The following is a 49,076-nucleotide window of genomic DNA, read 5'->3' as shown; positions in this document are numbered from 1 at the left end:
CTGGTGCGCTGCGCGCGCTGTGCGAGGGTGTCACCGGTGGTGGGGTCGACCCAGCCGAAGCCTGAGCGCAAAACGGGAGCGTAGCACGAAAATCTGCCCTGATTCACAGAGTCGGGCCAATCGCTGCAAGAGCTCGGATGGGACCTCAAAGACGGAGAGTTCAGCGAGGGCCGGCCGACAGCGTCCCATACGCTCAGCCCACGACTAACTAACAATTGCTTAAGGGCGCGAGCCTCTAGGGCTCCGCATCCTCCGGAGGGGACTGCTCGCCAGCATCCTCCGGAGGGGACTGTTCCCCAGCAAGTCTCCGTTCCACTTTCGCACTGGCGGTATAGAAGGCCTCCTTGAAAGCGAGGTCACCGCCTTCCAGAACCTCTCTGGCCGACTCGGCGACATTGACCATTGAGCCGTTCTTGGTCCCGACTCCGAGGCCGAATGAGAGGTAGAGGACTGGGTTATCCACGAGCATGGGGACGAAATCCCAAGTACCATCAACTTGGTCCAAATACCAGCAACCCAGCAGATAGGTGATCAATCTCTGGCGCTCGTCATCTGCGAGGTCCGAATCACGGATCCTCTCCACTGAGCTCCTCGGGAAAGCTACCCCGTAGAAATTAGTGACATCGAGGTCTGGCGAGATGAGAGGCCCCTGCCGGGTTTGACATTCGGCAAGCAGAGCGCGCGCCTCTTCGTCGATCTTCCTAAGGCGCGGCCGGTAGGAATCAGCGCAGGAATCACCAGAGTGAGTATCAATACTCATGAGGATGCCCCTTTCTCAGACTTAATATAGATACCGCATACCCCTTGGTCCCAATTCAGGATGCCAGTGACAATCGGCATTATTGGCCCAGGCTGCGAGGCTTGGATTATTTCGGTATTCGCTGAGCGCAGAACGGCAGGAGTGTTCTTGTTCAAAGAGATTGTTATCAACTGCATTCGCAAAATCTGAAGGAGCGAGAAGGGCAACTGAAAACGAAGCCAGGATGGTCGCGATTTTCAACACCTTGGGCATCTTCTTTTCCTTTCGAGACCTTAAACGTATTAATTAGTTTTACAGATGGAACGCCGTAGGGGCACGCTCTCGCACACCTGTTCGATAAAGTGTTCGAACGAATCCACTTTCGCCACCCAACCCTGCAAATCCCACCAACGCACCCTGCTAAACTGAGTGCGACCACTACACGGGTGCTCCGCATGCGGGGCTGAGATGCCAGAAATGGCGAACCGTTGAACCTGATCCGGATAATGCCGGCGTTTAGGAAGGATTTTCATGACTTCATCAACCCCTGCCCAAAGCATGCCGATGCGCAATCGCCCCCAGTGGCGCGTGCTCGACATCGTCACAGCAGCCGTTCTCGGTGTCGCCGTCGGCCTCCTTTTTTGGGTGTGGAACACCATCGGATACGCGGGGTTCAAGGCATTTGACGCCCTGACCCCGGGCCTCGGCGGCCTGTTCGCGGGAGTGTGGTTTCTCGGCGGCATCCTCGGCGGGCTCATCATCCGCAAACCGGGCGCGGCGGTGTTTGTCGAGGTCATCGCGGCGTCAGTCTCGGCGCTCATCGGTAGCCAGTGGGGAATCGAGACCCTGTACTCGGGGCTGGCACAGGGCCTCGGCGCTGAGCTCGTCTTCCTCGCCTTCGCTTATCGACGCTTCACCCCCGCCGTCGCCGCCCTCGCCGGTGTCGGCGCTGCCGTCGGGGCGTTCGTCCTCGAACTGTTCACCTCCGGAAACTTGGCGATGAGCCTGGCGTTCAACGTCATCTACCTGATCTCCATGACGATCTCGGGCGTGGTTCTGGCGGGCCTGCTTGCGTACTGGCTGGTCAAGGCGCTGGCAAAGACCGGAGCCCTCGACCGTTTCGCCGCAGGGCGCGAGCGCTTCGGCACTGTAGACAGCGTGGACAGCGTGGACAGCGTGGACAGCGTCGCCGCTGACCGCGCATAGCGCGATGACAGAACTCGTCGTTCAGGCCCGCGGGCTCGGCTATCACCACGCCACGCGCCGCGTGCCAGCCTTCACCGGCGTCGACCTCGACCTGGCTGCGGGGGAGAGGGTGCTCATCACCGGCGACTCCGGGTCCGGCAAATCGACTCTGCTGGCCGTGATCGCGGGCCTCGCCACCGATGGGGAGGAGGGGCGCAACCTCGGCCACATCATTGTCAACGGGACCGTCGGCATGGTGATGCAGGATCCGGAGGCGCAGACCATCCTCACCCGCGTCGGCGACGATGTCGCGTTCGGCGCGGAGAACCTCGGTGTGCCGCGCGAGGAGATCTGGTCGCGCGTGGACAATGCGCTCGATGCTGTGGGGCTTGATGTGCCGCTCGACCACGTCACCTCCCATCTGTCCGGAGGGCAGAAGCAGCGCCTCGCCTTGGCCGGGGTAATCGCGATGGGCGCCTCAATCATCATTCTCGATGAACCCACCGCGAACCTCGACCCGGGGGGGCGCGACGAGATCATCGCCGCCGTCGACCGCGCGTGCCGGCGAACGGGGGCGAGCCTCATCGTGGTGGAGCACCGCCCCCGGCCGTGGGCGGGAGTGATCGATGCGTTCTACCGGCTCGATGAAACGGGGCTCAACCGCATCTCCGCAGATGACCTGCCCGGCGTACCCGAGCTGCCGCCTGCCCGCAGCGTGCTGTCCGGGACGATTCCGGCGGTGGAGACCCGCAACCTGCGCCCCACCTGGGGCCCTGCGCGCACCGTGCGCATCCCACAGGGGTACTCCACCGTTATTACCGGCGCGAACGGCACCGGAAAGACCACGCTGGCGTTGGCGCTTTCGGGGCTGACAAAGACGGCGTCGGGCGAGGCGTACTACTCGGATGACATCCGCCGGAGTTTGACGGGGCCACCCCTGAAGTGGTCGTCGCGGGATCTGGCGCAGCGCATCGGCTACGTCTTCCAGGACCCAGAGCACCAGTTTGTCACTTCCACCGTGCAGGACGAGATGGAGTTGTCGGGGGCGCGTGGGGAGCGCGTCGATAAGCTGCTGGCGCGGCTGCGGCTCGACCACCTCCGGCAGGCGAACCCGTTTACCCTCTCGGGCGGGGAGAAGCGCCGGCTGTCGGTTGCGACCGCGCTGGTGAACGCCCCTCGGCTGGTCGTGTTGGACGAGCCGACGTTCGGCCAGGACGACCGGACCTTCGTCGAGCTCGTCGGGCTGATCCGCGAGCTGACCGAGGACGGGGTAACCGTCGTGTCGATCACCCACGACGAGGCATTCATCGCCTCGCTCGGTGACCACCGGGAGGTCCTCACATGAACCTCATTTCGGGCATTAACCCTGTCACACGGATCCTTGCGCTGGCGGTGTTCACCACCCCGCTGATGGTCACGCTTGATTGGGTATCCGCCACTGTGGCGATTGCACTGACGCTCGCCGCCGCGCCGCTGTGCGGGGTGAGCTGGGCGCGCCTCGTGCGCCGGGGCTTGCCGATCCTCGTGGTCGCCCCGATCTCCGGAATCCCGATGGCGCTCTACGGCCAAAGCGGCGGAGAGGTCTACCTCAGCTGGGGGCTGTTGGAAGTCTCGGAACTCTCCGTTAGTCTGGCGATCGCGGTGGTCCTGCGCGTCCTCGCGATCGCGCTGCCCGTGGTCGTCCTCTCCGCCGACGTCGACCCGACCGACCTCGGAGACGGGCTCTCGCAGGTCCTGCGGCTTCCGGAGCGCTTCGTCATCGGCACCGTCGCGGGCTTTCGCGTGCTGACACTGCTGCGCGAGGACCTCGACGCCATGCGCCGCTCCCGCCGCGCCCGCGGCATCGCGGACTCCGGGCGGGTGCGCTACTGGCTGTCGCTCGCGTTCGGCCTGCTCGTGATGAGCCTGCGCCGCGCCGGCAAGCTCGCCTCCGCGATGGAGGCACGCGGCTTTGGTCGCCTACCAACCCGCAGCCACGCGCGGACCTCTCGCCTGCACCGCATCGACGCGGTCGTTCTCGTTCTCTGCGTCCTCGCAGCGGCGCTCGCGCTGGGCATTGCGTGGTACACCGGCCACCTTCGCCCGCTGTGGAGCGTGGGCTAAGTGGCTTTCACAGTGCTTATCGACGGCCGCTCCGGCGCCGGCAAAACCACCCTCGCGCTCATGATGGGTGAGGCGCTCGGGTGCCGCGTGGTGCACTTGGACGATTTCTACCCGGGGTGGTCAGGGCTGGCCGAGGGGGCACGCAGGGTCGCCGAGGATGTGCTCCATCCGACGCGCCCGGGATTCTGGCGCTGGGACTGGAAGCATAACCGCCGCGGCGCATGGGTGGCGCTCGACCCGCAGGAGGATGTGATCGTGGAGGGGGTGGGCGCGATTACGGAGGCGTCGATAAGCGCTGCGTTGAAGCGCGGAAGTGTCGCGACGATCCGCGTTGCCGCCCCGCTTCAAACGCGTCGCGACCGTGCGCTGCGGCGCGACCCCGGGTACGCGCCGTACTGGGACATGTGGACCGCGCAGGAGGAGGGTCTGCCGGAATTGCCCGTGGATGTGACCGTGCGGCTTTAGCCGGCGGGCGCGAGCTCGACCTCGTCTGCCCAGGTCAGCTCGATGCCGAGGGTGCGCAGCCACTCCATGGCGTTGTCCTGGTGGCGCGTGATGCCCTCGACGGCGTTGAGGGTGACGTCGATAGCCTTTTCTGCTTCCTCGGCCGAGATAAGCCCGGCGGAGGTCGCCGCGGCGAGCTCGTCGATATCGAGCACGTCGATGGGGTTGCCGGTCAGGGAGACGAGATCGACGTAGAGGTCGCGGGTGTGCCAGACATCGCCCTCGACGTCGATGTCGGCGACATCGAAGTAGAAGTCCTGCTTTTCCTCCACGCCCTCGCGGAAGTGGAAGATGTTCGCACGCAGGCCGAGATCGGGAAGCAGCCAGCTCTCCAGATAGCCGAACTTCGGGTGGTTGGCGCCGCGCGCCATGTAAAGGCCGAAGTCGGTTACCCGAAACGTGTCGACCTCACGCTGGTACCCCTTGGGGTCAGTGTTGGTGTTCGACGTCGTGTCAAAAGTCTCCTGCTTCACAGGGTGAAGATCGGCGCTCATGATTACCTCACGTTGAAACTAGCTACGGTTGGGGCGAAAGTGCAGACGTTGGACGTAGTGCGGACACTGCCTCCAACAACGGCCAGGACGGTGCCCGGGCCGGTATCGGCGACCCCGGAGAGGGTTGCCGGTCCTGTGGGGTTTATCTGATTGTTATCAAGCGGCGTTACGCCCGTGCGCCCATTGGTTACATTTGCCCAGTACACGTTCATTCCGCCCTGTGCCTCGGCGGCCGGCGGAGTGCCAAGGGCGGTGAAGACGAATCCGGTGTGGTGCTCGGGAACGCCGGGCGCCGGGATTTCGGCCGGGCCCGGTACCGCGATGGCGGACGCCGTGGAGTGCAGCCCCGGGCCGATGCAGTTCAACGACACGGTCGGCCAGATGAACTGGCTGATCACCGGCGCGTTGGTGGGCAGGTCAGGCCCGCCGGTCTCACCGCGGCCGCCGAAAAAGTTGACGGCCGTGCGCAGCGTGTCCGCGACAGGCTGCGGCACGAACGGCTGGGCTGCGAACTCGTGGACTGTCCGTACCGCCTGGGGAGTGGGGCGCCCAAACGTGTCGATGTAGCGAGACGACTGCGCGGACGCGGCCGGGGCGGAAACTCCGAGCATCAGCGAGGCGAGGGTGGCCACGGTTGCGGCGGCGCGCAGCATGCGGCGGTGGCGGTGTCGGGACTGGGGCACGGCGACGTCCTTAATAGGGGTGCTTCACGGAAAATGTTTTGTCCTGCAAACTATAAACAGTAGTTAACATAAACAACTCCTGACACAATAGTCGCACAAGGCTGTGCGTCAAGTGGGAAACCGGCCACAAAATAGCGCTCAAGCGCCTGCGCGACAGTGCGATTAGCGGCACTAGGCTGTAGGGTTTAACCGTTCTCTAACCCCCTATGCTTTTCGTGCTTTAAGGAGCTCCGAATCAGTGTCGCATCCTGAATTTCGCAACGTCGCCATCGTGGCGCACGTTGACCACGGCAAAACCACCCTCGTCAACGCCATGCTGGAGCAGTCCGGTGTGTTCAGCGACCACGGCGAGCACGGTGACCGTGTCATGGACTCCGGCGAGCTCGAATCCGAGCGCGGCATCACCATCCTGGCCAAGAACACGGCGATCCGCCGTGCCGGCCAGGGCAAGGACGGCCGCGACCTCATCATCAACGTCATTGACACCCCGGGCCACGCCGACTTCGGTGGCGAGGTCGAGCGCGGCCTGTCCATGGTCGACGGCGTCGTCCTGCTGATCGACGCCTCCGAGGGTCCGCTGCCGCAGACCCGCTTCGTGCTGGGCAAGGCACTCGAGGCGAAGAAGCCCGTGATCATCTGCGTCAACAAGACCGACCGTCCGGACGCCCGCATCGACGAGGTCGTCGACGAGGCTCAGGACCTACTCCTCGAGCTCGGTGCTGGCCTTGAGGATCCGGAGGCCGCCGAGGCCGCCGAGAGCCTGCTCGAGCTTCCGGTGCTCTACACCTCCGGCCGCGCCGGCCGCGCATCCCAGGAGAACCCGGGCAACGGCGAGCTGCCGGACAACGAGGACCTGCAGCCGCTTTTCGACGTCATCTACGACGTCCTGCCCGAGCCCTCCGCCGACGTGGACGCGCCGTTCCAGGCGCAGGTGACCAACCTGGACTCCTCCTCCTTCCTCGGCCGTATCGCGCTGATCCGCGTCTACCGCGGTTCCGTGAAGAAGGGCGACACCGTCGCCTGGGTCCACTACGACGCCGAAGGCGAGCAGCACGTCAAGAACGTGAAGATCGCCGAGCTGCTCGTCACTGAGGGCCTCGACCGTGTCCCGGCCACCGGCGAGGTTGTCGCCGGCGACATCGCTGCCGTCTCCGGCATCGAGAACATCATGATCGGTGACACCCTGACTCACCCGGACCACGTGGACGTGCTGCCGCGCATCACCGTCGACGACCCGGCTATCTCCATGACCATCGGTGTGAACACCTCCCCGATGGCAGGCCGCAACGGCGGCGACAAGCTCACCGCCCGCATGGTCAAGGCCCGCCTCGACCAGGAGCTCATCGGTAACGTGTCCATTCGCGTGCTGCCGACCGAGCGCCCGGACGCGTGGGAGGTGCAGGGTCGAGGCGAGATGGCACTGACCATCCTCATCGAGACGATGCGCCGCGAGGGCTTCGAGCTGACCGTGGGCAAGCCGCAGGTTGTGACCAAGGAGATCGACGGCAAGACCTACGAGCCGTACGACCACATGGTCATCGATGTTCCCTCTGAGTACCAGGGTGCCGTCACCCAGCTGTTGGCCAACCGCAAGGGTCAGATGACCGCGATGAGCAACGCCGGTTCCGGCGACTGGGTCCGCATGGAGTTCGACGTGCCCTCGCGCGGCCTGATCGGCTTCCGCACGACCTTCCTCACGGAGACGCGCGGCGCCGGTATCGCCAACTCCTACTCCATCGAGCACCGCCCCTGGGCCGGTGAGATCAAGGGCCGCCCGACCGGCTCCCTGGTCGCCGACCGCTCGGGCCAGGTCACCGCGTACGCGCTGATGCAGTTGTCCGACCGCGGCGAGTTCTTCGTCGAGCCGGGCGCGGAGACCTACGAGGGCATGGTCGTCGGCGCGAACACCCGCGACGAGGACATGGACATCAACATCACCAAGGAGAAGAAGCTCACCAACATGCGTGCGGCTTCCGCCGACACCACGGTGACCCTTGCGAAGGCCCGCACCCTCTCCCTGGACGAGGCCATCGAGTTCTGTGACGACGACGAGTGCGTCGAGGTCGCCCCCGAGGCGATGCGCGTGCGCAAGATCATCCTCGACTCCACCGAGCGCGGCCGTGCCCGCTCCCGTGCGAAGCAGAAGAACAAGTAGCATCCGAGGGGATGAAACCCCTCAACCCAGCGCCGCGCACACCGTCTACCCGGATGGTGTGCGCGGCGCTGCTGTCTGCCATGGGACTGTCCATTGCCTCGTGTGCGGCCAACCCGGGCCCGCCCCCACTGGTCACGGACCCGCCGGGGGAGCGCGCAACTACCACCGCGGCCACGCCGGCCCCCACGACGCGCACCACCCTCGAGGTTGGGGTGGACCCGCTACGCAACGGGCTCAACCCGCACCTCGCCTCCGACGAGACAGAGACCGTCAGGGCGATCGCCGACCTGGTGCTGCCGAGCGCGTTCATCAACGGTGAGCGCAACGCAGATCTTGTAACCGCAGCCGCGGTGCTGCCTGTGCCGTCGTCGCCGGCAGCGGCCATGACGGTGCGCTACGTCCTCGAAGATGAGGCGCAATGGTCCGACGGAACGCCGATCACCGGCCGCGACTTCGCCTATCTGTGGCGCGGAATGGCGTCCACGCCCGGGGTGATTGACCCGGCAGGCTATAGGGCGATCTCGGACATCCGCGTGATCGGAGCTGGCGGCAAAGTTGTCGACGTCGACTTCTCCGCGCCGGTGGCCGAGTGGCGCGCGCTGTTCACCCACCTACTGCCGTCGCACTTGCTCAGCGCCGACGCCTCCGACTTCGCCGTCGGGCTGCGCACCACGATTCCGGCGTCGGCAGGCCGCTTCATGCTTGTCGATGTTGACCGGGGACGCCGCGTGATCATCCTCAACCGCAATGACAGGTTTTGGGGCGAGCACCCCGCCGACGTGGACATCCTCACCCTCAACGCCGTGAACAACACCACCCAGGTCGCGGGCCAGCTCAGGGGAGGACAGCTCGCCTTCGCCGACCTCACCCCGGCCGAAACGACCGGCACCGTGTTCGGCCTCGTTCCCGGGGTGCGCACGGAGTTCGTCGACGCGCCGCGCACCCTCGGCATCACCCTGTCCACCACCTCGCCGCTGCTGGAAAGCATGGAGGCGCGCGAGGAAATGCGCTCGCTTATCGACGTTCCCCTGCTCGCCAGCGTCGCCGCCGGCCGAAGCACCGACCTGAACGTTGCCCCGCACCGCCCGGTCTCCGAGGCCGTGTCGACGGTGTTGCCCGAGCTGATCCGCACCAATCGGCCGCTGCGCGTCGGAGTCGACCCGGCTGATGCGCAGGCCGCAGCCGCCGCGCGATCGCTCGTGGACCTGCTCTCTTCCCGCGGAATTGCCGCGGATGTCGTCACCACCGACATGCGCTCCATGGCGGCACAGGGGCTGCCCACCGGAGAGCTCGACATGACGGTGAACTGGATGGTGCAGCGCGGCTCGACCCCGGCTCTGGCCGGACGGCTGTACTGCCCGCCTGCGACGTATCGCGCCGGCAACCTCTCGGGGTTGTGTACCCCGGAGACGGAAGAGCGCGCCGACGCCATCCTCTTCGGCGAGATCCCGGCGGAGCTGGCGGCGGACGAGGTCGCGGCGACGCTCGACGCTTATGCGGTGTGGGTGCCGCTGATGGGGGAGCGGCGGATCCGCGCCGCAACAGACGGTATCGTTGGCGCGGATTCCGTCCTCCAGGCGTGGCCCTCGTAGTCGCACAGCAACGAACGGCCCAGAAAGGCGTAGCAATGACAAAGACTAACGATCTCGCGGGGTACCGCGTGGTGGCGGTACACGCCCACCCGGACGACGAGGCCATCTCGACCGGCGGCGCGCTGGCGGACCTGGCCCGGCGCGGGGCCGACGTCCTGGTGGTCACGTGCACGCTCGGTGAGGAAGGCGAGGTCATCGGGGAGCGCTACCAGCAGCTCGTCGCCGACGACGCCGACCAGCTCGGCGGATACCGTATCCATGAACTCGCCGAGTCCCTGCGCATTCTCGGGGTGCGTGGGGAATTCTTAGGCGGCGCCGGGTGCTACCGCGACAGCGGCATGGCGGGGTCACCGGCGAGCCGGAACCCGCGGGCTTTTGTGAATTGTGGTGAGGGGGGCGTCGATAAGCTAGCGGCGATTCTGGACACCGAGCGGCCACACTTGGTGATGACGTACGACCCCCACGGCGGGTACGGGCACCCCGACCACATCCGGGCGCACGAGATCGCGCACGCCGCGGCTGAGCGCGTGGGTGTGCCGCGGCTGGTGTGGGCCGCGCGGCTGCGCAGCGAGCTGGAAGCGAACCTGCCGGCGCACGCGCCCGAGGGCTGGACCATGCCCGCGCCCGGTGAGCTCGACGCCGTCGACGAGACCGAGACCTGGGTTGAGCTCGACGCCGAGACGTTTGCGGTGAAGGTCGCCGCGATGCGCGCGCACGCAACCCAGGTCATCGTCGACGACGAGGAGGCGGGTGTGTACGCCCTGTCCAACCTCGTGACCCAGGTGGTCACCCGGCGCGAGCACTACCGCTCCGGCGCCGGGGTGCCGCTTGTTCCGGGCGCGGGGCTTCTCGACGGGATCGACGCGTGAGGCGACCCCGTGGGGAAGCAGTCGCCGGCCTGATCTGGCTCGGCGTCGGTGCGGCGGTGTCTGTGCTGATGGAAGTCGTCTATCTCAACGCGCGGCTTTTCGGGGCACCGTTTCCCATCACGATTGCCATCGCCTTCTTCTTCAACTCCGTGCTGACGCGCACCGCCGCGCTCTGGAACCCGCACCCGGGGATCGCGCTGATCCCGTTGTGGGTGTGGCTGGGCTGCTTTTTTATTCTCATGTTTGCGCTGCCGGCGGCGGGAACGATGCTGGTTCCTACATCGCTGTGGACGGTGCTGCTCTTGCTCGCCGGCATTGCAGGAGCCGTGTGGCCCCTCGTTCGGCCAAAGTGACATAATGGCGGGCATGACTTACGTGATTGCCCAACCCTGCGTGGATGTGCTGGATCGCAGCTGCGTGGAAGAGTGCCCCGTTGACTGCATCTACGAGGGCAAGCGCATGCTCTACATCCACCCGGACGAGTGCGTGGACTGCGGTGCGTGCGAGCCTGCCTGCCCCGTCGAAGCGATCTTCTACGAGGACGACACCCCGGACGAGTGGTCCCAGTACTATGACGCCAACGTCGGCTTCTTCGACGAGCTTGGCTCCCCGGGTGGCGCGGCCAAGACCGGCCCGCTCGACTTCGACCACCCCTTCGTCGCTGCTCTGCCGCCGCAGAACCAGGACAAGTAGTTCCACTGAATTCGAGCAAGTCTGAGGAGACGTCACCGCTATGACCGGCACCTACAATCGCACCCCGCTGAGCACGCAGCTGCCGGACTTTCCGTGGGACACCATCGCGGACGTTAAGGCGGCGGCCGCGCAGCACCCGGGCGGGTTGATCGACCTGTCGGTGGGCACGCCCATTGACGCGGTCGACCCGTCGATCCAGCTCGCGCTGTCCGAGAACGCCGCCGAACCCGGCTACCCGCAGACCGCGGGAACGCCCGAGCTGCGCGGCGCAATTGCTGACGCACTGAGCCGCCGTTACAACGCGGGTGGCCTGGGTCCGAACGCGGTGCTTCCTGTCATCGGGACGAAGGAGGCCATCGCGTGGCTGCCGACGACGCTGGGCCTGCGCGGGCGCGACGCCGTCGTGGTGATCCCCGAGGTCGCGTACCCGACGTACGAGGTCAGCGCGTTGATCGCGGGGTGCACTGTGGTGCGCTCGGACGAGCCTGTCGACGGCGCGGACCTCGTCTACGTCAACTCCCCGTCGAACCCCACAGGCCGCGTGCGCGGGGTCGACGAAATGCGCCGCTGGGTCGAGTTCGCCCGGGACACGGGTGCGATCATCGCCTCCGACGAGTGCTACATGGGCCTGGCGTGGTCCGCCGAGCCCGTCTCCATCCTGGACCCGCGCGTCACTGACGGCGACAACACGAACCTGCTGGCGATCCACTCGCTGTCCAAGACCTCTAACCTCGCCTCCTACCGCGCCGGTTTCTTCGCCGGCGACGAGGCGCTCGTCCAGGAGTTGCTCCTGGTGCGCAAGCACTCCGGGTTGATCGTTCCCGGGCCGGTGCAGCATGCGATGGTCGCGGCGCTGCGCGAGGATTCGCACGAGCAGCTGCAGCGCCTCACGTACGCCAAGCGCCGCGCGGTGCTGCTCAAGGCGCTTCTCGACGCCGGGTTTAACGTCGACCACTCCGAGGCTGGCCTGTACCTGTGGGCGCGGCGCGACGGCGCCTCCTCGCGCGACACACTCACCTGGCTCGCCGAGCGCGGCATCCTGGCCGCCCCCGGGCACTTCTACGGCCCGAGCGTTGAGCACCACGTGCGCATTGCGCTGACGGCAACGGATGAGGCAGTCGCGGAGGCCGCCGGCAGGCTCGCGGAATAACTCCCTTCGGTGGGTGGGGATTAGAATAGAACCCTTAGTTGGTTCACGATTCGCCCACCCGAAAGCCTCCGAAAGCCGAGGAAGCCATGGTTTCCACCCCCACCGTGCCCGCTCGTCCGCCGCTCGCGCAGGAGTCGAGCGGCGGATTGGCGCTGCGCTTGCGCACCAGCTTTCGGGAGTTTGTGAAGTTCGGCATTGTCGGCGGCTCGGGTGTGGTGGTCAACCTCGCCGTGTTCTACCTGGTGAAAAAGCTTCTCGACGCCGGCTTCAACACCCACGAGGCCGACGCGGTGTTCAACCTCCTCGGCACCCCGTTCAACGTCCGGTGGTACCACGTCATGGCCACGATTGCCTTCGTGGTGGCCAACGTGTGGAACTACCAGCTCAACCGCTCGTGGACGTTCCGGCGCATCCCGAAGCGCCCGTGGCTGAAGGGGTTCATCCCGTTCCTGGCCACAGGAGTGGTGGCGTTTGTGGTGTCGCTGACGCTGTTGACGCTGTTTATGAACCCGAACTCGCCGATCGCACTGCCGAGCGAGGTGTTCGATGACTCCACCGGGTTGCGCACGAAGTCGTACTGGGCCCAGGCGCTGGCGACGCTGATCGCCATGCCCGTGAACTTCATCATCAACAAGTACTGGGCCTTCGGAAAACCAAAAATCACCCCTCTGGTGACAACCAGCGAGGGGTGATCTTCGGCGGCGGGGACGTTTAGTTCTTGTGCAGGGCCTCGTTGAGTTCGATGCCCTTCGCCGGGACGACCTCGACGGCGCCGGAGAGCGAGTTGCGGCGGAACTGCAGGCCGTTGGCCCCCGACAGCTCGAGCGCCTTGATCTCGGAGTCGGCTTCCTTGCCGAAGGCGCTTGCCACGGCCGCGGTGAGCACGACGCGGGTGCCGGCGGTGACGTAGAGGCCGGCTTCGACCACGCAGTCGTCGCCAAGCGAAATGCCCACGCCCGAGTTGGCGCCGAGCAGGCAGCGCTCGCCCAGGGTGATGGTTTCCTTGCCGCCGCCGGACAGGGTGCCCATGATGGACGCGCCGCCGCCGACGTCGGTGCCGTTGCCCACGGTCACGCCAGCCGAGATGCGGCCTTCGACCATGGAGTTGCCGAGGGTGCCGGCGTTGAAGTTGACGAATCCCTCGTGCATGACGGTGGTGCCCTCCGCAAGGTGGGCGCCGAGGCGGACACGGTCGGCGTCACCGATGCGCACGCCGGACGGTACGACATAGTCGACCATGCGCGGGAACTTGTCCACGGAGAAGACGATGACCGGGCCCTTGGCAGCGAGCTTGCCGCGGGTCATCTGGAAGTCGTTGACGGCGCAGGGGCCGAAGTTGGTCCACACCACGTTGGCCAGCAGACCGAAGACGCCGTCCATGTTGGCGCCGTGCGGCGCGACCAGGCGGTGGGACAGAAGGTGCAGGCGCAGGTAGACGTCGTAGGCGTCGATGGCCGGCTCGGAGAGGTCCGCGATGGCGGTCTCGACTGCGACGCGCGCGACGCCGCGGTCCTCGTCGGGTCCAACCAGATGGTCAAAGCGGCTGTCCGCCTCCTCGAGGCGTGTCGTGCCGCTGGCCGTGACCGGTTCGCCCAGCTTAGGTGCGGGGAACCAGACATCGAGGACTGTACCGTCATGAGTAACCGTGGCAATGCCACGCGCGATCGCAGTTGTCATGCCCGCTAGCTTAGATCATTGCCGCGGCGAGAGGCCGACCCGGCTCGCGTGAGGAAGGACAGCGCGATCAGCACGGCCGAGAGGGCGAGCACGGCGAAGATCTGGCCGCGGGTGGAGGCGTCGAGAAGCATGAGCACGGTCAGGCCGATGAGCGCTGCGAGCGTGACCCATGGGACCCACGACGAACCGCGCAGGGTGATGAGGTCGCCCTTGCCCTCGGCGACGATCTGCGGGTGCAGGCGGACGTAGCTCAGGACGATAAAGACCCAGGTGACAATGAGGCAGCCGCCGACTGCGTTCATCAGGAACTCAAGCAGCCCCGGCGGGTTCCACCACTGCAGGGCCACAGCTGCGAAGGCGAAGACAACAGAAACGATGACGGCGTTGGTAGGAACTGCCTGCGCGCTGACCTTGCCCAGCCAACGGGGGGCGTCGCCCTGCGTGGCCATCTGGTAGGCCATGCGGGAGGTGCCGTAGATCTGGGCGTTGAACGCGGACAGCAGCGCGAGCACGATGACGGCCTCCATGAAGCCGGCTGCGCCCGGGATGTTCGCCATGCCGAGGACCTGGGTGAAAGGGGAGTCCGCCGCGGTGTCCGCGCCGTGGATGGAGGCGAACGGCAGGATCAGGATGATCAGGATGACCGAGCCGATGTAGAAAATGGCGATGCGCCAGATGATGGAGTTCACCGCGTTCTTCACAGCCTTGGCCGGGTTGGCGGACTCGGCCGCGGCGATGGTGACAACCTCAATGCCGCCGAAGGCGAACGCGACGGCGAGCAGGCCGGCCGCGATGCCGGCGATACCGTTCGGCGCGAAGCCGGACTCGCGGACGTTGTCGAAGCCGACGAATCCGGAGGCTGGCAGCAGGCCGAGGAACAAAGCGGTACCGATGAGGAGGAAGCCGACGATGACGACGATCTTGACCATTGCGAACCAGTACTCGAACTCACCGAACCCCTTGACCTGCGAGAGGTTGATGACGGCGAAGATGGTGACCATAACCAGCGCCGGAATCCACGGCGGTACGCCGAACCAACCGGACATGATCGCCGAGGCGCCGGTGATTTCGGCACCGCCGACCATGGTGAGCAGGAACCAGTAGAGCCAACCGAGCATGAACCCGGCCCACGGGCCGAACGCCTGGCGGCCGTAGGTTGCGAAGGAACCGGACGACGGCCGAGCCGCAGCCATCTCGCCGAGCATGCGCATGACAGCAACGACGACTAGGCCGGCGATCGCGTAGGCCACGATGATGGCGGGTCCGGCGGCGCGGATGCCCGCGCCGACGCCGAGGAAGAGTCCGGCGCCGACGGCCATTCCCAGACCCATCAGGGTGAGGTGGCGTGATTTCAGGCCCGTGCCGAGACCCGTGTCCTCGGTCGGGGCGGGAGTGTGTGAGACAGGAGTACTCATCGTGCGTTCCTTTCGGCAGCAGCGGCGGTGTCGCGCTTGTACGCGGGGGTGTTGGTGTAAAGAACTCCGGCCAAGGTGACCACGCCGACCACGACCGCGACAGCGAAGATCTGGAACCGGCCGTCGGGGGTGGTGGCCATAAGGACCACAATGACCGCGGCGAGGGCGACGGTCGCCCAGGGCAGGACCTTCGGGGCCCACATGCGGACGTGGGTGATCTCACCGGTGGCCTCAAGGCGCGGGTGGATGCGGAGGAAGGAGAAGGTGATCACGAACCAGATCACAATCAGGCAGCCACCCACCGCGTTGAGCAGGAAGGCGAGCAGCCCCGGCGGGTTCCAGTACTGCAGGCCCACCGCAATGAACCCGAACAGGACGGAGACCACCACGCCGCGCAGCGGGACGCCGCGGGAGTCGGTGTGGCGGAAGAACTCAGGTGCGTCGCCGCGCTGGGCGAGGTTGTGCAGGAAGCGCGAGGTGCCGTAGATCTGCGTGTTGCACGCGGACAGCAGGGCGACCACGATGACCGCCTCCATGATGCCGACAGCACCGGGGATGTTGGCCAGCTGCAGCACGGCGGTGAACGGCGACTCGGAGGCATCCCTGGCGCCGCCGATGGTGCCGTAGGGCAGCAGCAGGGCAATGAGGATGACCGAGCCGATGTAGAAGATGCTGATGCGCCAGATGATCGTGCGGATCGCGGAGTGCACCGCGGTCTCGGGCTCTTCCGACTCGGCAGCGGCGATGGTGACCATCTCAATGCCGCCGAAGGCGAAGGCCACGGCGAGAAGTGCAGTGGCCACACCGCCCCAGCCATTCGGCATGAACCCGACCTCGGCGATGTTGTCCAGGCCGACGAACCCGCTAGCCGGCAGGATTCCCAGCCAGAGCAGGGTGCCCAGGATGAGGAAGCCGACGATGACGGCGACCTTGATCAGCGCGAACCAGAACTCGAACTCGCCGTAGTTGCGCACGGCCGCGAAGTTGATCACCGTGAAGGTCAGGATGGCCACAAGGGCGGGAATCCACGGCGAAACGCCGAGCCACCCGGCGATAATCGCGGAAGCGCCGGTGATTTCCACGGCCATGATCATCACCATCATGAACCAATAGAGCCAACCGACGGCGAATCCGGCCCAGTTGCCAAAGGCCTGCTCCGCATAGGTGGAGAAGGTGCCCGATGATGGTCGGGCGGCGACCATCTCGGCGAGCATCTGCATAATGCAGACAGTGATCGCACCGGCGACGAGGTACGCGAGGATGACCGCCGGGCCCGCGGCCTGAATACCCACGCCCGTTCCCAGGAAGAGACCGGCTCCGATGGCGGAGCCCAATCCCATCATGGTGAGGTGGCGGGTTTTCAGCTCGCGTCGCAACCCCGCAGCCATTCCGGCTGGTTGTTCAACGTTGTGAGACATGGTTTTACTTTAAACACTGTCTCGTACCGCAGCGATACCGGTCGCCTGATTGTGTTCGCACGTTAACGCGGCCGCAGGACCGGGCACGCGGAGTGGGGCTCGTTGCAAATCGCGATATCGCTTTGACCTGAGATTTCGTGGGCAGCGATGATCCGTCCGGTGCGGGAGTCAAACAGTGCCGTCGTCGGCTCGAGCATGACGTTGACCCCGACCTCGCAGCGATCGCCCAAATCCACGCCGATCACGCCGGCAGACGGGTGGAGCACGCAGTTGCGCCCGATGCGCATGGGCTCGCGGTTCTGTCCTCCCGCGCGGCTCGCCATGAGCGCGGAGGACAAGGACAGATCGGTGCCTTCGTCCACAGTCACCGCCGAGGACAGGCGGCCTTCAATACGCGCCGGGCCGAGCGAGCCGGCGTTGTAGGACACGTAGCCCTCGCGCAGCACCGAGGTACCGGGAGCAAGGTAGGCGCCGAGGCGCACGCGCTCGGCCTCCGCGATGGACACACCGGACGGGACGACGTAGTCGACCATGCGGGGCAGCCGCTCGATGCTGTAGACGTGAATTTGCCCACGGGCGCGCAGCTTGGCCCGGATGTACTCGAAGTTGTCCGGCAAACATGGGCCCTTGTTCGTCCACACCACGGGAACGAGGTGGGTGAGGCAGTCGTGCATGTTGAGCTCGAGCGGGCGGACCAGGCGGTGGGAGAGCAGATGCAGGCGCAAATAAACGTCGTGGGCGTCGCGCGGGGGCTGGGACAAATCCGCGATGGTGGTGCGCACCGGCACCATCTCGACGAGGCGGTCGCGGTCCATTCCGACGAGGTTGAGGAATTGGTCGGAAAGGTCGCGGGCGGAGACGCGCTCGGTGGAGGAGGGGGTCGAGGGGGCGTCGAAAAGCGAGGGAGCGGGGTACCAGGTGTCGAGGACGGTGCCGTCGGCGGCGATGTTTGCGATGCCTGTGGCGCACGCCCCGGCGGCCAGAAACTGCGTCATTGGGCCAATCTTATCGGGGTGGTGTCGGCGCTAGAATGACGCCCATGGCTTCCCTCGACCTATTTGCAGACCCTGTTGACTTGACCGCGGCGTTGATCGATATCGAGTCGCCTTCGCACCACGAGGCGGAGATCGCCGACGCCATCGAGGAGGCGTTGCGCCGCATCGAGGGCATCGAGGTGCAGCGTTTCCACCACACTGTCGTGGCGCGAACCCACTTCGGCCGGCAGAGTCGCGTCGTGCTCGCCGGGCACGTGGACACCGTCCCGCTCGCAGACAACACTCCCCACCACATTGAAGGTGACGTGTTGTGGGGCTGCGGCTCCGTGGACATGAAGTCGGGGCTCGCTTGCTACCTGCGGGCGTTCGCTCGCTTTGCGACGTCTGGCACAAGCCCATTCGACCTCACCCTCATCGCTTATGAGGCCGAAGAAGTCGCAACGGAGTTCAACGGGCTGTTCCACCTCGAGCGCGACCACCCGGAGCTGCTCGAGGCAGACTTCGCGCTGCTCGGTGAGCCCTCGGGGGCTGTGATCGAGGCGGGCTGCCAGGGCACGATCCGTGTCTTTGTCAATGCGTACGGCACCCGCGCGCACTCCGCGCGCAGCTGGCTCGGGCACAATGCCGCCCACGCTTTGTCCGGTGTGCTCTCCCGCGTGGCCGCCTACGAGCCGCGCAGCGTCGAGATCGCGGGGTGTGAGTACCGCGAAGGCCTGAATGTGGTGGGGATGAACGGGTTCGTGGCCACCAACACGATCCCGGATGAGGCGCAGCTGATCATCAACTTCCGCTACGCGCCTGACCGCTCCATCGAGGACGCGAAGGCGCACCTCGAGGAGGTGCTCGCGCTGGAGGAGGGCCTCGAGCTGGTCTGGGATGATGTCGCCGCCGGTGCGCTGCCGGGCCTGGACCATCCGGTTGCCGCCGGCCTCGTCGAGGCGGTGGGTGGTGAGTTCCGCGCGAAGTTCGGATGGACGGATGTGGCGCGCTTCTCTAGCCTAGGGATTCCGGCCATCAACTTCGGCCCGGGGGATCCGGGCTACGCCCACAAGAAGGACGAGCAGTGCCCGGTGGATCAGATCCGCTCGGTGTCGACCATCCTCGAGGCGTACCTTGCGGCGGAGGACTAGCCGGACCACAACCGACTGACGCCCAACCGGAAGAAGGCACAAGACCGTGGCGCCCCACACCACCCCCAAGCCCGCCGGCGACCGCAAATTGCGCGGCCCGATCATGCTGCGTACGGACGACACACAGTCGTCGACGCACGACCAGCGACTGTTGGAGTCGCTGGGCAGCTCGGACCACGACTGGAAGCACGCCGACCCGTGGCGTGTCATGCGCATCCAATCAGAGTTCGTCGCCGGTTTCGACGCGTTGTCGGACCTGCCGAAGGCCGTCACTGTTTTCGGCTCGGCGCGACTCGGCGAGGGCACGCCCGAGTACGAGCAGAGCTGCGCGCTCGGCGAGGCTCTTGTTGAGTCCGGCTACGCCGTCGTCACCGGTGGCGGCCCGGGCCTGATGGAGGGCCCGAACCGCGGCGCGCACGACGCCGGTGGCATGTCCGTCGGCTTGGGCATCGAGCTGCCGTTCGAGCAGGGGCTGAACGAGTGGGTCGACCTCGGCCTGAACTTCCGTTACTTCTTCGCGCGCAAGACGATGTTTTTGAAGTACTCGCAAGCGTTCATCGCCCTGCCGGGCGGCTACGGCACCCTCGACGAGGTCTTCGAGATGCTCGTGATGGTGCAGACACGCAAGGTGACCAACTTCCCGATGGTGCTCATCGGCACCGAGTTCTGGGGCGGTCTGGTCGACTGGATCCGCAGCCAGCTGCTCACCCGCGGCCTGATTTCCGAAGGCGACGACAAACTGTTCCTCCTCACCGACTCGGTGGAGGAGGCCGTCGAGCACATAGTCGAGGCCCACCGTGTGATGACGGACGAGCGCATCCGCGAGCGCGAGGCCATGGAGGGCCGCTCTTAAGTGCTTGCGCAGGTCATGGCGATTGTCAACCGCACGCCCGACTCGTTCTACGACCGCGGGGAGACGTTCGCCATGGACGCGGCGCTGCGCCGCGCTGACGAGGTGATCGCCCACGGCGCGAGCATCGTCGACGTTGGCGGGGTCAAGGCGGGCCCGGGCACCGAGGTCAGTGCGGCCGAAGAGGCCGAGCGCGTGGTGCCGCTTATCGACGCAATCCGCACCCGCCACCCCGAAATCTCCATCTCCGTCGACACCTGGCGAGCTCGGGTCGCCGAGGAGGCAATCGCCGCCGGCGCGGACCTGATCAATGACACCTGGGCGGGATACGACCCGGAGTTGATCGAGGTCGCCGGCCACCACCGCGTCGGCTACGTTTGCTCCCACACGGGCGGGGCAACCCCGCGGACTCGGCCTTACCGTGTCCACTTCGACGACGTCGTCGGCGATGTGATCCGCGAGACCGATGCGCTGGCGCGGCGCGCGGTTGCGGCCGGTGTCCCAGAGCAGCGCGTCTTCATTGACCCGACGCACGACTTTGGCAAGAACACCTTCCACGGCCTCGAGCTCCTGCGCCACGTCGACAAGCTCGTGGCGACCGGCTGGCCGGTGCTCATGGCGCTGAGCAATAAGGACTTTGTCGGCGAGACGCTGGCGCGCCCGGTCGGGGAACGCGTCGCCGGAACCCTGGCCGCGACTGCATGGTGCGCCGCCCGGGGCGTGGCGGCGTTTCGCGTCCACGAGGTCCGCGACACCGTCGACGTCATCCGCATGACCGCGGCCATCCAGGGTCGCATGGCGCCGCTCGACACCACTCGGGGCCTGGCGTGAAATACTCGGTGGTCATCCCGGCGCTGAACGAAGAAGCGACGGTCGGCGGGGTCGTGGAGTCGTGCCTGGCCTCGCGCGCCGCAGAAGTGCTGGTGATTGACTCCGACTCCACCGACGGCACCGCAGCAGAGGCGAGGCGCGCGGGCGCTCAGGTGGTCAACTGGCGCGAGGTCGCGCCGGGGATCGAACCGCGGCCCGGCAAGGGCGAGGCCCTGTGGCGCGGGGTCAAAGCGGCGAGCGGGGACGTGGTCGTTTTCGTCGACGCCGATGTGACATCGCTCGAGCCCGGGTGGGTCGATGCGCTGGCCGCGCCGTTCGCCGACCCCGCCATCCACGTAGTCAAGGCCGCGTACCGGCGGGCGTACGGGGATGAGGCGGACGGCGGCGGGCGCGTCACCGAGTTGACCGCGAAGCCGCTTATCCGCGCGCTGTTTCCGGATCTGGCGTTTCTTCACCAGCCGCTGGCCGGGGAGTACGCGATCCGGCGCACCACGGCGCTGTCGCTGCCGTTCGTCCACGGCTACGGCGTCGAGGCCGGACTAGTTGTCGACGTCGCCGCGCGTTTCGGCGCCAGCGCGCTGACCCAGGTGCAGCTGGGCCAGCGGGTGCACCGCAACCGCCCTCTTGCGGAACTTGCCCCGATGGCCGACGTCGTCGCCGCAACCCTGCTGGGCCGCGCGCTCGGCAGAGACGTCGAGCAACGCCCGGCCTGGGTGGCGGATACTATCTAGGGCATGCTTTCCTGGATCCTTCTGATTCTCATCATCGCCATCGTCTGCACGATCGGCTTCGTCCTCTCTGCGCGGATCTTCGGACGCGGCGAGGCGCTGGATCCCATGCCCCCGACAGGTGAGACCGTTGCGCGCAACCGCCAGGCCGTTGCGGAGGGACGCTTCGGCGATGTCGAACTCGAGGTCGTGCACCGCGGCTACCGGATGGACCAGGTCGACGACCTTGTCAGCCAGCTCATTGAGCAGCGCCGTGAGAGCAGCCGCGACGACAACGGTGACCGTGAGGGGCGATCCGGAGTAGACTTGGGGCATTCCGATTTGCACTCGCCGCGTGCGGGTGACGCTACGTAGTTCTGTGCCCGCCACGGGCGCAGGGTCAGGAGGACCCATATGGCAGCCATGAAACCGAGGACCGGCAACGGGCCGATGGAAGCCGTCGAAGAGAGCCGCAAGATCGTGATGCGCATTCCGTCCGATGGCGGCGGACGCCTGGTCGTCGAGATGTCGAAGGAAGAAGCGGCCGAGCTCGGCCAGTTGTTGCGCGAGGCAGCCGAAGCCTAAGGGCTGACTCCGCCTCTCACGAGGGCAGTCGCGGTACTATCGGGACATGCTTTCCGACATCGTCGACGTCCTCGCTGATCCCATCGACCTTTCCCCGCTCCGCGGCGCCGACGACTTTGCTCGTCTCGTCTCGGAGACGGGGCATTCTTATGACGTGGCCCGCCAAGGCTACGTCACCCTGGCGGGGGGCCGGGGACTCAACCACGAGGGCGACAGCGCGGACATGGTCACCGCGCGCGAGCTGTTCCTCTCCCAAGGCCACTTCGCGCCCTTCGTCGAAACCGTCACCGAGCGCGTCGCTGACGCGGTGGAGAAATCCCACGCCGCCGAGCCCGTCGTGCTCGAGGTCGGCGCGGGCACGGGGTACTACCTCTCACACACGCTCGACAGCATCGCCGGCTCGCGCGGCGTAGGCATCGACATCTCCACCCCCGCAGCCAAGCTCCTGTCCAAGGCGCACCCCAGGATCGGCGCGGTCGTCGCTGACGTCTGGGAGGGCCTGCCGCTTCGCGACGGCACCGTCGACGCCCTGACCGTTGTTTTCGCGCCCCGCAACCCCGCAGAGTTCGCGCGCGTGCTGAGCGACAACGGCGAGGCGATCATTCTCGTCGCGGACACGGGCCACCTCGACGAGCTGCGTGCCCCGCTGGGCATCCTCGGAGTGGAGGAAGGCAAGCTGGAGCGTCTGCTGCAGACGGCGGCGGGTCACCTGGAAATGATCGGTGAGCCGGAGCTGATCGAGTTCCCGATCCGCCTCGACCGCGACTCCATCGCCGCACAGGTGGGCATGAGCCCGTCGGCGCGCCACTTGGATCCGGCGCAGCTGCGCGCCAACGTCGCGGAGCTGCCGGACTACCTCGACGTTACGGGGCGCGCCCGCCTGGTGCGCTTCACCAAAGCGTCTTAGTTTCCGCGCCTCCACTCGCTGAAGATCTCCGCGTCGCCGTGGGCGCGCACGCGGATTCCGGAGCAACCGTCGGCGGGCCAGAAGCGCGAGGATAGGGTCACGGCACCGCCACCGGCGAAGACCTCGATGGTGGAGCTGTCGACGATGATCGTCACGCTGTCCTCGTCGTCGTCGCCAAGCTCGGCGACGGCGGGGGAACCATCCAGGCGGTCGAGTGTGATCTGGTCGCCGGAGTGGGTGATGACGGCGCAGACCTCGTCTTTGGCGTCGACAAGCTCGGCGACGACCGAGGATCCGACGGGGATCTCGCACAGGCCGGTCCACATCTTGGCGCGCCTGGTCTCATCGACGGCGTCGGGCAGACCGTAGGCGGGGGTTTGGTAGAGGCGGCCGTTTTGTAGGGTGACGCGGCGCGGCAGCGACAAAACGCCGGCCCAGCCGCCGGTCTCCCAGTTCAGCTCCTTGGTCAGATCAGCGTTGCGGCCGGAGCTGCGCAGCGGGCCGTAAATGTAGGCGCGGTTGTAGCGCTCGTCGAGCTCGCTGGTGCCCTCCGTGTAGGTGGTGGCGCGGGGGCGGGAGAAGTCGTGGCCGCGGTCGATCGGCAGGGCCGGGGTGACCACCTTGAAGATGTTGTCCGTCAGCGTTCCGGTGACGTAGAAGGTCTCGTCGCCGCCCTCGCGCTCGAGGGTGAACATGAGAACGTCGTAGATAATGTCGTCTACCTGGTCGCGCAACCGGATGATGCGGGGCGCGACGAGGACATCGGTCTCCGGATCGAAGCCGGGGTTACCGTCGAACTTCAATGCTCCAATGGTCGACCACGCGGTGCCGTCCTCGGAGGTGAGCACGACGACGTCGGGGTGCTCGGTCGGCCCGGCGACGGCGAGCATGAGCCAGCCGGCAACGCCCTGATCGCGGTCATCGTTGCGCACCCAACCCGGGACTACACAGGGGGAGCGGAAGCGCGTGAAGTTTCCGGCGTCCGTGACCACGTCGCCGCGGCGCTGGAACGCGGGGTTGACCGCGAAATCCTCGTGGATGTCTGTGCACAGCTCGGTGCGGTCCTCCGCGTGCGAGATCTGGATCGAGGTGCCGGTCGCGGTCACGGACGTGAAGTACAGATCCACGCCGCCGCGCGCCGCGACGACTGCACCTGCGCGGACCTGAGTCTCACCGCCGGTGGGGACGACGGCGTCGTCGCACTCGACCCAGTCGAACGGGTTGCCCTCCGACATGGCGTGGCCCCAGCGGCTCGGGGAGTCCGGGCTCAACTTGTACTGGTGGAACAGATGCCACGTGTCCTCGGCGCCGGGGGTGGCGCCGTCGCGAAGCACGCCCGCAGCCCCCTCGAGGATGCCCTTGTCTGCGGTGAAGTGAAGTTCAGGTCTGTAAACGCTCATGTTGTTGCTAACCCTTGCTGCCTTAAATCAAGCTTTTGTAAATGTCCACGGTCTGACGCGCGATATTGTCCCACGTAAACTCGCTTCGCACCCGCTCAAGGCCTGCGCGGCCCATGCGCGCGGCGAGATCGCGGTCGGCGACGACGGAGTTCACGGCCTCTGCGATGCGATGCTCAAACGCCTCGGGGTCGGCCTCGTCGTAGTCGACGAGCACACCGGTTTCACCGTCGACGACCACCTCAGGGATACCGCCGACGCGCGAGGCGACCACGGCGGTCTCGCACGCCATCGCCTCGAGGTTGACAATGCCGAGCGGCTCGTAGATGGACGGGCAGACAAACACGTCGGCCGCGGCGTAGACGTCGCGAACCTTTTCGGCGGGCATCATGTCTTTGACCCAGAACACGCCGTCTCGCTCGGCGCTAAGCGTCTCGACGAGCTGTTCGGTCTCCGCGGCAATCTCCGGGGTGTCGGGGGCACCGGCGCACAGAATCAGCTGAATGTCTTCGTCGAATGCGCGGGCCGCCTTGAGCAGGTGGGGCACACCCTTCTGACGGGTGATGCGCCCGACGAAGGCGACGATCGGCTTTGACTGGTCGACGCCGAGCTCGGCGCACACGGCGGAGTCCCGGGACTCGTTGGGGAACCACTTCGCGGTGTCGACGCCGTTGAGAACGACGTGAACCTTGTCCGCGTCGATGCGCGGGTACGCGTTCAGGATCGCGTCCTTCATCCCGCTGGAGACTGCGATGACGGCGTCGGCGTACTCCATGGCGTTCTTTTCCGACCAGGAGGAGACGTCGTAACCGCCACCGAGCTGCTCGCGCTTCCACGGGCGATCCGGCTCGAGGGAGTGGGCGGTGGCAACGTGCGGAATATCGTGCAGCAGCCCGGTGAGGTGGCCTCCCAGCCCGGCGTACCACGTGTGGGAGTGCACCACGTCGAGGCCCGTGGCCGCGTGCGCCATGCGCAGGCCCGTGGAGAGGGTCGCGATCGAACCATTGGCGTCCGCAAGCTCCGGGTCAACGCCGTGGACGTAGACGTTGGCCTCATCTCGCGGACCGCCCATGCAATGGACATCTACCTCGGTGATCTCCCGCATGAATCGGGTCAGCTCAGCGACGTGGACGCCAGCACCGCCGTATACCTCCGGCGGGTACTCTCTGGTCATCATTCCCACTCTCATACCCGCCGAGCCTAGTAACGATTCTGAAACGCTGCACGAGTCCCCCGGGGTAGCTAGGCTGGACCAGTGTGAAGAGCCAGCCGAGAGTACTAGCCATCGTCCTCGCGGGCGGGGAGGGCAAGCGCCTGTTTCCCCTGACCGCCGACCGCGCCAAGCCGGCCGTCCCATTCGGCGGCAACTACCGCCTCATCGACTTCGTGTTGTCCAATCTGGTCAACGCCGGATACATGAGGATCGCGGTGCTGACGCAGTACAAGTCGCACTCGCTCGACCGCCACGTGGCCACGGCATGGAACCTCGCCGGGCCCACCTCGCAATACATTGCCTCGGTCCCGGCGCAGCAGCGCCGCGGTAAGCGCTGGTACAGCGGTTCGGCCGATGCGATCGTCCAGTCTCTCAACCTCATTTACGACGACATGCCGGACTATGTCCTTGTCTTCGGCGCGGACCACGTCTACCGCATGGACCCCTCGCAGATGGTGGACGACCACATCCGCTCCGGCAAGTCAGCCACGGTCGCGGGCATCCGTGTGCCGCGCTCCGAGGCCTCGGCCTTCGGCTGCATCCAGGCCGAGGACGACGGCACCGTCACCGAGTTTCTGGAGAAGCCCGCCAACCCGCCGGGCACCCCGGACGACCCGGAGACGACGTTCGCGTCGATGGGAAACTACATTTTCTCCACCGAGGCGCTCATCCAGGCGCTGCTCGAAGACGAGCAGAACCAGGATTCGGACCACGACATGGGCGGCGACATCATCCCGTACTTCGTGAATAAGGGCGACGCGAACGTCTACGACTTCTCGCGCAACGACGTCCCGGGCGCCACGGAGCGCGACAAGGGCTACTGGCGCGATGTCGGCACCATCGACTCGTTCTACGAGGCGCACATGGACCTGATTTCCTCGCACCCCGTGTTCAACCTCTACAACAAGGCGTGGCCGATCCACTCCACGGAAGATGACAACCTTCCCCCGGCGAAGTTCGTCATGGGCGGTATCGCGCAGGAATCCATCGTCGCCCCCGGCTCGATCATCTCGGGGGCAACGGTGCGCAACTCGGTGCTCTCCACCGACGTGCGCGTCGAAGAAGGCGCAACCGTCGAGGGGTCCGTGCTCATGCCAGGCGTGCGCGTGGGCAGGGGTGCGGTGGTGCGCCACGCAATCTTGGACAAGAACGTCTACGTCTCCGACGGAGAGATCATCGGCGTCGACGTGGAGCGCGACCGTGAGCGCTACACGGTGTCCGACGCCGGCGTCACCGTCGTGGGCAAGAACCAGGTGGTCTAACTAGCGGCGGGTCACGAGCGTCAGCCCGCCGTCGAGTGGCAGACGGGTGACTACTGCGCCGTCGCTCTCCGCCAGGGCGTCGGCGTCGGCCCACAGGGCGCGCGCGGCTTCGGTGTCGCGGTCGCGGCGGGTGTCGTCGGCAAGGGTGCCGTCGAGAAGCGAGTCCGCGATGACGAGCGTGCCGCCGGGGGCGAGCAGCGGCCAGGCGGCGCGCAGCAGCACCGACATGTCGACGGCCGCGACGTCCGCGTAGACGAGGTGGTACGAGCTCGGCGCGAGGCGGCTCATGACGTCGAGCGGGCGAGCGGTGAGGAAACGCGCGCGCGAGGAGGCGTACCCGGCGGTGCGGAACGCGTCGCGGGCGCCGGCCTGGTGCTCGGCCTCGGGCTCGATGCAGGTCAGGGTCGCCTTCTCAGGCAGGCCGTGCAGGATGTGCAGGCCGACGACACCGGCGGCGGGGGTCACCGCGACCGCACCGTGCGCAGGCGACCCCGCGGCTGCGAGCGCGGTGAGCAGGCTGCCGACCGCGTAACTGGGGGCGGGCAGGGCGTTTTCCTCCGCATCCAAACGGGCCTGACCGAGCCCGCGCTGGAACTCGTCGCCGTCGGAGCCGGGGGAGCGCTCGGCGATGTAGTCGTTCATGGTCGAGAAAGCAGAGCTGTTTGCGGAGTTGTTCACACCGATCATCATAGGTGGTGGGACGCGGGGAGTGCGCCGATCTCGCTTGGCGCGTGTGAGCTGTGGGGCCGACGTGGCTGACCGTTAATGGATCGTTATGAATTACCGGGCATTTACACGCCTTTTTTCTGGCCTTTGTCAGGCACGTTTGGAAAGATAGTCGGCATGTACGAAACGCGCCGTTCGGTCTCGCCCTCGCTTAGCTCGCCCTCGCTTGTCGACGGAGCCGCTGAAGGCGAAGAGCTCACCGGAACGGCGGCGTTCGACGCGGGCGAGGGGCCCATGCCCTCCTGGTCCGAGCTCGTCGCAGAGCATGCGGACAGTGTCTACCGCCTGGCCTACCGGCTCTCCGGAAACCAGCATGACGCCGAGGACCTGACCCAGGAAACGTTCATGCGGGTGTTTAGGAGCCTCAAGACGTACCAGCCTGGAACGTTCCAGGGCTGGCTGCACCGCATCACCACCAACCTGTTTCTGGACATGGTCCGGCACCGCGCGAAGATCCGCATGGAGGCGCTGCCGGAGGACTACGAGCGTGTGCCTGGCACCGACCTGACCCCGGAGCAGGTCTACACGGCGACCAACCTCGACCCGGCCCTGCAGCGCGCCCTCGACAGCCTGGGCCCCGACTTCCGCGTCGCCGTCGTGTTGTGCGACGTTGTCGGAATGAGCTACGAGGAGATCGCCGCGACGCTCGGCATCAAAATGGGCACCGTTCGCTCCCGCATCCACCGCGCCCGCACCCAGCTCCGCGCGAGCCTGGAAGCCCAGGCAGAGGCGGACTCCAGCGCGAAGGAACTCATCCGCACCCGCTAGTTTTTTCTGCTGGAACGTGCCAGCGAAACTTCGTAGACGCGTGTAAAAGTGGAGTTACAGCTTCGTTTGAGTCCAATGGACAAGGAGGTGTGTTGAACATGGGGATGCGATTTCCGGATCACCTTCCCGGAAAGAAAAGCTCTGTCGAGTCTGGACATTTCCGCTCAACTGATCATCTCAGCACCGAGGCCGTTGCGGCCTACGTGGACGGGGAATTGTCGGACACGGCGGCGCACCGCGCCCGCGTCCACGTTGTCGCCTGCGATGAGTGTCGCCGCGAGGTAGTCGCCCAGCGCCAGGCAGCCGATCGTCTGCGCAGCTCCCGCGCAGACTCGTCCTTGCGCGCACCCGGATCCCTCGTGGAGCGGCTCAACCGGGTCCAGGACGAGTGCGCCGACAACGCGAACGCGTCTTCCACCGGAGCGCAGAGCCGCGGTGCGGAGATTGTGGGGGAGGTCGTCGACGCGGTCGGGGCCACGCTGCGCTCGATTACGCGGCGCAGGTAAGGTACAAGGCGTGTTCTCCAGCATCGGGTGGGGCGAAATATTCTTCGTCCTCATAATCGGCCTCATCGTCATCGGCCCAGAACGCCTGCCCGGAGTTGTCCAAGATGTGCGCGCCGCGATCTACGCCGCGCGAAAGGCGATCAACAACGCGAAAAAGGAGCTCGAGTCCGAAACCGGCTTCGAGGAGTTTGAGCAGTTCCGCAAACCCTTAAACACGGTGACCGAGTATGCCGCCATGGGGCCGCGGCGGGCTGTGGCGAAGGTGCTCTTCGACGACCCCGCGTCCGATTTCGACGGGCCGGACAGCCCCGATCCGCGTCAGCGGCTCGACGAGACGCCGCGCAACCAGGGCGGAAGCACCCGCCTGTCGCGCCCGGCGTCACCGCCGCAGCCCGAGCCGCCGCAGTCTGAACCGCGGCAGCGACCCGGCTTCTCCTGGGAGGACGTCCTCTAACCGCTACGGGCGGTTAACGCCCAGGTTGAGACTCTTGCCCGCCAGGGAGTCGCGCCGGACCTTCAGCTTGTTCGCGATCTCGTGCAGCGCCGCCGCGGCGGGGGAGGACGGGTCAGAGACGACGACTGGGGTGCCGTCGTCGCCGTGCTCGCGCAGCGCCGGGTCGAGGGGCACCGAGCCGATGAGCGCGACCTCGTTGTCCGTGAGCGCGGTAAGGCGCTCAGCGACACGCTGTCCGCCGCCCTCGCCGAAGATGTTCATCACGGTCCCGTCGGGCATGACCATGCCCGCCATGTTCTCCACCACGCCCGCGATGCGCTGACCGGTTTGCTGGGAAATGGTTCCGGCGCGCTCAGCCACCTCTGCGGCGGCGGCCTGCGGGGTGGTCACGATAATCAGCTCAGCGTTCGGGATGAGCTGCGCCACGGTAATCGCCACGTCACCGGTTCCCGGGGGCAGGTCGAGGAAGAGGACGTCGAGGTCGCCCCAGTAGACGTCGGAAAGGAACTGCTGGATCGCGCGGGTGAGCATGGGGCCGCGCCACACCACCGGTGCGTTGCCCTCGATGAATTGGCCGACCGAGATGTGGCGGACGTTGTGGGCAATCGGGGGCATGATCATGTCATCGACCACGGTGGGGCTCTGGTCAGTCGAACCCATCAACCCAGGAACGGAGTGGCCGTAAATGTCGGCGTCGAGAATGCCCACCGTCAGACCCTGGCTGGCAAGCGCGGTGGCCAAATTGACCGTGACAGAGGACTTGCCCACTCCGCCTTTGCCGGAGGCGACGGCGAAGACGCGCGTCGTCGAGGACGGGTCAGCGAACGGGATCTGGGGGGTGGTCTGCTCACCGCGCAAACGATCGCGCAGGGCGCGGCGTTGCTCGTCGCTCATAGTGTGCAGCGTCACCTCAACGGTGCCTACCCCGTCGAGCTCAGCGAGCACGGCCCGGACATTGTCCTGGATGGTGTCGCGCATGGGGCAGCCGGCGATGGTGAGAAACACCCCAACCGCGACATCGCGGCCGGTGATGGTGACGGATTCGATCATGCCCAGCTCAGTGAGAGGTTTGCCGATTTCCGGGTCCTCGACGCGGCTGAGGGCCTGCATGACGATGTCGTGGGAGAGCGAAGTTGTGTCAGTCATTTGGGCCCAAGTATAGGCCCGATCCACCCGCAACAGTCCAGGCGCCGTGCTTCGCCCCTGGGGCCGCGCAAACGGCTACCGTGGTTGGGGTTATGCACTTCAGCCGAAAGGACAGCTTCACCATGACCACGCCGTCACGAGCCACCTCGCCCCGGATGGACAACCCGCTGGCGCGCCAGCGCCCCACCGGTTGGCCAGTGGGCAGCTTTGACACGTACGCGAACGCCCAGCGCGCCGTGGACACCCTCGCGGACAACGAATTTCCGGTAGAGCACCTCACCATCGTCGGTGTCGACCTCATGCAGGTGGAAAACGTCACCGGCCGCCTGACCTGGCCGCGCGTCCTCGGCGGCGGGCTGTTCTCTGGCGCGTGGATGGGTCTGTTCATCGGCTTGATCTTCGCCCTGTTCGCAACGCCGGGCGCCGGGTGGACAGTCATTCTGACCTCCCTGATCATCGGTGCGATCTTCGGCCTGATCTTCGCCGCCGCCAGCTACGCACTGACCGGCGGGAAGCGCGACTTTGCGTCCGCGACCACGATCGTCGCCGGGCGCTACGACGTGCTGTGCGATCCGGCGACGGCCACCCGCGCCCGCGACGCCATCGCGCAGATGGACTTCGACTCCACGCCTGCCAACACCGAGCGCACCCCGCGCTACAACGAGGACCAGCGCGACAACTAGGATCAGTCGCGTGACACGCCAGGCAGAAACCACCCAGACCCGCCCCCACTCGATCGGGCGTACGTTGCTGATCGCCCTCGCCGCCGCAGGGGTGTGGGGGACGAGCGCCTGTGTGCCCGAGCCCGCGCCGCAGGAAACCGCGGCGGATCAGAAGCGAGCCGTCGAGATCGGTGTCGACGCGGATTCCGCCGAGCAGCGCGTGTTGGGGGAGATCTACCAGCAGGTGCTCATCGCCATCGGACGTGATTCGCACGTCACCGCCATCGATCTGGGGGAGGACGACAGCGCACTCGACGCCCTGCGGACAGCGGGTGTCGAATTCGCGATCACCTGCACCGGCTCACTGCTGGCGCAGCTCGACCCCGCTGCAGCACGTCAGCTTGAGCGCGCGTTCGCTGACGTTGAAAGCATCGCGGCCAGCACCGAAGCCTCCGAGGACACCTACGATGCAACAGTGGGCGCGCTGCCCGGGACCGTGATGACGGTGGACCCGTCCCCGGCGCAGGGCTGCGCAGCTTTCGCCGCGGACGATGCCGTGCTGCCGGAGAACATCATCCCCGTCTTTACCAAGACCACCTTCTCGCGCAGCGAGGTGCAGCGGATTAACTTCATCACCCGCGTGCTGAGCACCGAGGATGTCGCGGAGATGGCGCAGGAGGCCGAAAGCGGTGAGCCGCTCGACGTCGTCGTGGCCGACTGGCTGTTGGAATACGCCTCCATCGACCCGAACGTCAGCGTCGATGGCGACGCCGAGGTCACGCAGGAACAGCCGCCTGTCTAACTCAACGACGAAAGGGCCGGCCTCCGCTTGGGGGCCGGCCCTTTACCGTTCCTGGGCTAGTCGGCGAAGGCTTCGTCGATAAGCTGCTTCTCTTCCATCTGGTGCACCTTTGCCACACCGGTGGCCGTGGTGGACTGGGACCGGCGGCTGACGCGAACCATCTCCGGCATCTCCGGGATCAGGTTGCGCAGGTGTTCGTTGTAGAACGGCCATGCGCCCTGGTTGGCCGGCTCGTCCTGCACCCACCGGATCTGCTCGGCGTTCGGGTAGTTGGCGAACGCGTCGCGCAGGCGGTTGAACGGAATCGGGTGCAGCATCTCCACGCGGATGATCGCGACGTCGTCACGCTTGTCTTCCTCGCGGCGCTTGGCCAGCTCCCAGTAGATCTTGCCGGAGCACAGCATGATCGTCGTGACCTTGGAGTGATCCGCACCGGAGATCTTCTTGTTGCCGCGCTCGACGAAGTTCGGGTCGTCGATGACGGACTGGAAGCGGTTGACCTCGGTGAAGTCGGACACCTGGGACACGGCCGCCTTGTTGCGCAGCATGGACTTCGGGGTGAAGACGATCAGCGGACGCTTCATCTTGCCCAGAGCCTGGCGGCGCAGCAAGTGGAAGTGGTTGGCAGGCGTCGACGGCTGGGCAATCGTCATCGAGCCTTCAGCGACGAGCTGGAGGTAGCGCTCGATGCGGGCGGAGGAGTGGTCCGGGCCCTGGCCCTCGTAGCCGTGCGGCAGCAGCGCGATCAGGGAGGACAGCTCGCCCCACTTGGTCTCGCTGGAGGAGATGTATTCGTCGATGATCGTCTGCGCGCCGTTGGCGAAGTCACCGAACTGCGCCTCCCAGGCCACCACAGCGTCGGGGTTGCCCACCGTGTAGCCGTACTCGAAGCCCATGCCGGCGTACTCAGTCAACGCCGAGTTGTACACCTGGAAACGGCCCTCGTTTCCGGCCTCGATCGCGTTGTTGTCGAGCGGGTTGAAGCTCTCACCCGTCTCCGGGTTGTAGAGCACGGCGTGGCGCTGCGTGAACGTGCCGCGCTGGGAGTCCTCGCCGGTGAGGCGGACGAACTTGCCTTCCTCGGCGAGAGAACCGAACGCGAGCAGCTCGCCCCAGCCCCAGTCGATGTCGCCCTCGGTCAGCGACGAACCGCGCTTGCTCAGCACGGACTTCAGGCGCTTGTTCGGCGTGAACTCCTCCGGCAACTCGGCGTAGGCGGCGGCGAGACGCTTGACCGTGTCCTCGCTGATGTTGGTGTCCAGGTTGCGGGTGAGCTCCTGGGCCTCGGTGATGCCGGTCTGCTCGCTCGGCTTGCCCTCGGTGGACTTGACGTCGGAGAAGACCGCGTCGAGCTGGTCGTGGAAGTCCTGCGCGGCGATTTCCGCCTCGTCCTCGTTGATGTCGCCGCGTCCGATGAGGTCGTTGGTGTAGCGGGTGCGCACCGACGGGTGGGACTGGATCTGCTCGTACATGAGCGGCTGGGTCACGGTCGGGTCGTCGGCCTCGTTGTGCCCGCGCAGGCGGTAGCAGATGAGGTCGATGAAGACATCCTTGCCAAACTCGCGGCGGTACTCCGTGGCGAGCTGGGCGACCCAGGCGGCAGCCTCGGGGTCGTCGCCGTTGACGTGGAACACCGGGCAGTCGAAGCCCTTGGCCAGGTCGGTGGCGTAGTAGGTGGAACGCCCGGCATCCGGGGTGGTGGTGAAGCCAATCTGGTTGTTCACCACGATGTGGACCGTGCCGCCCACGGAGTAGGCGCCGAGGTTGGAGATGTTGAGGGTCTCCTGCACCACACCGAGTCCGGCGAAGGACGCGTCGCCGTGGAGCATCAGGGGCACGACCGGGTGGTCGGTGCGCCCCTCGGTCTGCTTGAGATTGTCGGCCTTGGCGCGCGCCATGCCGACCAGGACCGGGTCCACGGCCTCAAGGTGGGACGGGTTGGCGGCCAGGGAGATCTTGATCTCGCCGTCGCCGAACATCTGGATGTGCTCGCCCTCGAAGCCGAGGTGGTACTTCACATCGCCGGAGCCGCCCTGCTGAGCGGACTGCATGTTGCCCTCGAACTCGTTGAAGATCGTGGCGACAGGCTTGCCCACAATGTTGAACAGCACGTTCAGGCGGCCGCGGTGGGGCATGCCAATAACGACTTCCTCCAGGCCCTGACCCGCGGCTGTGTCGATCACGGCGTCCATCAGCGGGATGAGGGTCTCGGCGCCCTCGAGGGAGAAGCGCTTCTGGCCGAGGTACTTGGTCTGCAGGAAGTTCTCGAAGGCCTCAGCGGCGTTGAGCTTCTGCAGGATGTACTTCTGCTCCGCGTTGGTCGGCTTCGGCATGCCGGCCTCCATGCGGTCGCGCAGCCACTCGCGCTCGTCACGGTCGAGGATGTGCGTGAACTCGGCGCCGACGTGGAGGGTGTAGGCGGTGCGCAGGCGGGACATGACCTCGCGCAGGGTCATGGTCTCCTTGCCGCCGAAACCGCCGACGTGGAAGGTGCGGTCGAGGTCCCACAGGGTCAGGCCGTGGGTCTCCATGAGCAGGTCGGTTGTGTCCGGCTTCGGCAGGCCCGGCTGCACCCAGCGCAGCGGGTTGGTGTCCGCGATCAGGTGACCGCGGGAGCGGTACGCCTGAATGAGCTGCATGACGCGGGTGTCCTTGTTGATACCGGAGTTCGGCACGTCCTGGGACCAGCGCAGCGGGGCGTAGGGGATCTCCATGGCGGTGAAGACTTCGTCCCAGAAGGAGTCGTCGATAAGCAACTGCGAAATGTCGCGCAGGAACTCGCCGGACTCCGCACCCTGGATGATGCGGTGGTCGTAAGTGGAGGTCAAGGTGACGAGCTTGCCCACGCCCAGCTCGGCGAGGCGGTCCTCGGACGCGCCGGCGAACTCCGCAGGGTAGTCCATCGCGCCGACACCGATGATCGTTCCCTGGCCCTTGGTCAGGCGGGGGATCGAGTGGCGGGTGCCGATGCCGCCCGGGTTGGTCAGCTGGATCGTGACACCCTTGTAGTCGGCCACGGTCAGCTCGCCCACGCGGGCGCGCTCGACGATGTCCTCGTAGGCGTCGACAAACTCGTTGAAGCTCAGGCGCTCGCACTCCTTGATGGCCGCGACGACCAGGGAGCGGGTGCCGTCCTTCTGGGGCAGGTCGATGGCCAGACCGAGGTTGATGTGCTCCGGCTGGACCGCGAAGGCCTTCTTCCCGTCCTCGCGGTAGCTCTTGTTCATGTCCGGGTGCAGCTTGGTGGCCTGGACAATTGCGTAGCCGATGATGTGCGTAAAGGAGATCTTGCCGCCGCGGGTGCGCTTGAGGTGGTCGTTAATGAGCGAGCGGTTCTCGAACATGAGCTTGACCGGCATGTCGCGGACCGTGGTTGCGGTCGGCACGCTCAGCGACTCGTTCATGTTCTTCGCAATGGCCTTAAAAGCGCCCTTGAGCTGAACCTCGCCGGGCTCCATGGTGACGGAGTCGAGCTTGTCCAGCGGGGAGACCTTGGGCTTGGACAGGGGCTTAATCGACTTCTGCGTTGCAGCCTTCGCGGCCTGGTCCACCGTCGTCTGGCGGCCGTCCTGGCTCGGGGCAGCGGTGGTGGAAGCCAGCTTCGGGTCCGTCTTCGCACCCGACGCACCGGTGTCAGCCTTGGCGGGGGAAATAGTGGCGGTGCCCTGTGCAGTACCGGGGGAACCCTGCTTGTCAAACAACTCGCGCCATTCCTGGCTCACGGAGTTGGGGTCCTCCTTGTATTGCTGGAACATGTCGTCTACCAGCCAATCGTTCTGGCCGAAAGTGTTGTCACTGTTCACGACAAGTACTCGCCTCTCTTCTTTGCTAATAGGCTTCAACTTATTATCGACTCTAATTGCGCAACGGTGACGTCGGCCACCTTCTGACCGATGTAGATGCCGGTAGCCATGGGGCTTACCCCCGTTCGCGGTTGATGCTCCACATTCGGGCGTACGCGCCACCCCGTTCTAGCAGAGCCGCGTGGGAGCCGTCCTCGATGATGCGGCCGCGATGAAGGACAAGGACGCGGTCCGCCCGCGCCGCGGTGGCGAGGCGGTGGGCGACGATGACCGAGGTGCGCCCGGCGGTCGCGTTGTCGGCGGCGTCGAGGACCGACCTCTCTGTTGCCGGGTCGAGCGTGGCGGTCGCCTCGTCCAGGAGGATGACGTCCGGGCGCAGCATCTCGGCGCGCGCCAAGGCGATGATCTGGCGCTGCCCGGAACTCAAGCCTCGGCCGCGCTCGCCGACGGGGTGGTTGAACCCGCCCGGGATGGAGGCGATGACCCCGAGGGCGCCGATGCGGCGCACGGCGTCTTCGATCTCCTCCTCGCTGGCGGCGTCGACGCCGTAGGCGATGTTGTCGGCCACGGTGCCGGGGAACAGATAGGTCTCCTGCGGCACCTGCGCGATCGAGCGGCGCCACTGGTCGAGAGGGAAAGTCGCAATGTTGCGGCCTGCGGCACGCACCTCGCCTGTCGAAGGGTCGTAGAAACGCGCGATGAGCTTGACGACGGTCGACTTGCCCGCCCCCGTCGTGCCGACGAGTGCCACCGTCTCCCCGCGGCGCAGCGTGACGTCGAGGTCTTCGAGGATGACAGGGGTCTCCGCGCCGTAGCCGAAGCTGACGCGGTTGAAGTCGATGTCGCCGCGGGCGGACTCGGCGGCGCGCGGGTCGCGGCCGGTGTCGGGGACCGTCGTGGTGGTTGCGAGCAGATCCGTGATGCGGTTGAAAGAGATCGTGGCCTGCTGCCACGAATCGAAGATCTGCCCGAGTTGCTGGATCGGCCCGTAGAGCTGGCTGAGGTAGAGGGTAAAGGCGACGAGCACGCCGACGGACACATCGCCCGCGGCGACGCGCTCGCCGCCGACGAGAATGATCACGGCTGTCATGATCTGGGAGATGGCCTGCATGCCGGGGAAGTAGCTCGCAACGAGCGCGACCGAGCGCATGCGGTAGCGGCGGTACGTGTCGGACGCGTGGGTGAAGTCGTCTTCTGCCGCAAGCTCGCCGCGGTGCATTTGGGTGACGCGGATGCCACCGATGAGTTCGGCGAACTCGCCGTTGACCGCGGAAACTTGCGTGCGCGCCGCCTCGTACCAGCGCTTGGACAGGATCCGGAAAACAACGGTCGCGGCGACGATGACGGGCACGGCCGCCAGTGCGACGAGTGTGAGCCCGACGTCGGTGGCGACGAGCATCGCCGAGACACCGATGAGGGTTCCCGTGGAGACGATCGCCTGGGCGAGCCCGGTCTGCAAGAAGCTGGACAAGGCGTCGATGTCGGTGGTCATGCGCGTCATGATCCGGCCGGAGAGGTGACGCTCGAAGTAGGACATCCCCAGGCTATGCAGGTGCGCGTAGCTGCGCAGGCGCAGCCCGTAGAGCAGACGTTCGCCCGAGCGAGAGCTCAGCACCGTCATGAGTGCCTCCGCGGCCCAGGCGATGACAACCACGCCTAAGGCTAGGGCGCCCACAGCCCACAGCGCGCGCGGGTCGTGCGGCTCGATGCCGCGGTCGATGGCGGCGCGCACGAGGGTGGGGAAGGCCAGATCCGCGAGCACGCCGATAACGAGGAGCACAACGGTAGCGGCAATCAGCCACCTCACGGCTGTGAATAGCTCGGCGACCCGGAATGGACGGCCCGGTTCGCGCAGTGGGGCAGGGTCGAGGCGGGGCTGCTCCGTGGCCGCGGGCAGGCGGGCGACACGCTCGCGCAGTTGCGCGGTCGCGACGATGCCACGGGGTGCGGTCGGGACGTGTTCGCTCGCACGCTTCTCGACGTCCGGCCACAGCACTTCCCGGCCGAGCGGCGGCGCGGGAGTTGATTCTGGCTGTGGGGTTTGTTCCGGGGCCATCAGCTCGCGGTAGGCGGGGGTGGCGACGACATCCGCGCGCGGGCCGTCCGCGACGACCGTGCCGCTTTCCATAACGACCACGCGGTCGGAGTGGTCCACGGTGGATTGGCGGTGGGCGACAGCGATGACGGTGGTCTCGCCGAGGGTGTCGCGTAGGTTGCGCAGGATGGTTGCCTCGGTTTCGGCGTCGATGGCGCTGGTTGCGTCGTCAAGCACGAGCACGGCGGGGCGCGAGAGCAGGGCGCGGGCGAGCGCGACGCGCTGGCGCTGGCCACCCGACAGAGTCAGACCGCGCTCGCCGACGAGGGTGTCGAAGCCGTCGGGCAGGTCGTCGATGAACTCCTCTGCGCAGGCGAGGCGGGCGGCCTGGCGGATCTCAGAGTCCGTGGCGCGCCCGCCCGGGGCGCCGAGTGCGATGTTGTCGCGCAGCGAGGAGGAGAACAAAAACGCCTCGTCGAAGACGCACGTGACCTTCTCGCGGATGGCTGCGGATGTGAGGTCGGCGTAGGAGGTGGGGGTGCCGTGGGCGTCGATAAGCGAGATGCTCCCGGTGTCCGGGGTGTAGAACGCGCCCGTGAGCTGGACTGCCATGGACTTGCCCGCGCCGGGCGGGCCGACGAGCGCGACGAACTCACCGGGGCCGGCCTCGAGCGAGAAGCCGTCGAGCACCGTGTGGCTGTTCGTGGTGAAGCCGACGCTGTCGAAGCGGATGCCAGTGGGGCCTGCGGGGGCGGGTGCGGGATCGGCCGGCTCTGGGCGCTGCGGGCTCAGCGTGAGAACCTCGTCGAGGCGGTCGATGGAACTCGAGCCCATCTGCAGGCGCACGTACTGGTTGGTGAGCATGCTCATCATGCTGGTCATCGATGTTAGATACGCGGTGAACGCGACGAAGCCGCCGATGCTGATCCCGCCTGAGATTGCGGTGAGGCCACCCGCGACGATGGTGATGACCAGCGCAACCTTCGGCAATTGGCTCAGGACCGGTTGGAAACGCGCGGTGAGCTTCGCCGAGCGCATCTTCACCGCGTAAAGAGTGCTGCTGAGACGGTCGAGCTCGTCGATGGCGCGCTGCTCGCGACCGAACGCCTTGACCACGCGCACACCCGAAACGGTTTGCTCGACGTGGGCGGCGACATCCGCGGTGGTCTGCTGGTTGACCCACGTAGCGGCGTAGAGGGTCGTGCGCGAGCGGTTTGCTTCCCACAGGATAAGCGGCAAAAGCGCTAGCGATAGCACGGTGAGGCGCACATCCATGGCGAACATCGCGCCGAGCGTGATCACGAGCTGTAGTGCCCGGGTGGCAAAGATCGGCAGTGTGCCCAGCACCATATGGAACTGGTTGAGGTCCGAAATCGAGCGCGAGACCACCTGGCCGGTGACGATGTCGTCCTGGCCCGGCCCGTCGAGTCGCTGCAGGGTGCGCAACAGGTTCACCCGCACCCAGTGCTGGCTGGATGCCGCGAGGTGTCCCGCCGTCCAGCGGCGCACCCAGGACAGTGCGTAGGTGGCACACGCGACACCGACCATTGCCCAGGCGATGCGAGTGACAGATCCGTCAACGGTGCCGGTGGCGACGTCGATGGCGCGGCCCGTCAACGCGGGAAGCGCGACCTGGAGCAGTGCCGCCAGCGCCGCGCAGCCGAACGCGAGCGCGGCCGTGCCGCGGTTGGCCAACAAGGAGCGCAGCATAAGGCCGCGCCGGGTGTGAGGTGGACGCACGGCGGGGCGGGCTACTTTTTGTCGCGGTCGAAGGCGCCGGAGACGAACTCGAGCAGGCCCTTCTTGGAATCGCTGGGCTCGGTGATCTCACTCGACGCGGTTACGCTCGTGAGCTCCGCCGGGAACTGCGCGGGCAGCGGGCCGAGACTCGGGGAGACACCGTCGATGACCGTGGCGGCGAGCTTGCGGTTCGCCCCGGCGCCGGCAATCGCGCCGAGGCCGAGCGGCAGCAGCTTGCCAATCCACGCGCGGCGCAGGCGGCGGGTCACCGACTTCATCGCGGCGCGGGTGAGGATGTTATTCGCCTCCGCCAGCGTCGGGCCGGAGAAGCGCGACAAGGTTGCCGCCGTGGGCAGCTTGCCGCCATTCTCGCCGAGCAGGGTATCAACCACCGCGAGGCCCTTCGCGCCGGTGAGCACGACGAGCACGATGGCGCGGCGGCGCTCCGGGTCGCTGATGTCTACGCCGCGCAGGTACGCGCTGGCCATGGTGTAAAACGCCGCGAGGTCGAGGAAGACGACGGACTCACCGGCGATGGCTGCGGTGCCGGTGACCAGGCCGACGCCTGGAACTGCGGCGGCTAGACCGGCTCCCGCGCCCGTACCGGAGACGGTGTTGCGGAAGTGCTTGTCCATAATCTCCTGCACCTGGGCGGGAGTCGCTTCCGGATTCTGGCGACGCACCCAGTTCACGTACGACTGGATGGGGCCGGTCTGCAAGTGAACGGCCTTGTCCACCGTGGAGATAAACGCGCGACCGATCGGACCTGCCTCCTTCTCGAGGGCCGCCGTGTCGGAGTTCAGCGCGTCCGTAATAATCTCGCCTACCTCGGGGTCCTTCTTCCGGTTGAAAACCATGGTGTCCTCCAGTGCTTGTATCGCGGCGCGTATTTCGGTGCGCGCCGACGTGACTTTGTTCTAACTCTCTATTCAATGCGCGGCGGCGCCTCGCTCATTCCCGAGTAACAGCTGGGGCGTGCCCGTGGGCGCTCACCGCAGAGAACAAAGTCTAATGTCTCGCTAAGGTGGGGTGTATGGATTCAGCGTCAGGGCCCATCGCGCGCACAGCGGCGGGACAGGTGCGAGGGATCGTCGACGAGAACTCGGGGGTGCGCACATGGCGCGGGGTTCCGTACGGGGCGGACCCATCCGGTCAGGGACGCTTCCGCGCCGCCCGGCCCGCCGAAGAGTGGACCGGAGTCAAGGACTGCACCTCCTATGCGCTGCCGGCACTGCAAGGGTCATTTGGGTGGAAGGATGCCGTGGTCGGGGCGGAGGACTGCCTCACGCTCGACATCGTCCGGCCCGATACGGACGACGTCTTGCCCGTCGTGGTCTACTTCCACGGCGGCACGTTTGTTACCGGTGCGAGCCACGAAAAGGTGCTGCAAGGCCACGCCTTGGCCACGGCCACCGACGTCGTCTACGTCTCCGTGAACTTCCGCCTGGGCGTGTTGGGTTACCTCGACTTTCGCTCGATCGGCCAGGACTGCGTGGCCAACCCGGCGCTGACCGACCAGATCCTGTCCCTGGCGTGGGTGCACGACAATATCGCCGCGTTCGGCGGCGACCCAGGCAACGTGACGATCATGGGCGAATCCGCCGGCGGTGCGGCGGTGACGCATCTGATGGCTTCCCCCGCCGCGCGCGGGCTCTTCCACCGCAGCATCGCACAGTCGCCACCGTGTGCCAGCGTCCACTCGCGCGTGCAGGCGGCAATGTGGGTGCGCGCACTTATAGAAGGCATGGGGATGTCGCGCCTGAGCACCCTCAACGACTTGCGCGACGAGGACGCCCGCGAGCTCGTGCGTGTCGGCCGCAGCATGCTGCTCAACGGCCGCGAGGCGCTACAGTTCAACACCGCCTTCATGCCAACTGTCGACGGCACGACGCTACCTGCCCATCCTCTCGACGTTTTCGAGCGCGGCGAGCAGGCCCCGGTGCCGCTCATCATCGGCACGAACGAGGACGAGGCGAGCTTCGCAAAGGCGATGTACCTGACCACGAAAGGCCGCCGCCGCGCCGCCCACCGCGCACTCAGTGTCTTCGACGCCGACAACGCCCAACAGGTCCTGGCTACCTACTCACATGTCGGCGGACGGCGCGACTTTGCGGAGCTCGTCGCCGACGCGTTGTTCTGGGCACCCGCGGTGTTGATGGCTACTGCGCACCGCTGGGTGGCACCGACGTGGATGTACCGCTTCTCCTACGCCTCGTCCACGATGCGTCGCCTCGGCCTGGGGGCGATGCACACCGCCGATCTTGGGGTGGTCTTCGGCGACCCGGACGCGACGCGCGCCTCGCGGATCGACCGGATCGGCTCGCGCGCCGGACTTGGATCGCGCGAGGCTTTCGACGAGGTCAGCCGCGTCATGCAGCACCACTGGGGAACCTTTTTCCACGAGGGCAGGCCCGGCGAGGAATGGCCGGTCTACGGGTTCCGTTCTGATGATCGGCCGGGGCGCGCGACCGCGGTGTTTACGGAGGATTTCCGTGTTGAGTACGACCCGAAGGCGGCGCAGCGGCGCGCCTGGGAGGAGTTCGACCTGCGCGAATGGGGAGGCAACCGGGAGGACTTGATCGAGTTGTTCGCGCACGACATTTCTTCTACCGGCTCCCGATAGTGCAACGCATGTCCGATTTGGACGGCGAACGAGGGTTGGTGTGGCTAGGCTGGGGCGAGTCGAGCTGTGTTTCTGACTGGCTGGACGGATTCTCCTACTCAACTTTGGAAGGAAATGGTGCGCTGTGAGCTTTTTCGAGGACATTGCCGCCGCCCTTGACCGCGACGGCATTGAATCGCGGGTCCACGACGCGACGATGTTCGTGCCGATCACCGCTGACGTGGAGATCCAGTTCGTGGAGGTAGACCCCCACTTGCCGGCTGCGAACGTCTACATCGCGGCGGCGGACGTGGACGAGGACGACGATGAATTTGAGGCCGTACTGGTCTCCGTGGTGTTTTCCGTCGAGACCGCTGTGGCCACGGTCGCGGAGCACATCGCTACTGACGAGGTCGTCACTGTGCTGCGGGACCTGCTCGAGGGCACGGACGAGCGCATCTCCGACTTGGAGTTCTTCTCTGACCGCGTCAACGACCAGCTGGTGCGGGCCGAGGTCGGCGAGAGCGCCGAGATCCAAGTGCTGGTGGAGGTCGTTGACGGCACTCCGACCGCAAGCGTGACGTTCGTGGCCCTGTCCGACAATTACGATGATCTGATGGATGACGCCATCGGGGAGTTGTGGGAATCCGACGGTGATGCGGAGCTGACTGACGAGGATCGCGCGCGTTTGTTCCAAACCATCCACAACGAGGCCGTCTCCGAGGCGGAGGTGCTCAACCTGGGCTCCTACACCGACTTCGACCGCCTCTTTGACGTGCTCAGCCTTGCCGCTGACCAGGCAGAGGACTGGGAATCCCAGCTCCTGCCTGTCGAGGATGACTTCGACGAGCCGGACGTCTACGACATCTTCGGCGAGGACGACCCCGAGCTGTTGGGCGAGGCCGTCGACGACGACGCGGACGACCTGATCATCCCCGAAGTACCGGTCGAGGAAGACGAGGTCTAGGCGCACGTCTAGGCACACGCGCTGCCTACGCCGCCGTGAGCCCCGCAAACATGGATGAAGGGGACAGAACGGGGGTGTAGGTGGCGTCCACAAGCCAGACGTAGGTGACCGAGCGCGGCGCGGGGATTTCGTGGACGGCGTCGACGGAATCCTCGTCCAGCACCGCACGGACCCAGGCCTCTGACAGCCGCGGGTCGACGGGCAGGCCGGTGCGGTCCGTAATGCGCAGCTCGATGAGGTACGAGGGGGCCAGCTTCTCGCCGTAGCCCTGGATGCGGGCGCGCGCCCGGGGCCCGACCCTGCGCCGGGTGACAGCGACAGTGAGGTCGTCGCCCAGCCCCAGTCGGGGCAAGGCCTTGATGGGTGGGCGCCACGTAGCGGTCGAGCGTGAGAGTGAGCGTGGGTGGCGGATGATTCCGCGCAGCGCTTCGACGGTGGCGGGGTGAGACCGCGCGATGTCATAGGCGAGGTCGGTGGCACGGTGAGCAGTAGGGTCCGCGGCGGGGGAGTGCAGGGATTTCTTGTCAGTGAACATGGTGCTGAGACTAGAACGCCCATGCGACACCACATCGCACGCGAACGAACGAATGTTCGAATTATGCGGATGTGCTTGTGTGAGGTCTAGGCTGAATGGGCAATGGCAACCGCAGTTTCCTCCGACGCCCTCGTCCCGCGGCTTTCTGACACGGTCAAAGTCCTCGCGGCGTCGGCACTCATCATCGCTCTCGGCTACGGGTTCATCGCGCCGATCCTGCCCCAGTTCACAGCAAGCTTCGGCGTTTCACTCGCCGCCGCGGGCGCAGTCGTGTCCATCTTCGCCGCCGCCCGCCTGATCGGCGCGCCCGGTGCGGGCCTGCTCGTGGACAAGCTGGGGTCGCGGCCCGTGTACCTGACCGGCCTGTTCATCGTGGCCGGCGCAACGTTCCTCGTGGCTTTTGCCCAAGCGTACTGGCACATTTTCGCACTGCGGTTCATCGCGGGCTTCGGCTCGACCATGTTCACGCTGTCGGCCCAGGCACTGATCGTCCGGGTGACGCACCCTTCTATCCGCGGCCGCGCCAACGCCATGTACGCCACCGCTTTCCTACTCGGCAACATCATCGGCCCCGTCATCGGTGCGGCTCTGTCCTTCCTCGGGTTCCGCATCCCCTTTGCCATCTACGGCATCGTCGTCGCGCTTGCCGCCGTGCTCGTGTGGGTGGCTACCTCCACCACGCGCGGCAAGGTCGTGCTGCCTCCGCGCCTGCCACCGATGCCGTTGGAGGAAGCCGCGCAGTCTCCGACATATCAAAGCCTTCTGGCGTCGGGTTTCACCAACGGGTGGGCCAACTTCGGCGTGCGCGCCTCTGTCTTGCCGCTGTTCGCCGCGGCAGTGTTCGCCAACGGTGGAGCCGCAGCCGGGTTAGCTCTGACTGCCTTTGCCGTCGGCACCGCGATCTCCCTGCAGTTTTCAGGCAAGCTCGCCGACAGGATCGGGCGCAAACCCATGATCATCGCGGGCCTGGTGACCATTGCCGTCTTTACCGGCTTGATGGGTTTTGCCACGAGCTTCTGGCCGCTGGTGATTACTTCGGCGTTCGCCGGAGTCGGCGGCGGGCTGATGAACCCGTCGCAGCAGGCCACGCTAGCCGACCTCATCGGCAACGACCGTTCGGGCGGTAAAGTGCTGTCCACCTACCAAATGGTGCAGGACACCGGGGCGATCTTCGCGCCGATCGTGGTGGGACTGCTCGCCGAGAGGTTCGGGTTTGCCGTCGCGTTCGCCTCGTGCAGCGTCATCGCTGTGTTCTCCCTCGTGTTGTGGCTCGCCCGCGGCGAGGAAACCAAGCCCGCCGCCACAGGAAAGGACTGACTGACATGCGCGTTCTCATTGACTGCGACCCCGGCATCGACGACGCCCTCGCTTTGGCGTACCTCACGGCCCTGCACCATGAGGGCCGTATTGAACTCGATGCTGTGACCACCACCGCCGGCAACGTCGAGGCGCGGCAGTGCGCGGCCAATGCCGCGTGGGTGCTCGCCCTGTGCGGCCTGCGCACCATTCCGGTCGCCGCCGGTTGTACGGGCCCGCTCGAGCTGGAGCTGACCACCACGCCCGACACCCACGGGGACACCGGGCTGGGGTATGCCACCGCGCCCGAGCGCTACGTTGAGAGCGATTGGGACACGATCTGGTGCGATGCCATCGAGCGCGGCACCGACGACCTTCACCTAATCGTCACCGGCCCCGTGACCAACCTGGCCGCGTTTCGGCGGATGCACCCGGAGCACTTCGCGCGACTGCGCCACGTCACCATCATGGGCGGGGCGTTTTCCTACCCGGGCAACACCACGCCGAGCGCGGAGTGGAACTTCTGGGTCGATCCACACGCGGCGAAGGAGGCGTTCGCGGCCGCGCCAGCACCTCTGACGGTGTGCTCCCTCGGCGTCACCGAGCGCATGTTGCTTACGCCGGAGCGGTTGGAGGGGGTCGTCGAAAAGCTTGGCGGGGCCCCTATCGCTGAGCAGCTGCCCGACATCGTGCGGTTCTACTTCGAGTTCCACGACGAGGTCGGGGAGGGCTACCGCGCCCAGATCCACGACCTGCTTACCACCCAGGTCGCGCTGGGCACGGTGCTTTACAACGCCACCGTGACCACCGTCGACGTCGAAGCCGACTCCGAGCTCATGCGCGGCACCTCCGTTGCCGACCTGCGCGGGATGTGGGAACGCGAGCCCAACGCGCGCGTGGTCACCGGCGCGGATATCGACGCTGCGTGGGCGGAGTTCGAGCGCGCCTGCGGAGTACTCGCCGAGTTCTTCGGCGGCGGGTTGGCGCACGTGCGCCATGCGCGCGCGGAGGAGTAACCGCACTTTGTGCTCGGCCAGGTGCCCAGCCAGGCCCAGCCAGGCCCAGCGTCGCAGGTAGCGCCCTGTTACACTTTCCTCCGGTTCCAGCTGCGCCGTGCGGCTGCCGCCCGCCGAGGTGACATAGGCGGGCCACTTTTTCCTGTGTAAAAAACGGAGACGCAATGTCACTTTCTTTCAGCACCACCAACTCCCAGTGGACAACCGGGCGCAAGGCCTTGGCAGCCGCGGGAGCAGCAATTATCGCCGCGACCTGGCTCTACATCGTTCTCGTACGTCCTACCGACTGGGAATCCGTCACCTCGTCGCGTGAGGGCCTGATCACCCTTGCCGGGTACGGCATCGGCACCCTGCTCGTGTTGGCGGCCACCTTGCCGGTGTTGCCGGCGCGCACCATCGGCCTGATCCCGATCGCGATGATCCTCAACTCCGTCATCGGCCAGGTGGCCGGTTCGGTCGGTATCCCGCTGTACCTCGACTCCATCGGCACCGTGCTCATCGCAGCGCTCGCGGGCCCGGTCGCGGGCTTGGCCACGGGCGCGCTCAACAACGTCGTGTGGGGGCTTGTCACGCCGGCTGCCCTGCCATTCGCCGCTGGTGCAGCCCTGATCGGCTACCTCGCCGGTGTGTTCATCCACAAGTTCGACGCCTTCCGCAGCATCGTCCGCGTCGTGCTGTTCGGCGCGATCCTCGGGCTAGTTGGCGGCATTGTCGCGGCCCCCGTCGCGGCGTTCGTCTACGGCGGCACCGCTGGCGTGGGCACCGGCGCGGTCGTCTCCCTGTTCCGTGAGATGGGGGCGTCCCTTGTGCAGTCCGTGACCTTCCAGTCGTTCATCTCCGACCCGCTGGACAAGATCATCGTCATGCTCGTTGTCTTCTTCGCCCTGAAAGCCATGCCGAATCGCACCGCGCGATCGTTTGCCCCGCTTCACGACGACACGGCAACCACAGCCACCACAGCATCCACCACACCCACGGCCTAATGAACCCGCTCACGGCGCTCTCGCTCGCGCTGGCGGGGTGGATCGCCGTCATGGGAATCAACCTCCCGCAGTTCTCAGTCGCGGTAGCCGCGGTAGCGCTGGCGGTGGCCACTGCAAAGACAAGGACCCTGGGCGTGGTCGCAGCCGTGGCGGCTCTGACCGTGCCGGCGGGGCTGTCGATGACGCTGGTCCACGCCCCCTACGGCGCGCAGCGAATTGCGCCGCTGATCACCCTCGATGGGCTGGCCGTCGCTGGCGAGCTCACTTTAAGGTTCATGGCGCTGATGGCTTGCTTCATCGGCGCGATGGCGTTCGTGCGCATCCCCGAGCTGGTCAAAGCCCTCCAGGTCGCGCCCGGCGGCAACCGAGTGGCCTACATCGTCGGCTCCGCGCTGCAGTTATTTCCGCAGGGCACCCGCACCGTGGCGGTGGTCCGCGACGCGAACCGGCTGCGCGGGCGCCGCTTGGGCGTGCGCAATGTCGTCCCGCACCTGGTGCTGCCCCTTCTGGCACACCTGCTCTCCAATGGGGCGAGCCGCGGGTTCGCGCTTGAGACGGCGGGCTACGACCTGCCCGGATCGCGCACCGTCCTGCGCCCCGCGCCCGATAGCTCACTCCAGCGCGCGGTGCGCTGGCTCGCCCCCGCGATCGCCGTGGCGGTGGTTGTGTGGATCTGAGCCTGATCAGTGGAGGCGAGCGAATCATCCAGGTCGTGGGGGAGTCCGGCTCGGGGTTGAGCCTACTTGCCCGCTACCTCCACGAGCGCGTCCCGGGGACTGCGGTGATGCGCCAGGACGCGGAGGCGCATGTCACCTACCTGCGCGACACCGTGATCGAGGAGGTCTGCATCGGTCTTGAGCAGCGCGGGATCGCGCGCGACGAAATGCTCGCACGTGCTGAAGCGATGCTCGCCGCAGCCGGGCTGAGCCACCTTACCGAGCGCAACCCGTCGACGCTGTCCGGCGGTGAGACGCGCCGCCTCGCGTTCGCGGCCGTGGCCATTCTGGACCCAGACGTGCTCGTGCTCGACGATCCTTTCGCCGGCCTCGATGCAGACTCCGCACGCCTGATCCGCGCATTCCTTGCGCGATCCCGCCCCCAGGTGGTCGTGCTTGGCCACACCTTCCACCACGACCTCGGCGGGCAGTGCCTATCGCTTATCGACGCCACCCTTTCCACCACCACACCTCCCACCACCACCGTGGAGCTCCCACTGCCTGTGGAACCAAGTGGCGACCTGCTGGATCTCGGAGTTGTTGGCGCGCGCCGTGGCGGACGGCGGGGTCTGTTCTCACGCGCCCGCAGCGACGAGTTCACCCTCGAGCCGGTCCGGGTCGTGGCGAACCCTGGCGCGGTGGTCTGGCTGCGCGGGCCCAACGGCGCCGGCAAGACAACGCTGCTGCGTGCGCTCGCCGGTCTCGACGGGGCGCACCCGCCCGTGGAAGCGGCACTGGCCCTGCAGCGCAGCGCAGACCAGGTAGCCGAATCGACGGTAGGGGAGTTCCTCGGCTCGGTGGATCTTGCCCGCGCTCGCGGCTTCGACCCGGAGGAGCACCCGCTCGACCTGTCTGCCCGCGACCTGCGCCTGGCGCAGCTTGCTCAGGTGTTCGCGTACAACCGCCCGCTCGTGCTTCTCGACGAGCCCGATGTCGGCCTCGACACTCTCGGGCGCACCCGCGCGCACGCGGAAATTGCGGCAGGGCTATCCCGCGGAGCCGCAATCGTCCTCACCTGCCACGACCCGTCGTTCGTGGCGGAAATGGGGCAGTACGCGGGGGTCGAGGAGCTTGAGCTCGGTTAGCGGGGCTGCGCCGGAAGCTTTGGGCTGAATGCGCTAACGAACTGCCGCGATCTTCGGGGCGGTAATGCTCTCGAACATATCCGACGGGATGGGACGGCGCAGTTTGAGATTGGTAACCACCACATCTAACGCAGATCCTGACTCACTCGGCATTGTTGCGTTCTGTGCGTCGGTCGCGACTGCTTCACCGAGGTAATGGAATGCAACGCCATCGGCGTCTTCGCGCTTCACAAAGATATGGAGGATAACCTCGCCGTGCAGAATCGGCTGGAGTTCCGCGCTGCGTAGTGTGCGTCCATGCCGGCTAAACCAGCGCATTGTTGAGGGGTCAAGCAGAGAATCCTCGTATCGAATGCTCTCCGAGACGTTCGCGTCCTTGTGATAAGTCACAAAGATGGGGCAGGTCTTTGAATCACGATCGACTCTGTAGCCGTAAATCGTTGACTCCAGATTCTTCGTCCAATTGAGGAGGCGGCTGACGTCTTTGCGCGTGTACATCTTGCCAAAGACGAGTTGGTCGGAGCCACGATAGTGCTTCCGATTAAGCAGCAAACCGGTTTCGATCGCGTCGTCCATGTGCGCGCGGAAGCTGATTTCGGGTTGGACATGGTCGCCGGCGTATGAGTGGTAGGTATCCCACAGCTCGTCGTTGATGCGGAAGACCCCGCCAACTCGGCTAG

At 66.3% G+C, this 49,076-nt stretch carries 48 protein-coding genes and 1 riboswitch; of the genes, 31 read left to right on the top strand and 17 right to left on the bottom strand.

Going from position 1 to position 49,076, the window contains the following annotated elements:
* Window positions 1-235: 235 nt before the first annotated feature.
* A complete protein-coding gene (locus tag VVR41_RS08825; RefSeq protein ID WP_368524447.1) occupies window positions 236-760 on the bottom strand; it encodes a hypothetical protein in 525 nt (174 codons plus the stop codon).
* 21 nt (window positions 761-781) lie between these two features.
* On the bottom strand, window positions 782-1,012 hold the full coding sequence (locus VVR41_RS08820) for a hypothetical protein (protein WP_368524446.1): 231 nt from the start codon (window positions 1,010-1,012) through the stop codon (window positions 782-784).
* Window positions 1,013-1,171: 159 nt separating this feature from the next.
* A riboswitch (TPP riboswitch) is annotated at window positions 1,172-1,279 on the top strand.
* Between VVR41_RS08820 and VVR41_RS08815 the strand changes: the two genes are divergently transcribed.
* The 4 genes from VVR41_RS08815 (at window position 1,271) to VVR41_RS08800 (ending at window position 4,492) form a co-directional block, all read left to right on the top strand.
* The gene (locus VVR41_RS08815) at window positions 1,271-1,945 is read left to right on the top strand and encodes an ECF transporter S component (protein WP_368524445.1); all 675 of its coding nucleotides are present in this window, start codon (window positions 1,271-1,273) and stop codon (window positions 1,943-1,945) included. Its footprint overlaps the riboswitch before it by 9 nt.
* 4 nt (window positions 1,946-1,949) lie before the next feature.
* On the top strand, window positions 1,950-3,269 hold the full coding sequence (locus VVR41_RS08810) for an ABC transporter ATP-binding protein (protein ID WP_368524444.1): 1,320 nt from the start codon (window positions 1,950-1,952) through the stop codon (window positions 3,267-3,269).
* A complete protein-coding gene (locus VVR41_RS08805; RefSeq protein ID WP_368524443.1) occupies window positions 3,266-4,027 on the top strand; it encodes an energy-coupling factor transporter transmembrane protein EcfT in 762 nt (253 codons plus the stop codon). The genes VVR41_RS08810 and VVR41_RS08805 overlap by 4 nt, the downstream gene beginning before the upstream one ends.
* Window positions 4,028-4,492, top strand: a complete 465-nt coding sequence (locus tag VVR41_RS08800; protein ID WP_368524442.1) for a hypothetical protein — start codon at window positions 4,028-4,030, stop codon at window positions 4,490-4,492.
* Here the strand turns inward: VVR41_RS08800 and VVR41_RS08795 are convergent.
* Together VVR41_RS08795 and VVR41_RS08790 are read right to left on the bottom strand one after the other, a co-directional pair.
* Window positions 4,489-5,025: a DUF402 domain-containing protein gene (locus VVR41_RS08795; RefSeq protein WP_321101188.1), complete on the bottom strand. Its 537-nt coding sequence runs from the start codon at window positions 5,023-5,025 to the stop codon at window positions 4,489-4,491. The genes VVR41_RS08800 and VVR41_RS08795 overlap by 4 nt on opposite strands.
* 2 nt (window positions 5,026-5,027) lie before the next feature.
* Entirely contained in the window at window positions 5,028-5,708 is a 681-nt protein-coding gene (locus VVR41_RS08790) for a hypothetical protein (RefSeq protein WP_368524441.1), read from the bottom strand.
* Between the two features lie 238 nt (window positions 5,709-5,946).
* Here VVR41_RS08790 and typA point away from each other — a divergent pair, with 238 nt between their 5' ends.
* The 7 genes from typA (at window position 5,947) to VVR41_RS08755 (ending at window position 12,859) form a co-directional block, all read left to right on the top strand.
* Window positions 5,947-7,863, top strand: coding sequence for a translational GTPase TypA (typA, locus tag VVR41_RS08785; protein ID WP_368524440.1), 1,917 nt, complete (start codon window positions 5,947-5,949; stop codon window positions 7,861-7,863).
* A gap of 11 nt (window positions 7,864-7,874) precedes the next feature.
* Entirely contained in the window at window positions 7,875-9,455 is a 1,581-nt protein-coding gene (locus tag VVR41_RS08780; protein WP_368524439.1) for an ABC transporter family substrate-binding protein, read from the top strand.
* Window positions 9,456-9,490: 35 nt separating this feature from the next.
* Complete coding sequence (mshB, locus tag VVR41_RS08775; RefSeq protein WP_368524438.1) at window positions 9,491-10,324, top strand: N-acetyl-1-D-myo-inositol-2-amino-2-deoxy-alpha-D-glucopyranoside deacetylase; 834 nt, start codon at window positions 9,491-9,493, stop codon at window positions 10,322-10,324.
* Window positions 10,321-10,677: a hypothetical protein gene (locus VVR41_RS08770; protein WP_368524437.1), complete on the top strand. Its 357-nt coding sequence runs from the start codon at window positions 10,321-10,323 to the stop codon at window positions 10,675-10,677. Before mshB ends, VVR41_RS08770 begins: the two co-directional genes overlap by 4 nt.
* A gap of 13 nt (window positions 10,678-10,690) precedes the next feature.
* Window positions 10,691-11,017, top strand: a complete 327-nt coding sequence (gene fdxA / locus VVR41_RS08765) for a ferredoxin (protein ID WP_321101180.1) — start codon at window positions 10,691-10,693, stop codon at window positions 11,015-11,017.
* Window positions 11,018-11,057: 40 nt separating this feature from the next.
* Entirely contained in the window at window positions 11,058-12,167 is a 1,110-nt protein-coding gene (gene dapC / locus VVR41_RS08760; RefSeq protein WP_368524436.1) for a succinyldiaminopimelate transaminase, read from the top strand.
* A gap of 86 nt (window positions 12,168-12,253) precedes the next feature.
* Window positions 12,254-12,859, top strand: a complete 606-nt coding sequence (locus VVR41_RS08755; RefSeq protein ID WP_368524435.1) for a GtrA family protein — start codon at window positions 12,254-12,256, stop codon at window positions 12,857-12,859.
* A gap of 19 nt (window positions 12,860-12,878) precedes the next feature.
* On the opposite strand, the gene dapD is transcribed toward VVR41_RS08755, so the two are convergent.
* The 4 genes from dapD to VVR41_RS08735 form a co-directional block, all read right to left on the bottom strand.
* Window positions 12,879-13,844 (bottom strand): 2,3,4,5-tetrahydropyridine-2,6-dicarboxylate N-succinyltransferase, encoded by a 966-nt coding sequence (dapD, locus tag VVR41_RS08750; RefSeq protein ID WP_368524434.1) that lies wholly within the window; start codon window positions 13,842-13,844, stop codon window positions 12,879-12,881.
* A gap of 5 nt (window positions 13,845-13,849) precedes the next feature.
* A complete protein-coding gene (locus VVR41_RS08745) occupies window positions 13,850-15,259 on the bottom strand; it encodes an amino acid permease (protein WP_368524433.1) in 1,410 nt (469 codons plus the stop codon).
* On the bottom strand, window positions 15,256-16,677 hold the full coding sequence (locus tag VVR41_RS08740; RefSeq protein WP_368524432.1) for an amino acid permease: 1,422 nt from the start codon (window positions 16,675-16,677) through the stop codon (window positions 15,256-15,258). Before VVR41_RS08740 ends, VVR41_RS08745 begins: the two co-directional genes overlap by 4 nt.
* 62 nt (window positions 16,678-16,739) lie before the next feature.
* A complete protein-coding gene (locus VVR41_RS08735) occupies window positions 16,740-17,672 on the bottom strand; it encodes a succinyltransferase (RefSeq protein WP_368524431.1) in 933 nt (310 codons plus the stop codon).
* Window positions 17,673-17,716: 44 nt separating this feature from the next.
* Between VVR41_RS08735 and dapE the strand changes: the two genes are divergently transcribed.
* Genes dapE through VVR41_RS08700 form a run of 7 tightly spaced genes read left to right on the top strand, consistent with a single transcriptional unit; the run spans window position 17,717 to window position 22,682 of the window.
* Window positions 17,717-18,802, top strand: coding sequence for a succinyl-diaminopimelate desuccinylase (gene dapE, locus VVR41_RS08730; RefSeq protein WP_368524430.1), 1,086 nt, complete (start codon window positions 17,717-17,719; stop codon window positions 18,800-18,802).
* Window positions 18,803-18,848: 46 nt separating this feature from the next.
* The gene (locus VVR41_RS08725; protein WP_368524429.1) at window positions 18,849-19,655 is read left to right on the top strand and encodes a TIGR00730 family Rossman fold protein; all 807 of its coding nucleotides are present in this window, start codon (window positions 18,849-18,851) and stop codon (window positions 19,653-19,655) included.
* Window positions 19,656-19,670: 15 nt separating this feature from the next.
* Window positions 19,671-20,483: a dihydropteroate synthase gene (gene folP / locus VVR41_RS08720; protein WP_368524449.1), complete on the top strand. Its 813-nt coding sequence runs from the start codon at window positions 19,671-19,673 to the stop codon at window positions 20,481-20,483.
* Window positions 20,480-21,214 carry a glucosyl-3-phosphoglycerate synthase gene (locus tag VVR41_RS08715; protein ID WP_368524428.1) on the top strand — a complete coding sequence of 245 codons (735 nt, stop codon included), beginning with the start codon at window positions 20,480-20,482 and terminating at the stop codon, window positions 21,212-21,214. Before folP ends, VVR41_RS08715 begins: the two co-directional genes overlap by 4 nt.
* Before the next feature lie 3 nt (window positions 21,215-21,217).
* Entirely contained in the window at window positions 21,218-21,565 is a 348-nt protein-coding gene (locus VVR41_RS08710; protein WP_368524427.1) for a cell division protein DivIVA, read from the top strand.
* A 39-nt stretch (window positions 21,566-21,604) separates the two neighbouring features.
* Window positions 21,605-21,775 carry a DUF3117 domain-containing protein gene (locus VVR41_RS08705; protein WP_321101166.1) on the top strand — a complete coding sequence of 57 codons (171 nt, stop codon included), beginning with the start codon at window positions 21,605-21,607 and terminating at the stop codon, window positions 21,773-21,775.
* A gap of 46 nt (window positions 21,776-21,821) precedes the next feature.
* Entirely contained in the window at window positions 21,822-22,682 is an 861-nt protein-coding gene (locus VVR41_RS08700; RefSeq protein WP_368524426.1) for a methyltransferase domain-containing protein, read from the top strand.
* On the opposite strand, the gene VVR41_RS08695 is transcribed toward VVR41_RS08700, so the two are convergent.
* Window positions 22,679-24,082 (bottom strand): GH32 C-terminal domain-containing protein, encoded by a 1,404-nt coding sequence (locus VVR41_RS08695; RefSeq protein ID WP_368524425.1) that lies wholly within the window; start codon window positions 24,080-24,082, stop codon window positions 22,679-22,681. The genes VVR41_RS08700 and VVR41_RS08695 overlap by 4 nt on opposite strands.
* 22 nt (window positions 24,083-24,104) lie before the next feature.
* Entirely contained in the window at window positions 24,105-25,268 is a 1,164-nt protein-coding gene (glgA, locus tag VVR41_RS08690; RefSeq protein WP_368524424.1) for a glycogen synthase, read from the bottom strand.
* A 68-nt stretch (window positions 25,269-25,336) separates the two neighbouring features.
* On the opposite strand from glgA, the gene glgC reads away from it, so the two are divergent.
* On the top strand, window positions 25,337-26,554 hold the full coding sequence (gene glgC / locus VVR41_RS08685) for a glucose-1-phosphate adenylyltransferase (RefSeq protein WP_321101159.1): 1,218 nt from the start codon (window positions 25,337-25,339) through the stop codon (window positions 26,552-26,554).
* Here glgC and VVR41_RS08680 read toward each other — a convergent pair whose 3' ends face one another.
* On the bottom strand, window positions 26,555-27,241 hold the full coding sequence (locus VVR41_RS08680; protein ID WP_409338302.1) for an O-methyltransferase: 687 nt from the start codon (window positions 27,239-27,241) through the stop codon (window positions 26,555-26,557).
* Between the two features lie 156 nt (window positions 27,242-27,397).
* On the opposite strand from VVR41_RS08680, the gene sigE reads away from it, so the two are divergent.
* The 3 genes from sigE (at window position 27,398) to tatB (ending at window position 29,008) form a co-directional block, all read left to right on the top strand.
* Window positions 27,398-28,048 (top strand): RNA polymerase sigma factor SigE, encoded by a 651-nt coding sequence (sigE, locus tag VVR41_RS08675; protein ID WP_368524423.1) that lies wholly within the window; start codon window positions 27,398-27,400, stop codon window positions 28,046-28,048.
* Window positions 28,049-28,146: 98 nt separating this feature from the next.
* Window positions 28,147-28,554, top strand: coding sequence for an anti-sigma factor (locus VVR41_RS08670; RefSeq protein ID WP_368524422.1), 408 nt, complete (start codon window positions 28,147-28,149; stop codon window positions 28,552-28,554).
* A 10-nt stretch (window positions 28,555-28,564) separates the two neighbouring features.
* Window positions 28,565-29,008 carry a Sec-independent protein translocase protein TatB gene (tatB, locus tag VVR41_RS08665; RefSeq protein WP_368524421.1) on the top strand — a complete coding sequence of 148 codons (444 nt, stop codon included), beginning with the start codon at window positions 28,565-28,567 and terminating at the stop codon, window positions 29,006-29,008.
* Between the two features lie 3 nt (window positions 29,009-29,011).
* On the opposite strand, the gene VVR41_RS08660 is transcribed toward tatB, so the two are convergent.
* A complete protein-coding gene (locus VVR41_RS08660) occupies window positions 29,012-30,154 on the bottom strand; it encodes an Mrp/NBP35 family ATP-binding protein (protein ID WP_321101150.1) in 1,143 nt (380 codons plus the stop codon).
* A gap of 122 nt (window positions 30,155-30,276) precedes the next feature.
* Between VVR41_RS08660 and VVR41_RS08655 the strand changes: the two genes are divergently transcribed.
* A complete protein-coding gene (locus VVR41_RS08655) occupies window positions 30,277-30,837 on the top strand; it encodes a general stress protein (protein WP_368524420.1) in 561 nt (186 codons plus the stop codon).
* Window positions 30,838-30,847: 10 nt separating this feature from the next.
* Complete coding sequence (locus VVR41_RS08650) at window positions 30,848-31,618, top strand: hypothetical protein (RefSeq protein WP_368524419.1); 771 nt, start codon at window positions 30,848-30,850, stop codon at window positions 31,616-31,618.
* 56 nt (window positions 31,619-31,674) lie between these two features.
* Here the strand turns inward: VVR41_RS08650 and VVR41_RS08645 are convergent, their stop codons facing one another.
* From VVR41_RS08645 to VVR41_RS08635, 3 genes are all read right to left on the bottom strand, one after another.
* A complete protein-coding gene (locus VVR41_RS08645; protein ID WP_368524418.1) occupies window positions 31,675-35,421 on the bottom strand; it encodes a multifunctional oxoglutarate decarboxylase/oxoglutarate dehydrogenase thiamine pyrophosphate-binding subunit/dihydrolipoyllysine-residue succinyltransferase subunit in 3,747 nt (1,248 codons plus the stop codon).
* A 115-nt stretch (window positions 35,422-35,536) separates the two neighbouring features.
* Entirely contained in the window at window positions 35,537-39,166 is a 3,630-nt protein-coding gene (locus VVR41_RS08640) for an ABC transporter ATP-binding protein (RefSeq protein WP_409338303.1), read from the bottom strand.
* A gap of 41 nt (window positions 39,167-39,207) precedes the next feature.
* On the bottom strand, window positions 39,208-40,053 hold the full coding sequence (locus VVR41_RS08635) for a hypothetical protein (RefSeq protein ID WP_368524416.1): 846 nt from the start codon (window positions 40,051-40,053) through the stop codon (window positions 39,208-39,210).
* A 176-nt stretch (window positions 40,054-40,229) separates the two neighbouring features.
* On the opposite strand from VVR41_RS08635, the gene VVR41_RS08630 reads away from it, so the two are divergent.
* Both VVR41_RS08630 and VVR41_RS08625 read left to right on the top strand, forming a co-directional pair.
* Entirely contained in the window at window positions 40,230-41,819 is a 1,590-nt protein-coding gene (locus VVR41_RS08630) for a carboxylesterase/lipase family protein (protein WP_368524415.1), read from the top strand.
* Between the two features lie 124 nt (window positions 41,820-41,943).
* A complete protein-coding gene (locus VVR41_RS08625) occupies window positions 41,944-42,765 on the top strand; it encodes a hypothetical protein (protein WP_368524414.1) in 822 nt (273 codons plus the stop codon).
* A gap of 25 nt (window positions 42,766-42,790) precedes the next feature.
* Here VVR41_RS08625 and VVR41_RS08620 read toward each other — a convergent pair whose 3' ends face one another.
* Window positions 42,791-43,300 (bottom strand): hypothetical protein, encoded by a 510-nt coding sequence (locus VVR41_RS08620; protein WP_368524413.1) that lies wholly within the window; start codon window positions 43,298-43,300, stop codon window positions 42,791-42,793.
* A 102-nt stretch (window positions 43,301-43,402) separates the two neighbouring features.
* On the opposite strand from VVR41_RS08620, the gene VVR41_RS08615 reads away from it, so the two are divergent.
* The 5 genes from VVR41_RS08615 (at window position 43,403) to VVR41_RS08595 (ending at window position 48,396) form a co-directional block, all read left to right on the top strand.
* Window positions 43,403-44,617, top strand: a complete 1,215-nt coding sequence (locus tag VVR41_RS08615) for an MFS transporter (protein ID WP_368524412.1) — start codon at window positions 43,403-43,405, stop codon at window positions 44,615-44,617.
* A 5-nt stretch (window positions 44,618-44,622) separates the two neighbouring features.
* A complete protein-coding gene (locus VVR41_RS08610) occupies window positions 44,623-45,612 on the top strand; it encodes a nucleoside hydrolase (RefSeq protein WP_368524411.1) in 990 nt (329 codons plus the stop codon).
* Window positions 45,613-45,776: 164 nt separating this feature from the next.
* Window positions 45,777-46,595: an ECF transporter S component gene (locus VVR41_RS08605; protein WP_368524410.1), complete on the top strand. Its 819-nt coding sequence runs from the start codon at window positions 45,777-45,779 to the stop codon at window positions 46,593-46,595.
* On the top strand, window positions 46,595-47,272 hold the full coding sequence (locus VVR41_RS08600) for an ABC transporter permease (RefSeq protein WP_368524409.1): 678 nt from the start codon (window positions 46,595-46,597) through the stop codon (window positions 47,270-47,272). The genes VVR41_RS08605 and VVR41_RS08600 overlap by 1 nt, the downstream gene beginning before the upstream one ends.
* Window positions 47,263-48,396, top strand: coding sequence for an ATP-binding cassette domain-containing protein (locus VVR41_RS08595; RefSeq protein ID WP_368524408.1), 1,134 nt, complete (start codon window positions 47,263-47,265; stop codon window positions 48,394-48,396). Before VVR41_RS08600 ends, VVR41_RS08595 begins: the two co-directional genes overlap by 10 nt.
* Window positions 48,397-48,429: 33 nt before the next feature.
* Here VVR41_RS08595 and VVR41_RS08590 read toward each other — a convergent pair.
* A partial coding sequence (locus VVR41_RS08590; RefSeq protein ID WP_368524407.1) for a DUF3427 domain-containing protein occupies window positions 48,430-49,076 on the bottom strand: 647 nt, incomplete at its 5' end.

Origin of the sequence: Corynebacterium sp. LK2510, from assembly GCF_040946405.1 — a bacterium.
In the GTDB taxonomy this organism is placed as follows: Bacteria; Actinomycetota; Actinomycetes; order Mycobacteriales; family Mycobacteriaceae; genus Corynebacterium.
This window is presented reverse-complemented; position numbering and strand designations above follow the sequence as displayed.

Bases quoted from the DNA above. Each gene is read 5' to 3' on its own strand.
- VVR41_RS08825 (WP_368524447.1), bottom strand. From the start codon at position 760: ATGAGTATTGATACTCACTCTGGTGATTCCTGCGCTGATTCCTACCGG.
- VVR41_RS08820 (WP_368524446.1), bottom strand. From the start codon at position 1,012: ATGCCCAAGGTGTTGAAAATCGCGACCATCCTGGCTTCGTTTTCAGTT.
- VVR41_RS08815 (WP_368524445.1), top strand. From the start codon at position 1,271: ATGACTTCATCAACCCCTGCCCAAAGCATGCCGATGCGCAATCGCCCC.
- VVR41_RS08810 (WP_368524444.1), top strand. From the start codon at position 1,950: ATGACAGAACTCGTCGTTCAGGCCCGCGGGCTCGGCTATCACCACGCC.
- VVR41_RS08805 (WP_368524443.1), top strand. From the start codon at position 3,266: ATGAACCTCATTTCGGGCATTAACCCTGTCACACGGATCCTTGCGCTG.
- VVR41_RS08795 (WP_321101188.1), bottom strand. From the start codon at position 5,025: ATGAGCGCCGATCTTCACCCTGTGAAGCAGGAGACTTTTGACACGACG.
- VVR41_RS08780 (WP_368524439.1), top strand. From the start codon at position 7,875: ATGAAACCCCTCAACCCAGCGCCGCGCACACCGTCTACCCGGATGGTG.
- mshB (WP_368524438.1), top strand. From the start codon at position 9,491: ATGACAAAGACTAACGATCTCGCGGGGTACCGCGTGGTGGCGGTACAC.
- fdxA (WP_321101180.1), top strand. From the start codon at position 10,691: ATGACTTACGTGATTGCCCAACCCTGCGTGGATGTGCTGGATCGCAGC.
- dapC (WP_368524436.1), top strand. From the start codon at position 11,058: ATGACCGGCACCTACAATCGCACCCCGCTGAGCACGCAGCTGCCGGAC.
- VVR41_RS08755 (WP_368524435.1), top strand. From the start codon at position 12,254: ATGGTTTCCACCCCCACCGTGCCCGCTCGTCCGCCGCTCGCGCAGGAG.
- dapD (WP_368524434.1), bottom strand. From the start codon at position 13,844: ATGACAACTGCGATCGCGCGTGGCATTGCCACGGTTACTCATGACGGT.
- VVR41_RS08745 (WP_368524433.1), bottom strand. From the start codon at position 15,259: ATGAGTACTCCTGTCTCACACACTCCCGCCCCGACCGAGGACACGGGT.
- VVR41_RS08740 (WP_368524432.1), bottom strand. From the start codon at position 16,677: ATGTCTCACAACGTTGAACAACCAGCCGGAATGGCTGCGGGGTTGCGA.
- VVR41_RS08735 (WP_368524431.1), bottom strand. From the start codon at position 17,672: ATGACGCAGTTTCTGGCCGCCGGGGCGTGCGCCACAGGCATCGCAAAC.
- dapE (WP_368524430.1), top strand. From the start codon at position 17,717: ATGGCTTCCCTCGACCTATTTGCAGACCCTGTTGACTTGACCGCGGCG.
- folP (WP_368524449.1), top strand. From the start codon at position 19,671: ATGGCGATTGTCAACCGCACGCCCGACTCGTTCTACGACCGCGGGGAG.
- VVR41_RS08710 (WP_368524427.1), top strand. From the start codon at position 21,218: ATGCTTTCCTGGATCCTTCTGATTCTCATCATCGCCATCGTCTGCACG.
- VVR41_RS08705 (WP_321101166.1), top strand. From the start codon at position 21,605: ATGGCAGCCATGAAACCGAGGACCGGCAACGGGCCGATGGAAGCCGTC.
- VVR41_RS08700 (WP_368524426.1), top strand. From the start codon at position 21,822: ATGCTTTCCGACATCGTCGACGTCCTCGCTGATCCCATCGACCTTTCC.
- VVR41_RS08695 (WP_368524425.1), bottom strand. From the start codon at position 24,082: ATGAGCGTTTACAGACCTGAACTTCACTTCACCGCAGACAAGGGCATC.
- glgA (WP_368524424.1), bottom strand. From the start codon at position 25,268: ATGAGAGTGGGAATGATGACCAGAGAGTACCCGCCGGAGGTATACGGC.
- VVR41_RS08680 (WP_409338302.1), bottom strand. From the start codon at position 27,241: ATGATCGGTGTGAACAACTCCGCAAACAGCTCTGCTTTCTCGACCATG.
- sigE (WP_368524423.1), top strand. From the start codon at position 27,398: ATGTACGAAACGCGCCGTTCGGTCTCGCCCTCGCTTAGCTCGCCCTCG.
- VVR41_RS08670 (WP_368524422.1), top strand. From the start codon at position 28,147: ATGGGGATGCGATTTCCGGATCACCTTCCCGGAAAGAAAAGCTCTGTC.
- VVR41_RS08660 (WP_321101150.1), bottom strand. From the start codon at position 30,154: ATGACTGACACAACTTCGCTCTCCCACGACATCGTCATGCAGGCCCTC.
- VVR41_RS08655 (WP_368524420.1), top strand. From the start codon at position 30,277: ATGACCACGCCGTCACGAGCCACCTCGCCCCGGATGGACAACCCGCTG.
- VVR41_RS08640 (WP_409338303.1), bottom strand. From the start codon at position 39,166: ATGCTGCGCTCCTTGTTGGCCAACCGCGGCACGGCCGCGCTCGCGTTC.
- VVR41_RS08635 (WP_368524416.1), bottom strand. From the start codon at position 40,053: ATGGTTTTCAACCGGAAGAAGGACCCCGAGGTAGGCGAGATTATTACG.
- VVR41_RS08630 (WP_368524415.1), top strand. From the start codon at position 40,230: ATGGATTCAGCGTCAGGGCCCATCGCGCGCACAGCGGCGGGACAGGTG.
- VVR41_RS08620 (WP_368524413.1), bottom strand. From the start codon at position 43,300: ATGTTCACTGACAAGAAATCCCTGCACTCCCCCGCCGCGGACCCTACT.
- VVR41_RS08615 (WP_368524412.1), top strand. From the start codon at position 43,403: ATGGCAACCGCAGTTTCCTCCGACGCCCTCGTCCCGCGGCTTTCTGAC.
- VVR41_RS08610 (WP_368524411.1), top strand. From the start codon at position 44,623: ATGCGCGTTCTCATTGACTGCGACCCCGGCATCGACGACGCCCTCGCT.
- VVR41_RS08605 (WP_368524410.1), top strand. From the start codon at position 45,777: ATGTCACTTTCTTTCAGCACCACCAACTCCCAGTGGACAACCGGGCGC.
- VVR41_RS08600 (WP_368524409.1), top strand. From the start codon at position 46,595: ATGAACCCGCTCACGGCGCTCTCGCTCGCGCTGGCGGGGTGGATCGCC.